The sequence below is a fragment of the Streptomyces sp. NBC_00045 genome (assembly GCF_045041095.1).
Lineage (GTDB): Bacteria > Actinomycetota > Actinomycetes > Streptomycetales > Streptomycetaceae > Streptomyces.
The window spans coordinates 1,727,069-1,783,446 of the sequence record NZ_CP108271.1; the positions used below are offsets into that span (position 1 = coordinate 1,727,069).

The following is a 56,378-nucleotide window of genomic DNA, read 5'->3' on the forward strand; positions in this document are numbered from 1 at the left end:
CTGGATCTCCCGACCGATCTCCAGCTCCTTCTCGTAGCCCATGAGTTCGGCGCGGGCATCGGCTTCGCGCAGGGTGCGGCCGAGTCCGGCGCGCTCCGAGCAGGTGTTCAGCCGGGCCCTGACGAGCGTGGGCAGGAAGGGCGGTACGAGGTAGTCGTGGCCCAGCCGGACGTGTTCCTCCAGGGCGGCGAACTCCGTCGCCGTCCAGACGACCACGATGGGTGCCCCGGCCCAGCGGCGCAGCCGCCGTACCGCGAGGCGCACCGACTCGCCGTCGGCCTCGGCCGGGGCGAGCAGTACGTCGGCGACGGGTAGCCCGTCCAGCGGGCCGTTGCGCAGCTCGCTCAGCGTGCGGGCGACGAGTTTCGCGTCCATCGACCGCAGTGCGTCGAGCAGTTCGAGCGGCGGCGGAGGGTACTCGTCGAGGATGATCACGGTCGTGGAGGGCATGGGTCCGTCCCCTCGGCGTTCACAGTCAGCGTGCTGATGTTGCGGCCGTCCCTGCGTTCGTAGCTGAACTCGTCCACGCTGGTCAGCGCCAGGTGGATGCCGAGTCCGCCGACCCTGCGCCGCTCGGGAGGAGTCCCGGGGGCGGGGGGCAGGCAGCCCCCGACCGGGTCGAAGGCCGGCGCGGAGTCCGCTATGGAGATCTGCACCCGGCCGGGACCGGAGCGGCCGCGGACGGTGATCCGCCCGTCGCCGCCCCGGTACCCGTGCATCACGACGTTCGTGGCCAGCTCGTCCACGGCCAGCCGGATCCGGTACGCGGGGCCCTTGCCCAGGCCCGCCCGGCCGGCCAGCTGCAGGACGAACGAGGCGATGTCGCCCAGTGCTCCCAGGGTGGCGGGCACCTCCAGCTCGGCGGGCGTCCTCGCCAGTTCGACCATCTCACTCATGCGATTCACTCATCGGAGAGCACGATGCTGCGGTCGAGCCCGGCCGTCCGGATGGTCCGGGACACGGGCTCGATCGCGCCGACCACCTTGATGGTCACGTGGTTCGCCACCTTCTGCTGGGCGAAGACCAGGGACCGCAGTCCGGCGCTGGCCATGTAGCCGACACCGGCCATCCTGATCTCGACCGTGCCGGTGCCGTGCCCGGCGGCCTTCTCGATGGTCTGGTGGAAGTCCGGCGCGGTCTTGGCGTCCAGCTCTCCCGCCAGCTCGATCACGGTGGTGTCGCCCTCGATGCTCAGGGACACGGAAAGCGGCATGTCAGGTCTCCTTCGGCCGTTCGATTGGAGCGTTCGGTCAGGGCATGTGCGGCTAGAGCTCGGGATCGGGCGTCCGGCCGACCAGGATCACGACCGAGCGCGGACCGATCAGGTACTTCCCGGCGTTCTCCAGCTCGGCCTCACCGCCCGGGGTGCGGATGTCGTGCGGGGCCTCGGCCCCCGTGTCCGCGAAGAGGTGCCAGCTGCGCCCGTGCGGCAGCGCGGGCAGCTCCAGGTCGTGCGACTCCCAGTGCGAGTTCATGGCCACGTACACCACGTCGTCGTCCCCGGTGCCGCAGCGGGCCACCGCCAGCAGCCGGCTCTCCGCCGACCAGTCGGGCTGCCAGGCGCGCTCGCCGTGCCAGCTGATGTCCGGCAGTCCGAGGCTCTCGCGGACCTGGCCGGTGGGGTGGGAGGTGGAGCGCAGTTCGCGGTGGTGCCCGCGGAAGGCGATCATCTCCCGGGTGAAACGGAGCAGTTCGGCGTTCTCGTCGACCTGGTCCCAGTCGAACCAGGACAGCTCGTTGTCCTGGCAGTACGTGTTGTTGTTGCCCTGCTGGGTGCGGGCGACCTCGTCGCCCGACAGCAGCATCGGGATGCCCTGGCTGGTCATGAGGATGGCCAGGGCGTTCTTCATCTGGCGCGTCCGCAGCCGGTTGACCTCGGGGTCGTCGGTCGGCCCCTCGGCCCCGCAGTTCCAGCTGGCGTTGTCGTTGCCGCCGTCGTTGTTGCCCTCGCCGTTCGCCTCGTTGTGCTTGTCGTTGTACGAGACGAGGTCGGCCAGGGTGAAACCGTCGTGGGCGGTGAGGAAGTTGACCGAGGCGGAGGTGCCGCGGGTGGAGTACAGGTCGGGCGAGCCCGCGATGCGGGTGGCCAGCTCCCCGGTCACCCCGGGGTCGCCCTTGAGGAAGCTGCGGACGGTGTCGCGGTACTTCCCGTTCCACTCCGCCCAGCGGCCGTACGCCGGGAAGTTGCCGACCTCGTAGAGGCCGCCGGCGTCCCAGGCTTCGGCGATGAGCTTGGTGTGCCGAAGGACGGGGTCGTACGCGAGCAGCTCCAGCAGCGGCGGGTTGGGCAGCGGAGTGCCGTCCAGGGCCCGGCCGAGGATGGCCGCGAGGTCGAAGCGGAAGCCGTCGATGTGGTAGTCGGCGACCCAGTGGCGCAGGCAGTCGAGCACGTAGTTGCGCACGACGGGGTGGTTGCAGTTGACCGTGTTGCCCGTGCCGCTGAAGTTGAAGTAGTACCCCTCGGGCGTGAGCATGTAGTACGTGGCGTTGTCGAGCCCCTTGAAGGAGATCGTCGGGCCCTGCTCGTTGCCCTCGGCGGTGTGGTTGAAGACGACGTCGAGGATGACCTCGATGCCGGCCGCGTGCAGGTCCTTGATCAGTGTGCGGAACTCGTCGCCCTGCATCCCGTAGCGTCCGGTGGCCGCGTAGCCGGCCTTGGGCGCGAAGAACGAGACGGTGTTGTAGCCCCAGTAGTCGAAGAGCCGCTCGCCCGTCTCCGGGTTGGTCCGCGGGTTGTCGCTCTCGTCGAACTCGAACACCGGGAGCAGTTCGATGCAGTTGATCCCGAGTTCCTTGAGGTACGGGATCTTCTCCCGCAGCCCCGCGAACGTGCCGGGGGCGGTGACCTGTGAGGAGGGATGCCGGGTGAAGCCGCGCACGTGGGTCTCGTACACGACGAGGTCCTCGGCGGGCAGCCGCAGCGGCGTGTCGTCGCCCCAGTCGAAGTCCTGGAGGCACACACGCGAGCGGTACTGGTAGCCGCGGCTGCGGTCCGGCTCCACGCCCCACACGTCGCGGCCCGCGATCAGCCGGGCGTACGGGTCGGAGAGGATCTGCCGGGCGTCGAAGCGGTGGCCGGTGACCGGGTCGTAGGGGCCGTCGGCCCGGTACCCGTACTCGATGTTCTCGTGGTCGAGGCCGAAGACCGTCATGGCGAAGACGCTGCCGGTGCGGAACTCCTCGGGGAATTCCAGCTCGGCCATCGGCTCGGGCTCTCCGCGCTTGAAGATGACCAGGGTCATGGAGGTCGCCTGGTCGGAGAAGACGGAGAAGCTGACCCCGCCGGGGACCACGTTGGCCCCGAAGGGGAACGGTTTGCCGGCGCGGACGCGGTACCCGCCCACTTCGTGGGTCGGGTACGCGTCGACGCGCAGGACCTGCTCGGACTGGGCCTCGGTCATCGTGCGACCACACCGGCGACAGAAGCGGCCTTCGCGGTCGGCCTCGGCTTGGACTTGGACTTGGCCTCGGCGGCCGCCGCCTCGCCCGTCGCGAAGAAGTCGAGGAAGCCGGTGGCCGACATGACGAACCGGACTTCCTCGCTCACCCCGTACAGGGTGACCGCGACCCCGGCGTGCTGGGCCTCGCGGTAGACGACGAGCAGGGTGCGCAGGCCCGCGCTGGACACGTACGTGACGGCCGTGAGGTCGATGCGCAGCGGCTTGCCCTCGCGGACCAGCGGCAGCAGGGCCTGCAACAGCTGTCCGGAGGTCTCACTGTTGATCTCGCCGGTGGCGACGAGGACGGTACCGCCCTTGTTGCGGCGTTCCTTGACGTTCAGAGACATTGCTTTCCCCTCTTGTCGGGGCGCCCCCCGTTGAGCGCTATGAAGTCACCGGGCGCAGCCGGACCTTGACCTTGACCCGCCCCTGGACGTCGGGCAGCCGGACGGTGAGGCCGTCGGCGTCGAAGTCCCGGTACGGCTTCTCGTCGATCTCGACGGCCGCGATCTGCACCGATCCCGCGGGCAGCAGGTCGGGCGAGACGCGCAGCACGCGGTCGGGCAGGTTGGTCGGGTCGGGCTTGAAGTGGAAGTCCATCTCCCGCCCGTTGATGAGCAGGTTGTTGTAGACGGCGGACAGGTAGCAGAGCTCCGCCGAGTGGTACATGGACATCGAGTGGCTGCCCTTGAGCCGCTCCGTGCCGAGCAGGTACGGCGTACCGCTGGCGAGCACGTTGAAGTAGACGGCTCCCTCGTCGTGGTCGAGGAAGAAGGTGTTGTAGAAGGCCTCAGCCTGCCGGGCCTCGCGCAGGAAGGCGTCGCCGCCGACGGTGCCGTTCAGGATGAGGTAGGCGAGGATCGCCTGCTCCTGCTGCCACCAGGCCTTGCGGTCGTGCCAGGCGAAACGATACGTCTCCTGGCCGTCCTTACTGGTGGACTTGATGCGCTCGACGACGTCGTACCAGCCGCCGCGCTGCACGTCGCTGCCGACGGCCGGCATGATCTCGCCGATCTTGCGGGCGAGCTCCTCGTAGGCCGGCTTCGGCTTCAGCGAGTTCATCCGCATCAGGTTCCAGGCGATCTTCAGGTTGTGCCCGACGACCGCGCGGTTCTGCTGCCAGCTGTGCGCGGTGTCGTGCGACCAGTCGCGGAAGAAGCGCTCCTGGACGAAGGGGCTGTTCTTGTAGTCCGGGAACTTGTCCGCGATGGTGTCGAAGGTGTACTCCAGGAAATCGGCGTACCTCTGCTCGCCGGTCGCCAGGTACAGGTTGATCAGGTACGCGGGTGCGTGGTCGCCGACCGAGTTCCAGTTCTTGCGCTCGGCGTTCTCCCCGAGGGACTCGTGGTCCGCGCTGAACAGGATCGGGTCGATGTGCGAGTAGTAGCCGCCCTGCTCCTCGTCCTTGAAGAACTTGTCGAACAGCCGGATCGTGGCGTCCGCGTCGTTCTTGATCCGGATGTCGCCGGTGACCCGGTAGGTCTGGATCGGGCCGGCCAGCGCGTAGATCTGCTCGTACATCGGGATCGCGTCGTAGTCGTCGGAGAACTCCGAGGTGAACAGCTTGCGCTCGCTGTCCCCGTCGACGCTGATGCCGTGGTACCAGAAGACCACGTCCTCCTCGCTGTCCACGACCCGCATGTGCTTGCGCAGGTACTCGGTGCCGCGTTCGGCGACCTCCAGGTACTCGTCCTTGCCGGTCAGCAGATAGGCCGAGGCCATGCCGTAGACCAGCCGGGAGATCGTGTCGGTCTCCTGGACGTGACTGGCGGTCTTGTCACCGCCGAGCCGGATCTCGGTGCGGTACTCGGTGAAGTCCACCGGGCCCTCGCCGAACTGCGCCCGCTTGTAGAAGTCGGCCAGCGACTCGATCTGCTTGACCCACCAGCTGGGCTCCTCGAACCGGTAGTCCTCGGCGCCGCGGCCCAGGAACACCAGGCGCTTGGCGTCGAAACGCCCGCCGCGCTCCGGGTAGTGGACGCCGTAGACGAAGAGGAACCGGCCCGGGGAAAGCATCTCGTCGATGTGCCCGGAGGCGTCGATGTACGGCTCGTCCAGGTTGCGGACGAGCTCGGCACTCGGGTCGCCGGCGAGGGAGACGTCGAACTCGCGGCCGTCCGAGGTCTTCAGCCGCAGCAGGCGGGACTCGGAGTCGAAACGGCCGACGTAGCCGGCGATGGTGTCGGAGAAGGAGAAGCTCACGGCGTCCGCCATGTCATGCACCGTCCTTGTCGTGTGAGCGGTCGTCCTCGAATCCCTGACTGACCTCGACGATCACCCCGTCGGGATCGCGGACCCACACGGTCCGCCAGCCACAGATGAAGTCGTCGAAGTCCAGCGGCCCCAGGGTCACTTCGGCCGCGTCGCCCAGCTCGGCCAGGAACGCGTCCACGCTGTCGGTCTGGAAGGCCAGGTGGCGCATCCGGCCGGGGGCCTGCGGTCCGTCTCCCCCGGCCACCGCCGGGCGGCCCGTTTCGCTGCCGGTCGCGAAGAGCTCCAGGTACGCGTCCCCGCGGCGCAGGAACACGATCTGGGCCTCCCCGAGATCGACCACCCGGGCCCGGGTGAAGCCGAAGTACCGGGTGTAGAACTCCTCGGTGGTCTTCTGGTCCGTGCAGTTCAGGCCCACGTGCGACCAGACCATGCCGGCCATCAGCCGGCCCCCCGGCCCCGCCCCGCCGCGATCAGCTCGATGATCCGGCGGGCGAAGAGGTGGTGGTGGGCACCGGTGCGACCGGTGACCAGGTCACCGTCGACCACCACGTCCTCGTTGACGTACTCGGCTCCCATGTTCCGGACGTCGCCGATGAGGTTGTTGTGGCAGACCACCTTGCGGCCCTCGATCTTGTCCGGGATCGAGGCGGCCAGCCACATGCCGTGGCAGATGATCCCCTTGAGGACCGTCGGCTCCTCGAAGGCCCGGCGCAGCAGCTCCGTGGCCGGCGCGAGGACGTCCACGTCCTCGGTGTAGCGCAGCCGGTCGGCCACCATGCCCGAGGGCACGATGATCGCCGCGTACCGGCGCAGCTCCTCGTCGCTCAGCCCCTCCAGGGACTTGTCGGCGGTGAACGGCGCCCGGTACTCGTGCCCGGAGAAGGTGATGGAGTCGTTGCCCCACAGCCGGGTCAGGAAGTCGACCTCGGCGCCCTCCTCGGCGAACCGGTGCTGGTAGTAGAAGATCTCCGGCTCGTAGAAGTCGCTCTCGACCAGGACCGCGATCCGGGTCCCGCTCAGCGCACCCTCGCGCAGCACGGCGTCAGGCACGGGACACCCCCCTCAGGAAGTCCGCCGCGCGCTCGGCGATCATCGCGATGGCGGTGTGGCAGTTGCCCGACGGGACCGCGGGCATCACGCTCGCGTCGACGACGCGCAGGTTGCGTACGCCGTGCACCCGCAGCTCGGGGTCGACGACCGAGAGGTCGTCGATGCCCATGCGGCAGGAGCCGGCCTGGTGGTGGTAGCTCTCCGACTTCTGCTTCGCGAAGGTCCGCAGGTCCTCGTCGCCGTCGTGACCGGGACCGGGCTGGAGCTCCTGCTTGTACCAGGGCGAGAAGGCCGAGGTCGCGAAGATCTCCCGGGCCAGTTTGATGCCCTGCACCATCCGCTCCAGGTCCCACCGGTCGCCCAGGTAGTTCGGGTTGATCAGCGGGTGGGCCAGCGGATCGGCGCTGGCGAGCTTGATCCAGCCGCGCGAAACGGGCCGCACGACGCCGGGCAGGATGCTCACCGTGTTCGGGTGGTCCTTGCCGACGATCACGTCGAACGGCACGTGGACGAAGGCGATCTGCAGGTCGGGGGCGGGCAGACCCGGCTGCGAGGACAGGAACAGAGCGCTCTCCGACAGGTTCTGCGCCGGCGGCGGGAGTTCCTGGGTGACCTCGGCCATCAGCCCGGTCAGGACGTGGTTGTGGAAGTTCTCGCCGACGCCGGGCAGCGCCGCGGTGACCTCGATGCCGTGCTCGCGCAGCTGCTCCGGCGCGCCGATGCCGGAGAGCAGCAGCAGCTTCGGGGACTCGATCGCCCCGGCCGCCACGATCACCTCGCGGCGGGCCCGTACGGAGTGCGGACCGGGCTCGGCGGGGGCGCTGCGGCCGTCGCGCACGATCCGGCCGGGGAACTCGGCGGGCGGCGCCAACTGCACGTACTCCACGCCCGTGCAGGTGTCGCCGTCGAAGAGCAGCCGGGTGCTCTGGGCGCTGGTGCGCAGCGTCAGGTTGGGGCGCTCCAGGGCCGGCTCCAGGTAGGCGGCGAGGGTGCCCTGGCGGCGGCCGTCGGCCACGTCGATGTGGTGCCAGCCGGTGCCGAAGAGGCCGCGCCGGGGCCCGTCGGTGTTGAAGTCGGCGATCTCCTGGTGGCCGAGCTCGACGGCCGCGTCGATGAAGGCGCGGGAGACCGGGTTGGGGCCGTGCTGCCCGGCGTTGGTGATGCGCTGCGGGCCGCGGGTCCCGGTGGTGGGTGCGGTGACGTCCTCCTGGCCCTCCAGGAGCGCGAAGTACGGCAGGACGTCCTCGTACGCCCAGCCGGCCGCCCCCTGGTAGGCCCAGTTGTCGAAGTCCGAGGCGTGGCCCCGGATGTGCATCATGATGTACAGGTTGCTGCTGCCCCCGGGGGCCTTGCCGCGCGGTTCGTACGTGCGGCGTCCGTCGAGCCCGGGCTGCGGGACGCTGGTGTAGCCCCAGTCGACGGGCCCGCCGAGCAGCTTGTACCAGGAGGACGGGTCGTCCACCTCGGGCGGGATGCGGTTGCCGCCCGCCTCCAGGACCAGGACGGAGACGTCCGGGTCCGCGGAGAGCCGGTTCGCGAGGACGCTGCCCGCGGTGCCGGATCCCACGATGACGTAGTCGTACTCTTCTCTCTCGGCGTTCGCCACGAGTCGGCCCCCCTCAGCCCTGGCCCAGCACCTGGAAGGGAACGGTGTCGTGGTAGTTCGCCATGTAGGCGATCTTTCCGTCCACGATCCGGAAGAAGTTCATGACCTCGGCCTCGATCGCCTCGCCGGAGGTGCTGACGGCGCTGAGGTGGGAGACGGCCGCGGCCTTCTCCCCGTCGACGAGGAAGTGCACGGGCTCGTTCCGGAAGACCCGGTACATCGTCCCCATGCCCTTCATCATCGAGCGCAGGACCTCCAGGCCCTCGATGTGTCCGGCGAGCTGCTCGTCCATGACCTGGTCGTCGGCGAACAGGTCGCACCAGCGGTCCCAGTCCCCGGCGTTGGCGTACTCGTAGTACTTCTCAAGGATCTTTCGTGCGTCCAGGGCGCTCATCGCGCTCCTCCCCCTATCGGTCCCGGCGGGTTCCGTCCGGCGCGAACGGCGCCCAGAACTGGCTGAAGGCGGTCGCCGAGTCCCCGAAGAGCCCGTCGCGGCCCTCGATGATCCGGCCGTCCCGCCACCGCATGAAGTGGAAGACGGGGTAGTCCATCCGCTCGTACGGGGACCGGCTCGCCCCGTCCGCCCCGTCGCGCACGGCGACGTTGCGGCACACGTCGGCGCTGCAGCCCTCGCCGACGAGGACGGACTGGATGTCCATGCGGAAGGTGCCGCCCGTGAGCTTGTGCGTCTGCCCCATCAGCTCCAGGAAGGCGTCCAGGCTCTCGTACCAGCCGGCCAGCGGGTGGTTGCCCGGCACCAGCCAGCGCAGGTCCTCGGAGTAGTACTCCAGGATGCGGGCGCGGTCGCCGGAGCCGAGGGCGGCGTAGGCCGCCTCGACCCGCTCCCGTGTCACTTCGGTCATCGTCGCTTCTCCTTCGCCGGCGCTCAGAGCGAGGCGGAACCGGGCATCGGAGCCAGGTCGTTGACGGTGTACTGCTTGATCAGCGGCCCGTCGGGACCGGCCACGACCGTCCAGGTCTGGTCGGCGTCGAAGCCGAGCCACTGGCTGCGGGCGGCCGGCGGGTCCCAGATCTTGGCCTGCCAGTTGACGAGGACCCGGACGATCGCCCGGTCGCCCTCGATGGCGGGCTCCACCTTCGTGACGGTGTGGACCTCGTCGAAGAAGCGGTTCGTGACCGCCGTGTACCAGCGGCCGAAGCCCTGGTGTCCGAGGAAGGTGTCCTCGGGGACCTTGAACTCCAGGTCCTCGGTGATGAGGGCGAGCACCTGGTCCTGCGGCAGGTGCTGGTCCAGGGCTACGTACCAGTTCTCCGCGAAGGTGCGGATCGCGTCCTCGGTCAGCCGCTCGGCGGGCATGCGGTCTCCTCCTGTCCGTGGTGGTGTGCGGTGCGGTGGTTCAGATCTGTACGTCGACGAGGAACGGTCCGGGGTGCTCCAGCATCCGGGCCACCGCGGCGGCCGCCTCGTCCGGCTTCTCCACCCGCGTCCCCCCGGCGCCCAGCGCCCGCGCCAACCCGGCGAAGTCGATCTCGGGGTGGGAGAGGTCGAAGGAACCCGGAAAGCCGTGCTGCGGGATGTCCCGCTCCCGCCAGTACTGGGCGATGTTGTCGTCCAGCAGCCGGTACTTGCGGTTGTTGCAGACCACGAACTTGGCGTCGATGCCGTGCCGGACCGCGGTCCACAGCGCCTGGTACGTGTACATCGACCCGCCGTCGCCCGCGAAGCCGACGACGAGGCGGTCCGGACGGGCCAGCTTGGCCCCCACCGCCCCCGGGAAGCCCACGCCGAGCGAACCGCCCCGGGTGAGGTGGTAGTCGCCCGGCCGCTCGGGCGGCAGGTACCGGGTGACCAGCGGGGAGGTGGTCAGCGCCTCGTCGAAGACGATCAGGTCCCCGCCGGTCCGCTCGGCCAGCGTCCGCAGGAAGACGGCCATCGGCGTGCCGTCCTGATCGGCCTCCGCCGACCGGGCGGCCAGCGCCCGCTCCCGGCTGCGGGCGTCGAGCCGGGCGGCCGCGGCCGCCCGCCGCTGCGGGGTCAGCAGGCGTTCGAGTACGCCGGCCAGCGCGCGCAGCGCCTGCTTGGGGTCGGCCGCCAGGCCCAGGTCCACCGGGTGGTTCTTGGCGATCTCGTACGCGTTCAGGTCGATGTGGACGACCTTGGCGCCGGCCCGGAACGGGCTCTCCAGCTCGGGGAACACCTCCGGGAAGACATAGGTGCCGACGATCAGCACCCCGTCCGCTCCGGCGACGAGTTCCCTGCTGTGCGGGCCGAACATGTGGCCCGTCTGGCCGCGGCGCAGCGGGTGCGAGGCAGCGATGTTCACCTCGGAGGAGTCCACCTCGTACACGTCGGCGCCCAGCAGCTCGGCGACGGCGACGAGCTCGCGCTGGGCACCGGAGAGCGAGACACCGTCCCCGACCAGGACCACGGGCCGCTCCGCGGAGGCCAGCAGTTCGGCCGCCCGCCCCACCGAAGCCGGTGAGGGCGCCACGTCAGTGAGCGGCACCGCGGCGGGCAGGACGGGCTCGGAGTTCAGCTCGTCCAGCACGTCCATCGGCAGCGCCACGAAGACCGGGCCGCGCGGCGGGGTCAGGGCGATCTTGACCGCCCGGCGAATGGTGCGCAGCACGGAGTGCCGGTCGGTGACCCGGGTCGCGTACTTCGTCACCGGCTTGGCCATCGCCACCAGGTCGGACGCCATCTGCGCGTCCATGGCGTCGTAGCGGACCCCGGCGTCCCCGGCGACCACGACGAGCGGGGTGTGGCCGCGCAGGGACTGGTAGAGCATCCCGATGCCGTTGCCCAGCCCCACCCCTGAGTGGAGCTGGAGCAGGGCCGCGCCGCCGGTGGCCCGGGCGTAGCCGTCGGCGATGCCGGCGGCCACGGTCTCCTGGAGGGCGAGGACGTAGTGGAAGTCGTCCGCCGCGTCCACCGCGTCGAGGAATCCCTGTTCCACCGTCCCCGGATTTCCGAACATCACATTCAGGCCGTCGGCCTTGAACTGCTCGATCAGCCTTTCCCGTCCGGGAGTGGCTCCGGAATTCATCGAACTCCCCCTCATTCTCACGGGATTTCGGATCACCACCCGTAGCGGGTGAGGCCTTCCTCCAGGACTTCCACGATCTTCTGCCCCGTGAGATACGAATCGGGGGTGGAGCGGCCGGTCACGAACGGGAAGTCGACGATCACCGAAAGCGGGTGGCCGAAGTTCCCGTGGTACGCCCCGCTCGGGCCGGTCGCATCGCGCAGGATGTACTCCAGCGGGTACGGCGGCGGGCCCATGTTGAAGTCGGTACCGAGGAACCCGGTGCCGTCCTTGTAGTCGTACTCCTTGCAGTGCCCGGTCACGTGCTTGCCCCAGATGATGCTCTTGCGGTCGCCCCAGTCGCGGGCGAAGGCCAGGCAGGCCACGCCGTAGCACTCGGCCGCCACGACCTTGCCGGCCTTCTTGAAGGCGAGGATCAGGGCGTGCACGCGCTCGTTGTTGGCGAGGTCGACGATGGGCCCGCTGCCGCCGACGATCAGGATCGCGTCGTAGCCGGCGATGTCCGACTCCAGCTTGTCCAGATCGCGGTGGTACTGCTCAAGCTTGGGCAGGTAGCCCTCGTCGCTCGTGTACGGCCGCTCCGGGACCCACGCCTCGATGTCGAGCGGCGAGTCCAGCCGGCTCGACTGCTCGAACTCCCGCCCCAGCCGGGCGTTCTCCTCGGTGGTGACCGAGCGTCCCAGTGGAGGGTCGATGAAGTTCGCGTCGAGGCTCGGCGGAAGAGCGTGCGCACGCTTTCCGGTCGGCGTGGCGAATACGACTTCGTAGCCCCGCTCATCGAACTTCGACACGGGGCCTATCAGTTCTTCGGCCCAGTAACCGTGTTCGGAGACAATGACCAGAATCTTTCTGCTCACGGATTCCTCCAGGCGCCGCCTGTTGTCGTTGGCGTCCACCACACTGCTTGTGCCCGAGGCCCCCGTCAAAGCGCCGGTATGCGACTTCGTGAGGTAGGCGGGCAGGTCGCAGGGGCACCTCAGGTAGTCACTTCCGGAGGTCATGAAGTAGCCGCGAGACTTCCTGACTTCGGCCGAATCGCTGAACCATTACGGGGGCACCGACCTATGGTCTGGACGCGCCGTGAATCCAGGGGTGCGCGAAGGATCGAGGAGAGGGACGGGGCCGATGACGACAGACCTGTTGTGCACACACATCGATCAGATACGTCCGGTGAAGCCGGGCACCGAGGGCTGCGAGGAGTGCCTGGTGCTCGGCGACACCTGGGTGCACCTGAGAATGTGCCTGAGCTGCGGGCACGTCGGATGCTGCGACTCCTCCAAGAACCGCCACGCCACCAAGCACTACCGCACCACCGAGCACCCCATCGCCGCCTCGCACGAACCCGGCGAGACCTGGGCCTGGTGCTACGCCGACAAGCTGATGCTGGACGCGGCATGAGCGCGGCCCCGGAGAGCGCCACCGCCCCCGCCACGACGGCCGCGGCCGCCGAGCGCGCGGAGAGCCGCAAGCCCGTCATCCTGGCCGTGGACGACGATCCGCAGGTGCTGCGGGCCGTCCGCCGCGACCTGCGCAGCGCCTACGGCGACCGCTACCGGGTGCTCGGCGCGTCCTCGGCCGCCGACGCTCTCAAGATCCTGGACTCCCTCGACGAGCGCGGCCACGACCCGGCGCTGTTCCTCGTGGACCAGCGGATGCCCGACGTGACCGGCGTCGAGTTCCTGCTGGAGGCCGTCAGCCGCTTCCCGGACGCCCGCCGCGTGCTGCTCACGGCGTACGCGGAGACGGACGCGGCGATCACCGCCATCAACCGGGTCCGGCTGGACTACTACCTGCTCAAGCCGTGGGACCCGCCGCACGAGCGGCTCTTCCCCGTCCTGGACGACCTGCTCTCCGACTGGCTGGCCACCTACCGTCCCGCGTACGACGGCATCATCGTCGCCGGCCACCTCGTCTCCCCCGGCACCCATGCCGTCCGGGACTTCTTCACCCGCAACGGCCAACCGTTCCGCTTCCTCAACGTCGAGCGCGACCCCGAGGCCCTGACCCTGATCGCCGCCCAGCCCGACGCGGTGCTCCCTCTCGTCCGCTTCCCGGACGGGGCGGTGCTCTCCGCGCCGTCCGACACGGAGCTCGCCCGGCGCCTCGGGCTGGCCACCACCGCCTCGCGCCCGCACTACGAGTGCGTCATCGTCGGCGCGGGCCCCGCGGGCCTGGCGGCGGGCGTCTACGCGGCCTCGGAGGGCCTGTCGACCCTGATGCTGGACTCCCGCGCCCCGGGCGGCCAGGCCGGCACCTCCAGCCTGATCGAGAACTACCTCGGCTTCCCCTCGGGCCTCTCCGGCGGCGACCTGACCCGCCGCGCCACCATCCAGGCCTCCCGGTTCGGCGCCGAGATCCTGCACCCGGTGGAAGTGGTCTCGCTGACCCGGGACGACCCGGCGAAGATCCTGACCCTGGCCGACGGCACGGAGATCAGCGCCGAGACGGTGCTGCTGACCACCGGGGTCTCGTACAACCGCCTTCAGGCCCCCGGCGCGGACCGCTTCGAGGGCGCCGGGCTCTACTACGGCGCCGCCACCACGGAGAGCTCGGCCTGCATCTCTCAGCACGTGTTCATCGTGGGCGGCGCGAACTCGGCCGGTCAGGCGGCGGTGCACTTCGCCAAGTACGCGGCCCGCGTGACCATCCTGGTCCGTGCGGAGTCCCTGGACGCGAGCATGTCCCGCTACCTGATCGACGAGATCGACCGCACCCCCAACATCGAGGTCAAGGTCCGCACGACGGTGGTCCGACTGGACGGCGAGGAGCACCTGGAAGAGCTGACCCTCCACGACGCGACGACGGGCGAGGACACACGGGTGCCGGCCCGCTTCATGTTCACCTTCATCGGCGCCCGCCCGCACACCGACTGGCTGTCCGGCATGGTCGAGCGGGACGAGTACGGCTTCGTGCTCACCGGGTCCGACCTGATCGCGAACGGCGGCGAACTCCCGGCGGAGTGGAGCCTGGAGCGCGCCCCGTACCCGCTGGAGACCAGCGTGCCCGGCGTCTTCGCGGCGGGCGACGTCCGGGCCCACTCGGTCAAGCGCGTGGCGTCGGGCGTCGGCGAGGGCGCGATGGCGGTCTCTCTCATCCACCGCTACCGGTCGATGGGCTGAGAGCGAACGCGAATCCCTTGCGATCAAGCGACTGCCGGATGCAACGTTGATTACATGATTACATCCGAGCAGAGCGAGCAGCTTCGCAAGTGGTTCGCGGACCGCCTCCCCGTGGACGTGTACGAGTCCCTGATCGACGTGGCGGTCGACCGCGAGGAGATCACGGTCGTCGGCGCCATCCCGGCGACCGAGTCGGTCAAGGAGTTCCGCGAACGCACCCGCGAACAGCGCATCGAGGTGGCGCGGGAGGCGGAGGAGCTCTACCGCCGCAAGGTCGCCTGGGCCGTCCAGTCCGGCGACGACCGCATCCTGTTCACCCACCTGGCCGTCCCGGTGATGACGCGCCTGCGCCAGCCGGAGCGCCAGGTCCTCGACACCCTTGTCGCGGGCGGCGTCGCCCGCAGCCGGGCCGACGCCCTCGCGTGGTGCGTACGCCTCGTCGGCCGCAACACGGACGAGTGGCTCACCGAACTCCGCGACTCCCTGGCCAAGGTCCAGCAGGTCCGCGCCGCGGGCCCGGACGTGTCCGACGACTCCGGGGCGGCAGACTCCCAGAAGTCTGGGTCGGAATGACGAAAGTCCTCCCCACCCGGGCATGATCACGCAAGTCTGACTGCGACCGGCACCGATCACAGGGAGAGGCACGCCCCATGACCACCACCGTCGAATACATCCGCTACCGGATCGCATTGGACGACCAGCAGGCCTTCGAGGACTCGTACCGGCAGGCCGCGGAGGCCCTGGCCGCGTCACCCGAGTGCATCGACTACGAGCTGGCCCGCTGCGAGGAGGAGAACGACCGGGAGCGCTACATCCTCCGCATCCGCTGGACCTCGGTCGACGCCCACCTCAACGGATTCCGCAAGGGCGAGCACTTCCCGGCGTTCTTCAGCGCGATCCGCCCGTACGTGAAGGCCATCGAGGAGATGCAGCACTACCGCGTCACCGACGTGGCCGGCCCCGGAAAGGCCGCACCCCAGTCATGAGCACCACACCCGGTACCACCCCCACCATCTACGAGTGGATGGGCGGAGCGGAGGCGATGAACCGCCTCACCGACGCCTTCTACGCGCACGCCCTGCAGGACGAGATCCTGGCCCCGGTCTTCGCGGGCATGGACTCGGAGCACCCCCAGCACGTCGCCGTCTGGCTGTCGGAGGTCTTCGGCGGCCCGGCGCAGTACACGGCCCACCACGGCGGCCACCAGCACATGGCCACCAAGCACCTGGGCCGCGGCATCACCGAACGACAGCGCCGCCGCTGGGTGGACCTGCTGATGGACACGGCGGACGAGGTCGGTCTCCCGACGGACCCCGAATTCCGCGCGGTGTTCGCGTACTACATCGAATGGGGCACCCGCATGGCCCTGATCTACTCGGGCCCCAACCCCCCACCGGTGGACGCGGCGAAGATCCCCGTCTGGTCCTGGGGCCAAACGCCCCCGTGGATCCCGAAGAGCTAGACCCGTACCGGGGGCAGAGCCGATCGCTCTGCCCCTCCGGGACGTTCGGCCCCTCCGGCCCCATGTGGCCCCGGCGGCGCTCGAAGCGCGGGGTTTCGGGGGCGGAGACCCGGAAACGAGGACGGGACGGGCCCGGCAAGGAACCCGTGCGGTGACCGGCTCAGCGCCGGGACGGACTCCGCGGAACATCCGGGGCCTGGGCCAGGACCACGGCCAACGCCCCTCCGTCGGCATCGCGCCAGAACGCGACGGCCTCCTCCAGGACCTCCCGCAGCGTCTCCCACTCCCCCGGCCGCGCCCCCGCGTACGACGACCACGACGTCACCACCACCAGGCGCCCCGGCGCGGCCGGCAACCACGACAGGTCGATCAGGGCATCGGCCAGCGCGTCCCAGTTCTCCCCGAACCACTCCGGCACGTCCAGCGCCGCACCCCACCGCCGCAGCAGCTCGGCCTTGCCGTGTACGCCGCCCAGGTCCACCCGCAGCGTCGTCCAGCCCGCCTCCTCGGCTCGGGCCAGCGCCGGGGCGATCGGCTGCGGATCCAGGGTCATCGCAGGACCGCCTTGAAGGTGTCGTAGTGGTCGTCCGTGTAGAAGAACTCCCCGCCCTCACCGGTCACGATCCGCCGCGCTCCGCGGTCGCGCTCACCGGGGGTGTTCACCGTGAACTCGTGGTAGTAGCCACGTTTTTGCCGCGGGAGGACCTTCTCGAAGTTCCCGAAGACGGTCCCGTCCTGCCGGTACGGGTACGGCCCGCCCTTGTCGATCAGCGCGAGCACGACCCGGGCCTGCGCCGGCAGCGCGTCGGCCCGTACGGTCGCCATGCCTTTGGCCCAGGCGGGCGCCGAGACCCGCGCCGAGGGGGACGCAGGGGCATCGGCCCCTGAACTCACTCCGGCTGCGGCGGACGGCGGCGCGGCCTTCACCCCGCCGCACCCCGTCACGCCGGCCAGCGCAACGCAAAGGAAGAGCGCCCCCACCACACACCGCAGCAACGACTGGGGCACGTCCCTGAAGATCATGCACCGATCGTGCCAAATATCCGATTCGCTCGCGAATCGCCTGGTGACGGTGGCCGAGACGGCGACGGCCTCAGAGCGCGGACATCTTGGTGTAGGGACTCAGAATTCTCTTCTGGACCGACCCGAAGTCGACCAGGACGGCGATCCCCTCCTCGATACCGACGACACGGCCGAGGCCGTGCTCGTCGTGAGAAACCCGGTCGCCGACGCTGAACTGCCGGAGCGGCGGTTCCACGGGGGCCTTGAACGGGCTGGACGGCAAATGGCGGCGAGGTACTGCGGACTTTGTCATTGAGACCAGTATGCGCCCCGCGGGCCGCCCCACGGCCCGCCGTTCGGATCTCAATTGCGGCACCATCCGCCCCGACCCTCCCGCGGCACCGTGCTGCGCGCCGCGCGCCGCCCCGGATCAGTCGTCCGGGTCGGCGCGGTCCAGCGCGGGCCGCAGCCCCGGGGCCGATTCGGTGAGCAGGTAGTCCGCGACCGCCGTGTCCGTGACCAGGCTGGTCACGAGCCCGGACCGGAGCACGGCCCCGATCGCGGAGGCCTTGCGGAGCCCGCCCGCGATGGCCACGACCTCGGGGATGCGGCGCAGCCGATCCGCCTCGACGGTGATGCAGCGCTCGCCGAGGTCCCGTCCGACACGACGCCCTTCGGAATCGAACAGGTGGGCGGACATTTCGGCCGCGACACCGAGCGAGGCGTAGTGGGCCCGCTCCTCGTCCGTCAGCATGTCGTGGACGGTCGAGATACCGGGCTCCCACGAGCCGATCGAGACCGCCGCGACGGTCACCTTGTCGAAGTACTCGAAGGCCCGGGCGATCCCCGTCTGGTTCCGCAGCGCGGCCGCGGTCGCCGGGTCGGGGAGCAGCATCGGCGCGTAGATCGGGTGCGCGTCGCCGCCCGAGACCTGGGCGGCCCGCCGTACGGCCTCCACGGACCCGCGCTCGGCCGTGCCGGCGTCGTACACGCCGGTCAGCTGTACCACGGTGCACTGCGGCAGCCGGTGCAGGGACGCGGCCATGTGGATGGTCGACCGCCCCCACGCCAGGCCCAGCACGTCACCCTCGTTGACGAGCTCGCCGAGCAGGTCGGCCGCGACCGCGCCCAGGTTCTCCGGGTCCGGCGCGTCCTCGGTCGCGTCGGCCGGGGACTCGACCACGACCGCGTGCCGGAGCCCGTACCGGGCCCGCAGCGCGTCGGAACGCTCCGCATCGAGCTCGGCGGGTACCCGGATCTCGATCCGTACGAGGTCACGCTCAAGGGCCGTCTCCAAGACCCTGGCCACCTTGAAGCGGCTCACGCCGAATTCCTCGGCGATCTGGATCTTGGACTTGCCCTCCAGGTAGAAGCGGCGGGCCATGGCCGCCGCCTGCACCAGCTCCGCGGGTCCCATCCGCAGGGCTGACCGTCCCGCCGACATTGCAGACACCGCGTTCTCCTCACTGCTGTTCACACTCTCGACTCGCCGTTCATCCTGTCAGATCCGGCGGCCGTTGATCAGCCTGGACAGCTCCCGTTCACCGAGCTGTTCACCAACCCTCGTTTCAGTGGTCACAAGCCCAGGGCGCCGCGGCGATCGCGACGTCGGCCTGCTCCCGCAAAGTACGCACGGCCGCGGACGGGTCGACCGCCCCGTAGACGGCGCTTCCCGCGACGAACACATCGGCGCCGGCCTCGGCGCACCGCTCGATGGTCGTGGCCGAGACCCCGCCGTCGACCTGGAGCCACAGCTCCAGGCCGTGCTTGGCGATGAGCTCCCGAGTACGGCGGATCTTGGGGAGCATGATGTCGAGGAAGGGCTGGCCGCCGAAGCCCGGCTCGACCGTCATGATCAGCAGCATGTCGAGCTCGGGGAGGATGTCCTCGTACTGCTCGATCGGCGTGGCCGGCTTGAGCGCCATGGACGCGCGGGCGCCCTTGGCCCGGATCTCCCGCGCGAGCCGCACGGGCGCGGCGGCGGCCTCGGCGTGAAAGGTGACCGACCCGGCTCCGGCCTCGACGTACTGCGGAGCCCACCGGTCCGGGTTCTCGATCATGAGGTGCAGGTCCAGCGGGATGTCCGTGGCGCGGCTCAGGGACTCCACGACGGGCACACCGAGGGTGAGGTTCGGGACGAAATGGTTGTCCATGACGTCGACATGCAGCCAGTCGGCCCCCTCCACGGCCTTCGCCTCCTCGGCGAGGCGGGCGAAGTCGGCGGACAGGATGCTGGGATAAATCTGAGCGGCCATGCCCCAAGCCTGCCATGCCCCCGTGCACTTCCGGCCACGACCCCGCAACTCGGGACTCTCGCAGCCATGCTTAATCGATCACGGAGAACGCTTAACTTGCCCTTCGGAATCCCCGCCGCCCGGAGCGACACCGCCGCACCACCCACCGCCGGAACGACCGGCGAGCCGGAATGCCGGGGGCGGGATCGGCGAGGTCGGCGGGGGGGCGCGGGGGCGGTCCGGGCCGAGCCACATCGGTGACGTGGACCGGGATACCGGGGGGCCGGGTCGGGGCGGGACGGTGTCGGCGGGCTGGACCGGGGGCCGGGGGGCTGTCGACTCGGAGTCGGTGACATCGCGGGATCCTGGGGGCGGGTCCGGGCCGAGCCACATCGGTGACATCGACCAGAATGCGGGGGGCCGGGTCGGGCCCGGGCGATGTCGGCGGGCTCGACCGGGGGCGGGGGCTGTCGACTCGGAGTCGGTGACATCGGGCGGGATCCTGGGGGCGGGGTCTGAGCCGAGCGGTGTCGGTGGAGTGTGCGGGGGCGTCCCGTCAGTCCACTGTCCTTCCGTGCCGTGCCGGCCCGTCAAGGGCGCTCTCTTCGTTCGCGTCGCTTCGCGATGTCGCTGCGCTCCACCCTTGACTGGCCGTCCCGTCCCGGAATGCCAAAGACTGCCGGGAAGCCCCCGAAGGATGGCCGGGGGGTTCAGTTCCAAGCCATTGCCAATCAGAGATGCTGGCCAGGGCCCCCTGCCATCCGGGGTTCCCGTCCCGGGATCACCGAGCCGGGCCGGCGACGGGGGCCCGGGGAGAAGCCATGCCCCCCATCCGGGCCCCGGACCCCCGCCCCCGCCCCTCCGTGTTACCCCGTGCGGCGGATCAGCGCCAGGTACATCGCGTCCGTTCCGTGCAGGTGCGGCCACAGCTGTACGTCCGGGCCGTCGCCGAGGGCCGGGACGCCCGCCATGTACGGCCTGGCGTCGATCAGTTCGACCGAGACCGGCGAGGCGCCCGCGCCGCGGCCCTTGATGACGTCGTCCACGACGACCCGGGTCTCGGCCAGGTGCGGGGAGCACGTCGCGTAGCCCACGACGCCGCCGATGCGGACCGCCGACAGGGCCTCGCGCAGCAGTGCGCGCTGGAGCGGTGCCAAGCCCTCCAGGTCCTCGGGGCGGCGCCGCCACCTGGCCTCGGGGCGCCGGCGCAGCGCGCCCAGACCGGAGCAGGGGACGTCCATCAGGACCCGGTCGAAGGTGCCCGGCCGCCACGGCGGCCGGGTGCCGTCGGCGGCGATGACCTGGTACGGGCCGGGGTTGCCGGCCAGGGCGCGTTCCACGAGGCGCGCCCGGTGCGGCTGCTTCTCGGAGGCCAGCAGGAACGCCCCGCGCTGGGCCGCCAGGGCGGCGAGCAGGGCGGCCTTGCCGCCGGGGCCCGCGCAGCCGTCGAGCCAGCGCTCGTCGCTGCCTTCGACCGGCGCCGCCGCCAGGGCCATCGCCACCAGCTGGCTGCCCTCGTCCTGGACGCCGGCGCGGCCCTCTCGGACGGCCTCCAGTGCGCCGGGCTCGCCGCCCTCGGCCATCCGGACGGCGTACGGCGACCAGCGCCCCGGCAGCGCCGAGTCCTCGCCGACCGCTTCGACCAGTTCCTCGGTCGTGGACCGTCCGGGCCGTGCGACCAGTGTGACTTCGGGCCGCTCGTTGTCCGCTTCGAGGAGGTCCTCGATGCCGGCCCGGCCGCCGCCGAGTGCGTCCCACAGGGCGCTGACGACCCACCTCGGGTGGGAGTGGTAGACCGCGAGGTGTTCCTCGGCGTCGTCCTCGTACGGCGGGGCGACCCGCTCCAGCCAGCCGTCGAGGTCGTGCGCGGCGATCTTGCGCAGTACGGCGTTCACGAACTTGGCGCGTCCGTCGCCGAGCACCACGCGGGCGAGCTCCACGCTGGCGGAGACCGCCGCGTGCGTGGGGATGCGGGTACCGAGCAGCTGGTGGGCGCCGAGCGAGAGCACGTCCAGGACCGGCGGGTCCACCTCCCGCAGCGGCCGGTCGATGCAGGCCTTGATGACTGCGTCGTACGTGCCTTGCCGGCGCAGCGTGCCGTACACCAGCTCGGTGGCCAGCGCGGCGTCCCGCGCCAGGAAGTTCTCGTCCTGGCGGGCCTTGCGCAGCAGCGGGGGCAGGACGAGGTTCGCGTACGCGTCGCGTTCGCCCACCGCCCGGAGCGCCTCGAAGGCGAGCATCCGGACGGGGTCCTTCTTGGGGCGGCGGTACGGCTTGGCCGGCCGCTGGCCTGCGGCGCTGCGCGGGGGACGGGACTGTTCGCTCACGTGAAAGGTGCTCCGGGTTTACGAGGTGCTGCTGTTGACTACGGGCCGGTGCCCGAACGGGTTGCCGGTACGGATCAGCCTACGACCGCGGCGCCGACCCGCTCGCCGGGAGCGATCCGCACGCCGCGCGCCCAGTCGGCGCCGCGCATCGGCTTCTTGCCCTGGGGCTGTACCCAGAGCAGTTCCACGGCGTGCGAGCCGGTGCCGACGTACACGTTGTTCTTGGCCGCGGCGAGCTCGCCGGGCGCCAGGTCGGTGCGGTCGGTGACCAGACCGACGGAGATCAGCTTGAGCCGCTCCCCGCGGAAGACGGTCCACGCGCCGGGGGCGGGGGTGCAGCCGCGCACGACGCGGTCGGCGCGCATCGCCGGGGCGTTCCAGTCGATCCGGGCGTCCTCGACGGTGATCTTGGGGGCGAGGGAGAGCCCGTCGGCGGGCTGTCCGACGGCGCGCAGGGTGCCGTCCTCGATGCCGTCCATGGTGGCGGCCAGCAGGCCGGCGCCGGCGAAGGCCAGGCGGGTCAGCAGGTCGCCGCTGGTGTCGGTGGGCCGGATCTCCTCGGTCAGGTGCCCGTAGACGGGGCCGGAGTCCAGGCCCTCCTCGATGAGGAAGGTGGAGGCGCCGGTGACCTGGTCCCCGGCCATGATCGAGTGCTGCACGGGCGCGGCGCCGCGCCAGGCGGGCAGCAGCGAGAAGTGGAGGTTGACCCAGCCGCGGCGGGGGATGTCGAGGGCGCTCTTGGGCAGCAGCGCGCCGTACGCGACGACCGGGCAGCAGTCGGGGTCGATCTCGCGCAGCCGGGCCTGGAACTCGGGGTCCCGCGGCTTCGCCGGCTTGAGGACCTCGATGCCGGCTTCCTCGGCGCGCTCGGCGACCGGGCTGGCGACGAGCCGGCGGCCGCGGCCGGCCGGTGCGTCGGGCCGGGTGACGACGGCGGCGACCTCGTGGCGCCCGGAGGCGATCAGGGCGTCCAGGGCGGGCACGGCGACCTCGGGGGTGCCTGCGAAGACGAGCTTCACTTGGGTCCTACCTCGCTATCTCGACTGTCAGCAGCACACCAGTCTATGGTCCCGGCGCCCGAGGGGGCTCCCCGGCCTGATCGGCGGGCGTCCGGACGGTACCTGGCGGTCCGTCAGGGGGCGTACGCACACACGCGCGCCTCTCGCATATGCCGACACGCCCCCGGTGCGTGACTTCCGTGCCGTTTGGCGCGTTGGTCAAGAGAGATTGACCGAAAGCCGGGCCGCGCGATGAGAACGGTGTCTGCGGCCCGATCCGCTCTTCAGCACCGGTTCGAGAGGCTTCTTCATGGCCGACCACGCCACCCACGACGCCCAAGCACGGGCCAGCCTGCACCTCCTGGTGCGGGACATCGAGCGGGTTCGCCGGCAGGTGGATGCTCTGCGTACGCTCACCGCCCAGCTCGGCAATGTGTACCGCCCGCGCCGCTCGGGTCCCTCCACGGGCTTCGTCGTCTACGGCCGGGCTCCCGCGCCCACCGTCCGCCTCGCGCAGGAGCTGCGGGACAGCGTCGAGACGCTGGTGACCGCCGCGGTGGACTTCGACCGCTCGCTCGGCTTCTCGTGGGACGCTGTGGGTTCCGCGCTCGGCGTCACCAAGCAGGCCGTGCACCGCCGGTACGGGGCCCGCCGGGCACAGGCCGCGGAGTCCGCGGAGCCGCTGGCCGAGGGCGCGAGCGCGCGGACCCTCGGGCCGCTGCCCACGGTCCCGGCGGCCCGTTCGGTGCCGCCGCAGCCGGTGCGCGAGGAGTCCCAGGCCGCGGCCGCGTCCCGCTCCGCGGCTTTCCCGGGGCCCCGCAACGGCTGACCCGCGGCCGGCCGCCGGAACGCCGACCTCCGACGGCCGAGGGGGCCCGCCCCCGTACCCAGCGCCTCCGGCGGAACGACCCGCGTGGTCGTCCCGCCGGAGGCGTTCGGCTGCGCCGGGTCAAAGCCGCCGGAAGGCCACGGGCCCCGCCCCGTCCGGCCGTGTGCGGCACGAGCCGGGTTCGTGCCCCCCCGGCGCCCCTGCCGGGCGATGGCCGGACCCCACCCCGCGCCGCCCGCGCCCGATGGCCCATGCCCGAGCCCGAGCAGGGGCCTAGCCGATGTCCGGGGGGTCGATGCGGACGCGGATCGCCTCCGCCGCCGGGACTCCGCGGGCCAGCCGGGCCGCCTGGGCCGCCTTGAGGGCGGCCGCGAGTGCGGCCCCGCTGCCGGGTGGGACGCGGACCAGGGCCCGCTCCCCCGGCGACGGCTCGCCGCGCCGCCCCGGCACCGGGACCGGGCCCAGCACCTCCGCGTCCGGTGGCAGCCCGGCGCCGGCCAGGAAGGCCTCCACCGCCTCGCCCCGGCCGGCCACGGCCGCCATCCGGGACACCGGCGGGAAGCCGAGCTGGGCCCGCTCCGCGAGCTCCCGTACCGCGTGGCCCACCGGGTCCCAGCGCACGAGGGCCTGGACCGGCCGCAGCGTCGGCTCGGCGACCACGACGACCTGCCCCTCGCCCCGGACCAGCGAGGCGGCCGCGATCCACCGGCGCAGCGCGTCCTCGCCGGCCCGCAGGTCGGGCCGGGTCAGCATCGCCCAGCCGTCCAGCAGCAGCGCCGCCGCGTACCCGGCGCCCGCCGCGACCGGCTCGGCGCCGGGGGTGCACACGACGAGCGCGGGCCGGTCGGGCACCTCGTCGAGGACGTGGTCGCGGCCGGACGTGCGGACGGGCACGGCCGGAAAGGCCCGCCCCAGCTCCTCGGCGGTCCGTCGGGCGCCCACCACCTGGGCGCGCAGCCGGAACGACCCGCACTCCTCGCAGTGCCAGGCGGTCTCCTGCCTGCCGCACCAGCCGCAGTGCAGGTCCCGCGCGTCGGGGGCCTCCAGCGGCCCGGCGCAGACCTTGCAGCGGGCGGGGGTGCGGCACCGCTCGCAGGCCAGCCGAGGTGCGTAACCGCGCCGGGGCACCTGCACGAGCACGGGCCCGGACTTCAGCCCCTCCCGTACGGTCTCCCAGGCCAGGCTCGGCAGCCGGGCGGCGCGCGCCGCCTCGTCCCGGGCCAGCAGTTCGTCGCCCACGGTCCGGATCCGGGGTGCGCAGGCCCGTACCGTCTCCCGGTCGGCGACGAGCGGACGGGCCCAGCCCGTCTCGACCAGTTGGGCGGCCTCCACGGTGCAGCTCGTGCTCCCGGCCAGGAATCCGCAGCCGTCGCCGACGGCGCGCAGCTCCAGCACCTCCCGTACGTGCGGGAACGGTGCGTTGTCGTCGCTGTGGCTGGAGTCGCCGTCGTCCCAGATCGCGACCAGCCCGAGGTCCTGTACGGGCGCGAACATCGCGGCGCGGGTGCCGATGACGGCCCGCACCGAGCCCCGGTGCACGGCGAGCCACTGGCGGTATCGCCTCTCGGGGCCGGATTCGGCGGTCAGCAGCGCGTGCCGTCCCTCACCGAGCAGGGCGGTCAGTGCGGCGTCGACCCGGGCTGCGGTGCGCCCGTCGGGCAGGACGGCGAGGGCTCCCCGACCGGAGGCGAGGGTGGCGGCCATGGCACGGGCCAGCTCGTCGGCCCAGCCGGGGCCGGGCAGGGCCGTCCAGACGGCGCGGGGTGCGCCGCCGCCGGCGAGGGCCCGCAGGAAGGCGGGGCCGGAGCCGTACCGCGTCCAGCCGCCGGGTTCGGGGGCGGCGGGCGGCGGCAGCGGTTCGGGCGAGGGCTTGGCCTCGGCGCGGGCGTTGCGCGGGGGCAGGGCGAGCTGGAGCACGTCGGCCAGGCTGCCCGCGTACCGGTCGGCGACCGCCCGGGCCAGGGCGAGCATGCTCGGGGTGAGCACGACCTCGGGCGACACCACGTGGGCGAGGGCGGCCAGGGCGCCGTTGTAATCGGATTCGGCGCGGCGTTCGACGATGAACCCGTCGATGAGGCCGCCGCCCTCGCGGCGGCCGCCGTGGACCTGGTGGGAGCCGGCGCCGAAGCGGACCCGGACACGGACGCCGGGCCGGGCGGCCTCGGAGAGCTCTTCGGGAACGGCGTAGTCCCAGAGCTGGTCGAGGTGGAGCACGCCCTTGTTGACGAGGATCCGGGCGACCGGCAGCTCCTTGGCGAGGGCGGCGCCGCGCCAGGTGCGCGGTTTGGCCTTGGGGGCCTTGGCCTTCGCTTCGGCGACCATCTCCCGCATCAGCGCGAGCTGCTCCGGCGGACCGCCGGGACTCTCGTCCCCGCCCCGCTGCCCGGATTCGTTCGTGCTGCTCACACCCGCATTCTTACCAAACCCCACCGACAACGGACGGGCCCGGCCGGGCCCAGCACCGGGCGCCCGGTGCACGCGTACGGCCCCGGACCACAGGGGTCCGGGGCCGTACGGCTGCGTACGCGGGGTACGCGGGGGTCTTACAGGCCGGCGGCCGCGCGCAGGGCGTCGACGCGGTCGGTGCGCTCCCAGGTGAAGTCCGGCAGCTCGCGGCCGAAGTGGCCGTACGCTGCGGTCTGGGCGTAGATCGGGCGCAGCAGGTCGAGGTCGCGGATGATCGCGGCCGGGCGGAGGTCGAAGACCTGGCCGATCGCGTCCTCGATCTTCTGGACCTCCACCTTGGCGGTCCCGAAGGTCTCGACGAACAGGCCGACGGGCTCGGCCTTGCCGATGGCGTACGCGACCTGGACCTCGCAGCGCGAGGCGAGGCCGGCGGCGACCACGTTCTTGGCGACCCAGCGCATCGCGTACGCGGCGGAGCGGTCGACCTTCGACGGGTCCTTGCCCGAGAAGGCGCCGCCGCCGTGGCGGGCCATGCCGCCGTACGTGTCGATGATGATCTTGCGGCCGGTCAGGCCGGCGTCGCCCATCGGGCCGCCGATCTCGAAGCGGCCGGTCGGGTTCACCAGCAGCCGGTAGCCGTCGGTGTCGAGCTTGATGCCGTCCTCGACGAGCTCCTTGAGCACGTGCTCGACGACGAACTCGCGGATGTCCGGGGCGAGCAGCGAGTCCAGGTCGATGTCCGAGGCGTGCTGCGAGGACACGACGACGGTGTCGAGGCGGACGGCCTTGTCGCCGTCGTACTCGATGGTGACCTGGGTCTTGCCGTCGGGGCGCAGGTACGGGATGGTGCCGTTCTTGCGGACCTCGGACAGGCGGCGCGAGAGCCGGTGCGCGATGTGGATCGGCAGCGGCATGAGCTCGGGCGTCTCGTCGCACGCGTAGCCGAACATCAGGCCCTGGTCGCCCGCGCCCTGCTTGTCGAGCTCGTCCTCGTCGCCCTCGACGCGCTTCTCGTAGGCGGTGTCGACGCCCTGCGCGATGTCGGGGGACTGCGCGCCGATGGACACCGACACGCCGCAGGAGGCGCCGTCGAAGCCCTTCTTCGAGGAGTCGTAGCCGATCTCAAGGATCTTGTCGCGGACGAGCTGCGCGATCGGCGCGTACGCCTTCGTCGTCACCTCACCGGCGATGTGGACGAGACCGGTGGTGATGAGGGTCTCCACGGCCACACGCGAGGTCGGGTCCTCGGTGAGAAGTGCGTCGAGGATCGTGTCGCTGATCTGGTCAGCGATCTTGTCGGGGTGACCCTCGGTGACAGACTCCGAGGTGAACAGGCGACGGGACACAACGCTCCCTGGGGTTGCAGCGGCTGCTGGCTGATCATTTGGCGGAACCACACCGGGAGCTGCGCCCGGTCTCGTTCCGAATGCAGTTTATCGGTCGCCACCGTTTGCCGGACCACCTGTCTCGCCTTGTGGGAGGCACGTGACCTGCGGCACTCCATTCTGGCTCATGGAATCGGCTACGAGAAGAGCAGTCGCTCAGGCGCGTCGCGGTGCGAGTCGCGAAGTGACCTGATCCCAAATCGCTTCGGCCAGCGCCTCCTTCGGTCCATAGGGAACCTGAGTCTCGCCCCCATCGGAGGCCAGGATGACGGCCTCGTTCTCCTCCGAACCGAAGGTCTTGCTTTCGCCGACCTCGTTCACGACGAGAAGATCACACCCCTTGCGGAGCAGTTTGGCCCGGCCGTTCGCGAGCACGTCGTCGGTTTCGGCGGCGAAACCGACCACGACCTGGCCTTCCCGGGCCCGGTCGGCCGAGATCTCGGCGAGGACGTCGGGGTTGCGCACGAGGGCCACCGGGGCCGGTTCCTGCCCGTCCTTCTTCTTGATCTTGCCGCCCGCGTACTCGGCCGGCCTGAAGTCGGCCACGGCCGCGGCCATCACGACGGCGTCGGCGTCGGAGGCCGCCTTGAGGACGGCCTCACGCAGCTGTACGGCCGTCCCGACCCGTACGACGTCCGCGCCGGCCGGGTCGGCCAGTGCGGTGTTGGCGGCCACGAGGGTGACCCGGGCCCCGCGGGCGACGGCCGTGCGGGCCAGCGCGTAGCCCTGCTTGCCGGAGGAGCGGTTGCCGAGGAAGCGGACCGGGTCGAGCGGCTCGCGCGTGCCGCCCGCGCTGATCACCACGTGCCGGCCGGCCAGGTCGGGCTCGGCCACCCCTCGGGCCAGGACCCTGCGGCACACCTCGTAGATCTCCTCGGGGTCGGGCAGCCGCCCCTTGCCGGTGTCCTTCCCGGTGAGCCGGCCGACGGCGGGCTCGATGACGACGGCGCCACGGCGGCGCAGCGTGGCCACGTTCTCCTGGGTCGCGGGGTGCTCCCACATCTCGGTGTGCATGGCGGGGGCGAACACCACCGGACAGCGGGCGGTGAGGAGCGTGTTCGTGAGGAGGTCGTCGGCGAGGCCGTGGGCGGCCTTGGCGAGCATGTCGGCGGTGGCGGGGGCGACGACGACGAGGTCGGCCGCCTGGCCGATGCGGACGTGCGGGACCTCGTGGACGGTCTCCCAGACCTCCGTCCCGGCCGGGTTCCCGGATAGCGCGGCCCAGGTGGCCTCGCCCACGAAGTTCAGGGACGCCGCCGTGGGGACGACACGCACCTCGTGCCCGGACTCGGTCAGCCGGCGCAGCAGCTCGCACGCCTTGTACGCGGCGATCCCGCCGCTGACTCCGAGCACGACCTTCGGCTTACCCACCACACACGCCCCTATCGCTGATCGTCGTACCCGTCTATGACACACCACAGGCCCGGCAGATGTTCTGCCGGGCCTGTGGTGAAAGGAATTCTCGGTGCCTTACTGGGCCGGGGCCTCGATGGCCTCGGAGGTCAGCAGACCCGCGTTGATCTCGCGCAGCGCGATCGAAAGCGGCTTCTCGTGGACGTGGGTGTCCACCAGCGGGCCTACGTACTCAAGCAGGCCCTCACCGAGCTGCGAGTAGTACGCGTTGATCTGACGCGCGCGCTTGGCCGCGTAGATCACGAGGCTGTACTTCGAGTCCGTGGCCTCAAGCAGCTCGTCGATCGGCGGGTTGATGATGCCCTCGGGCGCAGTGATGGAAGAGGACACGCTCTACCTTCCGAAGATGGGTTGAAAGATCGAAACGTTGGCGAACACCGATCGACTGAACATCGATCAACGATCAAACAACTTCCATCAAGGCTAGCAGCTCACGCGCCACGTCCTCGACGGAGGTGTTGACCAGGGTGGTGTCGAACTCGGATTCGGCAGCGAGCTCGACCTTGGCGGTCTCCAGCCTGCGCTGGATGACCTCGGGCGACTCGGTGCCGCGTCCGGTGAGCCGGCGGACCAGCTCGTCCCAGCTCGGCGGCGCCAAGAAGACGAGCTGCGCCTCGGGCATGGACTCGCGGACGAGTCGGGCGCCCTGCAGGTCGATCTCCAGGAGGACGGGCTCGCCGTTCTCCAGTCGTTCCGACACCGCGCCGCGCGGTGTGCCGTAGCGGTTGCCCGCGAACTCGGCCCACTCCAGCAGCTCGCCATTGGCGATCAGCTTGTCGAACTCGTCGTCGTTGACGAAGAAGTAGTGGACTCCGTGTCGCTCACCGGGCCGCGGCTTGCGGGTGGTGGCCGACACCGAGAGCCATACCTCGGGGTGGACCTTGCGCATATGCGCGACGACCGTGCTCTTGCCGACCCCCGAGGGGCCGGAGAGCACGGTCAGCCGCGGACGAACCTCTGCTGCCATAGAGCGATTATCCAGGTTCTCGGGACTGCCTGAGAACGCCGGGAGAACTTCAGGCAACGCGTCAGCCGGCAGGAGTGCCGAACTCACGCTCCAGAGACGCGATCTGGTTGGAGCCGAGACCTCGGACACGCCGGGACTCGGAGATGCCGAGGCGCTCCATGATCTGCTTGGCACGGACCTTGCCCACGCCGGGCAGGGACTCCAGCAGGGCGGAGACCTTCATCTTGCCGATGACGTCGTTCTCCTGACCCGTCTTGATGACCTCTTGGAGCGAAGCGCCGGAGTGCTTGAGTCGATTCTTCACCTCGGCCCGCTCCCGGCGAGCCGCGGCGGCCTTTTCGAGCGCGGCTGCGCGCTGTTCAGGGGTAAGGGGCGGAAGAGCCACGCCTGCGTCACCTCGGATGTCGAACTGTCGGATACGGACCGGTGCGGAGCCCCAGGGCGCCACACCAGGCGAATGCCCGAACAGCGGTGGAACTCGTTCGCTGCTCGTTCACTCTGGTCGGAGACTAGCGGCCTGGGCCGCTCCAGTCAGCGAGAACGGACGAAAAGTCCTGGTCAGCCTCCACTGAACCGTACATCACGGACAAAACACCCCGGTTTTGTCCGATGAAAGACGTTCGATTTTCGTCAGACCGTACGACGTGCGGCGCGGCCGGCCCGTCCGACGGCACTCCCGAGAAGGCTCAGGCCGAGACCGCCTCGCGGATTTCGTCGGCGAACCGGGTGGCCGAGTCGCGCAGGGCGGCGGCGTCCGGACCGTGCTTCAGCACGCCCCGCGACACGTTCGGAACCACGTTGCGCACGGCCGCGCCGAAGACCGCCGGCAGGTCGGCCGCCGTCGCGCCCTGCGCGCCGATGCCGGGAGCCAGCAGCGGACCGTTGATGTCCAGGTCGAAGGACGACAGGTCGCCCAGCGTGGCGCCGACCACCGCTCCGAAGGAGCCCATCGGGGAGGCGCCCGCGTTCTCCGCCGCGAGGTGCCCCAGCATCGTCGCGCCGACGGTCCGGCCGTCCTCGCGTACCGCGCGCTGCACCTCCGCGCCCTCCGGGTTCGAGGTCAGCGCGAGTACGAACAGACCGGCGCCCGAGCGGCGTGCGAGTTCCACCGCCGGCTCCAGCGAGCCGTAGCCCAAGTACGGGGAGACCGTCAGGGCGTCGGAGAACAGCGGCGAGGACGGCGACAGGAAGGTCTGCGCGTACGCGGCCATGGTCGAGCCGATGTCGCCGCGCTTCGCGTCCATCACGACCAGCGTGCCCGCGGCCCGCGCATCGGCCACGGTCTGCTCCAGCACCGCGATGCCCTTGGAGCCGAAGCGCTCGAAGAAGGCCGCCTGCGGCTTGAAGACGGCGACCGAGTCGGCCAGCGCCTCGACGACCGTGCGGGAGAACTTCTCCAGGCCCGCGATGTCGTCGTTCAGGCCCCACGACGAGAGGAGGGCCGCGTGCGGGTCGATGCCCACGCACAGCGGGCCGCGCGCGTCCATCGCCGCGCGCAGGCGGGTGCCGAAGGGGGTGACGGGGGTCACGGCGGTCTCGTGCGCGTGGGTCTCGGTCACTGGGCGGCCTTTCGGGTTTCGGCGCCGACGGCCTCGGCGAGGGTCGCGTAGGGGCTGTTGGCCAGGCGCGCGGCCAGACCCTTGTGGATGGCGCGGGCGTAGAACGGGCCCTCGTAGATGAACGCGCTGTACCCCTGGACGAGGGTCGCGCCGGCCAGGATGCGCTGCCAGGCGTCCTCGGCGTTCTCGACGCCCCCGACGCCCACCAGCACCAGGCGGTCGCCCACACGGGCGTACAGGCGGCGCAGGACCTCCAGGGAGCGCTCCTTGACCGGGGCGCCGGACAGACCCCCGGTCTCCTTCACGAGTTCCGGGGCGGACTTCAGGCCCAGCCCGTCGCGCGCGATGGTGGTGTTGGTCGCGATGATGCCGTCCAGGCCCAGCTCCAGCGCCAGGTCCGCGACCGCGTCCACGTCCTCGTCCGCGAGGTCCGGCGCGATCTTCACCAGGAGCGGGACCCGGCGGTCGGTCACGGTGCGGTCCGCGGCCTCCCGCACGGCCGTCAGGAGCGGGCGCAGGGACTCGGTGGCCTGGAGGTTGCGCAGGCCCGGCGTGTTCGGCGAGGAGACGTTGACGACCAGGTAGTCCGCGTGGCGGGCCAGCCGCTCCGTGGAGACGACGTAGTCCGCCACGGCCTCCTCCTCCGGCACGACCTTGGTCTTGCCGATGTTGACGCCCACGACGGTCTTGAAGACCGGCACGCGGGCCGCCAGGCGGGCCGCCACGGCCGCAGAGCCCTCGTTGTTGAAGCCCATGCGGTTGATCAGCGCGCGGTCCGCCACGAGGCGGAACAGCCGCTTCTTGGGGTTGCCCGGCTGCGCCTGGGCCGTGACCGTGCCGATCTCGATGTGGTCGAAGCCGAGCATCGACATCCCGTCGATGGCGACGGCGTTCTTGTCGAAGCCCGCCGCGAGGCCGAACGGGCCGTGCATCCGCAGGCCGAGCGCCTCGGTGCGCAGCTCCTTGTACCGCGGTGCGAGGGCAGCCGCCACGAAGGTGCGCAGCACGGGGGTGCGGGCCGCGCCGCGGATCCAGCCGAAGGCCGCGTAGTGGGCCTGCTCCGGGTCCATGCGCTTGAAGACCAGGTTGAAGAAGAGCTTGTACATGTCGAGAAGATCCCTTGTGCGCTCATGACGAGGGGGACACCGACGCGCAGGCGCGCATCCGTGTCCCCCTCCTCGTACGGGCTGCTAGTCGCGGGCCGCGGTCAGGTGCTCCGCGTGCTCCTGGAGCGAGCGGACGCCCACGTCGCCGTGGCCGAGCGCCTCGATGCCCTGGACGGCCGCGGCGAGCGCCTGGACCGTGGTCAGGCACGGGACGCTGCGCGCCACGGCCGCCGTGCGGATTTCGTAGCCGTCGAGGCGGCCGCCGGTGCCGTACGGGGTGTTGACGATCAGGTCGACCTGGCCGTCGTGGATGAGCTGGACGATGGTCTTCTCGCCGTTCGGGCCCTCGCCCTCGCTGAGCTTGCGCACCACGGTGGCGTTGATGCCGTTGCGGCGCAGCACCTCGGCGGTGCCGGAGGTGGCCATCAGCTCGAAGCCGTGGGCGACCAGCTCGCGCGCCGGGAAGATCATCGAGCGCTTGTCGCGGTTGGCCACCGAGATGAACGCCCGGCCCTTGGTGGGCAGCGGGCCGTAGGCGCCGGCCTGCGACTTGGCGTAGGCCGTGCCGAAGACGGAGTCGATGCCCATGACCTCGCCGGTGGAGCGCATCTCCGGGCCGAGGACGGTGTCGACGCCGCGGCCCTGGATGTCGCGGAAGCGCGACCACGGCATGACGGCCTCCTTGACGGAGATCGGCGCGTCGAGCGGCAGGGTGCCGCCGTCGCCGGTCTTCGGGAGCATGCCCTCTTCGCGCAGTTCGGCGATGGTCGTGCCGAGCGAGATGCGGGCGGCGGCCTTGGCGAGCGGGACCGCGGTCGCCTTCGAGGTGAAGGGGACGGTGCGGGAGGCGCGCGGGTTGGCCTCCAGGACGTAGAGGATGTCACCCGCCATCGCGAACTGGATGTTGATCAGGCCGCGTACGCCGACGCCCTTGGCGATGGCCTCGGTGGAGGCGCGCAGGCGCTTGATGTCGAAGCCGCCGAGGGTGATCGGAGGCAGGGCGCAGGCCGAGTCGCCGGAGTGGATGCCGGCTTCCTCGATGTGCTCCATCACGCCGCCGAGGTAGAGCTCGGTGCCGTCGTAGAGGGCGTCGACGTCGATCTCGATGGCGTCGTCGAGGAAGCGGTCGACCAGCACGGGGCGGGTCGGGGAGATCTCCGTGGACTCGGCGATGTACGACTCCAGGCGCGCCTCGTCGTAGACGATCTCCATGCCGCGGCCGCCGAGGACGTACGAGGGGCGGACGAGGACCGGGTAGCCGATCTCGTCGGCGATGGCCTTCGCGCCCGCGAACGTGGTGGCGGTGCCGTGCTTGGGGGCGGGCAGGCCCGCCTCGGCGAGGACCTGACCGAAGGCGCCGCGGTCCTCGGCGGCGTGGATGGCCTCCGGCGGGGTGCCGACGACCGGGACGCCGTTGTCCTTGAGGGCCTGGGCGAGACCGAGGGGGGTCTGGCCGCCGAGCTGGACGACGACGCCGGCGATGGGGCCGGCCAGCGACTCGGCGTGGACGATCTCCAGCACGTCTTCGAGCGTCAGCGGCTCGAAGTACAGGCGGTCGGAGGTGTCGTAGTCGGTGGAGACGGTCTCCGGGTTGCAGTTGACCATCACGGTCTCGTAGCCGGCGTCGCTGAGGGCGAAGGAGGCGTGGACGCAGGAGTAGTCGAACTCGATGCCCTGGCCGATGCGGTTCGGGCCGGAGCCCAGGATGATCACCGCGGGCTTCTCGCGGGGCGCGACCTCGCTCTCCTCGTCGTACGAGGAGTAGAAGTACGGGGTCTTCGCGGCGAACTCGGCGGCGCAGGTGTCGACCGTCTTGTAGACCGGGCGGACGCCCAGCGCGTGACGGACCTCGCGGACGACGTCCTCGCGCAGGCCGCGGATCTCGGCGATCTGGGCGTCGGAGAAGCCGTGGCGCTTGGCTTCGGCGAGCAGCTCCGGCTGGAGCTTCTCGGCGGCGGCCAGCTCGTCGGCGATCTCCTTGATCAGGAAGAGCTGGTCGACGAACCAGGGGTCGATCTTCGTGGACTCGAAGACCTCTTCCTGGGTGGCTCCGGCGCGGATGGCCTGCATGACGGTGTTGATGCGGCCGTCGGTCGGGCGGACGGCGGTGGCGAGGAGTTCTTCCTTGTCGCCGACGGGGCCGACGAAGGTGAACTGCGAGCCCTTCTTCTCCAGGGAGCGCAGGGCCTTCTGGAGGGCCTCGGTGAAGTTGCGGCCGATGGCCATGGCCTCGCCCACCGACTTCATCGTGGTGGTGAGGGTGGCGTCGGCGAGCGGGAACTTCTCGAAGGCGAAGCGCGGGGCCTTGACGACGACGTAGTCGAGGGTCGGCTCGAAGGAGGCCGGCGTCTTCTCGGTGATGTCGTTGGGGACCTCGTCGAGGGTGTAGCCGATGGCCAGCTTGGCGGCGATCTTCGCGATCGGGAAGCCTGTGGCCTTCGACGCGAGCGCCGAGGAGCGCGAGACGCGCGGGTTCATCTCGATGACGATGACGCGGCCGTCGACCGGGTCGATCGCGAACTGGATGTTGCAGCCGCCGGTGTCGACGCCGACCTCGCGGATGATCGCGATGCCGATGTCGCGCAGCCGCTGGTACTCGCGGTCGGTGAGCGTCATGGCCGGGGCGACGGTGATGGAGTCGCCGGTGTGGACGCCCATCGGGTCGAAGTTCTCGATGGAGCAGACGACGACCACGTTGTCCTTGGTGTCGCGCATGAGCTCCAGCTCGTACTCCTTCCAGCCGAGGATGGACTCCTCCAGGAGCACCTCGGTGGTCGGGGAGAGCGTGAGGCCCTGTCCGGCGATGCGGCGCAGCTCGTCCTCGTCGTGGGCGAAGCCGGAGCCGGCGCCGCCCATGGTGAAGGAGGGGCGGACGACGACGGGGTAGCCGCCGAGCGTGTCGACGCCCTTGAGGACGTCGTCCATGGTGTGGCAGATGACCGAGCGGGCGGACTCGCCGTGGCCGATCTTGGCGTTGACGGCCTCGACGACGCCCTTGAAGAGGTCGCGGTCCTCGCCCTTGTTGATGGCCTCGACGTTGGCGCCGATGAGCTCGACACCGTACTTCTCCAGCACACCCTGCTCGTGCATGGAGATGGCGGTGTTCAGTGCGGTCTGGCCGCCGAGGGTGGGGAGCAGCGCGTCGGGGCGCTCCTTCGCGATGATCTTCTCGACGAACTCGGGGGTGATCGGCTCGACGTACGTGGCGTCGGCGATCTCCGGGTCGGTCATGATCGTCGCCGGGTTCGAGTTCACCAGGATGACCCGCAGGCCCTCGGCCTTGAGGATGCGGCAGGCCTGGGTGCCGGAGTAGTCGAATTCGGCGGCCTGCCCGATGACGATCGGGCCGGAGCCGATGACCAGGACGGACTGGATATCGGTGCGCTTAGGCACGCTCGGCCTCCATCTGGGCGGTGCTCATCAAAGACGTGAAGCGGTCGAAGAGGTACGCGGCGTCGTGCGGGCCGGCGGCCGCTTCGGGGTGGTACTGGACGGAGAAGGCCGGCTGGTCGAGCAGCTGGAGGCCTTCGACGACCTGGTCGTTCAGGCAGACGTGGGAGACCTCGGCGCGGCCGTAGGGGGTCTCGGAGACCTTGTCGAGGGGCGCGTCGACGGCGAAGCCGTGGTTGTGCGCGGTGATCTCGACCTTGCCGGTGGTGCGGTCCTGCACCGGCTGGTTGATGCCGCGGTGGCCGTACTTCAGCTTGTACGTGCCGAAGCCGAGCGCGCGGCCCAGGATCTGGTTGCCGAAGCAGATGCCGAAGAGCGGCGTCTTGCGCTCCAGGACGCCCTGCATGACGGCGACGGGGCCGTCGGCGGTGGCCGGGTCGCCCGGGCCGTTGGAGAAGAACACGCCGTCCGGGTTGACCGCGTACACGTCCTCGACGGTGGCGGTGGCGGGCAGCACGTGCACCTCGATGCCGCGCTCGGCCATCCGGTGCGGGGTCATGCCCTTGATGCCGAGGTCGACGGCGGCCACGGTGAACTTCTTCTCGCCGATGGCGGGGACGACGTACGCCTCCTTGGTGGCGACCTCGGCGGAGAGGTCGGCGCCCTTCATCTGCGGGGAGGCCTGGACCTTGGCCAGCAGTTCGGCGTCGGCGGCGATGCTCTCGCCGGAGAAGATGCCGACGCGCATGGCGCCGCGCTCGCGCAGGTGGCGGGTCAGGGCGCGGGTGTCGATGCCGGAGATGCCGACGACGCCCTGCTTGACCAGCTCCTCGTCCAGCGAGCGCTGCGAGCGCCAGTTGGACGGGACGCGGGCGGGGTCGCGCACGACGTACCCGGCGACCCAGATGCGGGCGGACTCGGGGTCCTCGTCGTTGACGCCGGTGTTGCCGACGTGCGGGGCGGTCATCACGACGACCTGCCGGTGGTACGACGGGTCGGTGAGGGTCTCCTGGTATCCGGTCATGCCGGTGGAGAACACGGCCTCGCCGAAGGTCTCCCCCACAGCGCCGTAGGCGCGGCCGCGGAAGATCCGACCGTCCTCCAGGACGAGTACGGCGGGAGCTTTGGCTGCTCCCCTGGTGGAGGTCGTCATCGTTCGGCGCCTTCCGTCGTGATGGATTGGTTCATGAGATTGATGGCTTCGACCCAGGCGGCGTGTTCGGCCGCGCGGTCGGAGCGGAATCCGGAGTCGATCAGCTTGTCGCCGTGCGCCCAGGTGACGACGAGGAGACCGCCCTCGGTGAGTACCTTGCCCGCGATTCCCTTGTCGAGGCGGGCGCCGCGCAGCTGCGCGGCCGGCACGAAGAAATCGGTGGCACCCGGACGGACCACGTCCAGGCCCGCGTCGGTGAGCGTGAGCTCGACGCGGCTGCGCACCCCCAGGCCGTGGGCGACGATCCGGTCGAGCCACTGTCCGGCGGTGGTGGAGCCGTGGTAGCGGCCGGTCAGGGCCAGTCGGTGCTCGGGGAGCCCGTCGGGGGCGGCGGGCAGCTCCGGCAGATCGCTCTGCAGGGCGCCGCGCCATTTCCAGCCCTGCCGCATCAGCCAGTACACGAACGCGATGAAGACGAGCAGACCGATGACCCACGCGATGCGGGCGCCCCAGTCCGTCACCTCCGCCGACCGTCGTTCGGCGGCCTCGGCGGCCAGTTGGATTACTGCAGGTGTCACGCCAGTTTCCCGTCCACGACCGTTGCCCGGCCCCGCAGGAAGGTGTGAGTGACGCGACCCGGCAGCTCACGGCCCTCGTAAGGCGTGTTGCGGCTGCGGGAGGCGAAGTGTGCGGGGTCCACGACACCACGGTACGAGGTATCGACCAAGGTCAGGTTCGCGGGTTCACCTGCCGAGACGGGCCGGCCGTGGTTCTCCAGGCCGCCGATCCGCGCCGGGGCGAAGGACATGCGCTGGGCGACGCCGGCCCAGTCGAGCAGCCCGGTCTCGACCATCGTCTGCTGGACGACGGAGAGGGCGGTCTCCAGGCCGACCATGCCCATGGCGGCGGCGGCCCACTCGCAGTCCTTGTCCTCGTGCGGGTGCGGGGCGTGGTCGGTAGCGACGATGTCGATCGTGCCGTCGGCGAGCGCCTCGCGCAGGGCCAGCACATCGCGCTCGGTGCGCAGCGGCGGGTTGACCTTGTAGACCGCGTTGTACGAGCGGACCAGCTCGTCGGTGAGGAGGAGGTGGTGCGGGGTGACCTCGGCGGTGACGTCGATGCCGCGGGACTTGGCCCAGCGGACGATCTCGACGGAGCCGGCGGTGGAGAGGTGGCAGATGTGGACGCGGGAGCCGACGTGCTCGGCGAGGAGGACGTCGCGGGCGATGATCGACTCTTCGGCGACGGCCGGCCAGCCGCCGAGGCCGAGCTCGGCGGAGACGACGCCCTCGTTCATCTGGGCGCCCTCGGTGAGGCGGGGCTCCTGGGCGTGCTGGGCGACGACGCCGCCGAAGGCCTTCACGTACTCCAGGGCGCGGCGCATGATCACGGCGTCGTCGACGCACTTGCCGTCGTCGGAGAAGACGGTGACGCGGGCGGCCGACTCGTGCATGGCGCCCAGCTCGGAGAGCTGCTTGCCCTCCAGGCCGACGGTGACGGCGCCGATGGGCTGCACGTCGCAGTAGCCGGACTCCTTGCCGAGGCGCCAGACCTGCTCGACGACGCCGGCGGTGTCGGCGACCGGGAAGGTGTTGGCCATGGCGAAGACGGCGGTGTAGCCGCCGGAGGCGGCGGCGCGGGTGCCGGTCAGCACGGTCTCGGAGTCCTCGCGGCCGGGCTCGCGCAGGTGGGTGTGCAGGTCGACGAGGCCCGGGAGGAGGACCTGGCCCTCGGCCTCGATGACCTGGGCGCCCTCTGCGGACAGGCCCGTACCGACCTCGGCGATGGTCTCGCCGTCGATCAAGACGTCCTGCGCCTCGCCACCGAGTACCTTCGCCCCACGGATCAGGATCTTGCTCATGATTACTTGCTCTCCTCGATGCGGGGCGTGCTGGTGGTGGTGACGGCGGGCTCGGAGCCTCCGAGCAGCAGGTACAGGACGGCCATCCGGGTGGAGACGCCGTTGGCGACCTGCTCGACGGCCGTGCAGCGGTCGGAGTCGGCGACCTCGGCGGTGATTTCCATGCCGCGGTTCATCGGGCCGGGGTGCATCACGATGGCGTGCTCGGGCATCTTGGCCATGCGGTCGCCGTCGAGCCCGTACCGGCGGGAGTACTCGCGCTCGGTCGGGAAGAAGGCGGCGTTCATGCGTTCGCGCTGCACACGCAGCATCATCACCGCATCGGACTTCGGCAGCACGTCGTCGAGGCTGTACGAGACCTCGCAGGGCCAGCTCTCGACGCCGATCGGGACCAGGGTGGGCGGGGCCACCAGGGTGACCTCGGCGCCGAGGGTGTGGAGCAGCTGGACGTTGGAGCGGGCGACGCGGCTGTGCAGGACGTCGCCGACGATCGTGATGCGGCGGCCGTTCAGGTCCTTGCCGAGGCCTGCGTCGCGGCCGACCAGGCGGCGGCGCATGGTGAAGGCGTCCAGCAGGGCCTGGGTGGGGTGCTCGTGGGTGCCGTCGCCGGCGTTGACGACGGCCGAGTCGATCCAGCCGGAGGTCGCGAGCCGGTAGGGGGCGCCGGAGGCGTGGTGGCGGATGACGACCGCGTCGGCGCCCATGGCCTCCAGGGTCAGCGCGGTGTCCTTGAGGGATTCGCCCTTGGAGACCGAGGAGCCCTTGGCGGAGAAGTTGATCACGTCGGCGGACAGGCGCTTGGCGGCGGCTTCGAAGGAGATCCGGGTGCGGGTCGAGTCCTCGAAGAAGAGGTTGACGACGGTGAGGCCGCGCAGCGTGGGCAGCTTCTTGATCGGCCGGTCCGCGACGCGTGCCATCTCCTCGGCGGTGTCGAGGATCAGGACGGCGTCGTCGCGCGTGAGGTCGGCGGCCGAGATGAGGTGGCGCTTCATCTGGGTGCTCCGTAAGTCGAGGAGGGCAGAGCGGCGGACTGGAGGGAGTGCGGGCAGGGCAGGGCGGGGCCCCGCGCGGACCCCGCGACCGGGGGCCCGCACTCGTTCGGGCTACTGCCCGGCGGGCGTGTCGGTCCGCTGGCCGAGCAGCACGGCGTCTCGGCCGTCCTCCTCCTGGAGCTGGACCTTGACGGTCTCCCGCAGCGACGTGGGGAGGTTCTTGCCGACGTAGTCGGCGCGGATCGGCAGTTCGCGGTGGCCGCGGTCGACGAGGACCGCGAGCTGCACGGCGCGGGGGCGGCCGAGGTCGCCCAGGGCGTCGAGGGCGGCTCTGATGGTGCGGCCGGAGAAGAGCACGTCGTCGACGAGGACGACGAGACGGCCGTCGATGTCGTCGCCGGGGATCTCGGTGCGGCCGATCGCGCGGGCGGGCTTCATCCGCAGGTCGTCGCGGTACATGGTGATGTCCAGGGACCCGACCGGGATCTTCGTACCGGTGATCTCCTGGAGTTTGGCGGCCAGCCGGCGGGCGAGGAACACACCGCGGGTGGGGATGCCGAGGAGCACCACGTCGTCGGCGCCCTTGGCGCGTTCGACGATCTCGTGGGCGATGCGGGTCAGTACCCGCGCGATGTCCTGTGCCTCAAGCACGGGGCGCGTCGCCTCGCTGCCCTGGGCACCGGCGTTCTGAGCAGCCTGAGCGTCCATGAAAAGGACCTCCTTCTCCGCCTCACGGGACGGACCTTAAAGGACGTCTGATGTACGTGCTCCACGGTACCAGGACGATTGCGGGGACCCGGCACCGGGCCCGTGCGGGACCCCTCGTCCGTGGGCGTGCGACATCATTCGGCTTGACGCATCCAAGTAACGCTGCGTAACCTCACAGTGAGTTACCAGCCGCGCGGCGGAGCCGCACGTGGTCCATGTCGTAGCGTCCATGTCGTCACAGCGTCACAGCGTCCGGGAGCGTTATGTCCAGCGAATACGCCAAACAGCTCGGGGCCAAGCTCCGCGCCATCCGCACCCAGCAGGGCCTCTCCCTCCACGGTGTCGAGGAGAAGTCTCAGGGCCGGTGGAAGGCCGTGGTGGTCGGGTCGTACGAGCGCGGGGATCGCGCCGTGACCGTCCAGCGCCTCGCCGAGCTCGCGGACTTCTACGGAGTGCCGGTGCAGGAACTGCTGCCGGGCACGACTCCCGGCGGGGCCGCCGAGCCTCCGCCGAAGCTGCGCCTCGACCTGGAGCGCCTGGCGGGCGTGCCCGCCGAGAAGGCCGGTCCGCTGCAGCGTTACGCGGCGACCATCCAGAGCCAGCGCGGAGACTACAACGGCAAGGTGCTGTCGATCCGCCAGGACGACCTGCGCACCCTCGCCGTCATCTACGACCAGTCCCCCTCGGTCCTGACCGAGCAGCTGATCAGCTGGGGCGTGCTCGACGCGGATGCGCGTCGTGCCGTGGCGCACGAGGACATCTAGTCCGCGGGGCCAGGACCAGCAGAAACGTTACCGGCGTGGGCCGGGAGCCAGCAGTGGCTCCCGGCCCGCGCCGGTTTCGTGTGTGCCCCGGTCGTGGGCGGGCCGGTCCCGGTGCGGCCCGGGGCCCGGGGAGGGCGTCCGTGGAACGGACGGAGGGCCCGCAGCGCGCGTGCGCTGCGGGCCCTCCGTCCTCGCCGAACCGCCTGGGCTACTCGCCCCGCCGCAGGCTCGGCTTCAGGTCCTTGAAACGGGCCAGCATCCCGTTCACGAACGAGGGGGACTCGTCCGTCGAGAACTCCTTGGCCAGCTGGACGGCCTCGTCGATGGCCACGGCGTCCGGGGTCTCGTCCACCCAGATCAGCTCGTAGGCACCGAGCCGCAGGATGTTCCGGTCCGCGACCGGCATCCGGTCGAGTTCCCAGTCCACGGCGTACGTGACGATCAGGTCGTCGATGCGGTTCACCTTGTCGGCGTAACCCTCGACGAGATCCATCGTGAAGGCGCTGACGGGCGGCTGCCGGTCGTCCGACCGCGCGTGGCGGATCCAGTCCGCGAGGACCTCGCGCACGGGCACCCCGCGCTGGTCGGCCTCGAACAGGATCTGGAAGGCGCGCTTGCGTGCGTTGCTGCGGGCAGCCACGGTTAGCTGTTCACCCGGCCGAGGTAGTCGCTGGTGCGGGTGTCGACCTTGATCTTCTCGCCCGTGGTCACGAACAGCGGGACCTGGATCTCGTGGCCGGTCTCCAGGCGCGCCGGCTTGGTGCCACCGGTGGAGCGGTCGCCCTGGACGCCCGGGTCGGTGTGCTCGATGACCAGCTCGACGGCGGCCGGGAGCTCGACGTAGAGCACCTCGCCCTCGTGCTGGGCGACGGAGGCGGTGAAGCCCTCGATGAGGAAGTTGGCGGCGTCGCCGACGGCCTTCTTGTCGACCATCAGCTGGTCGAAGGTCTGCATGTCCATGAAGACGAAGTAGTCGCCGTCCATGTACGAGAACTGCATGTCACGGCGGTCGATGGTGGCCGTCTCGACCTTCGTGCCGGCGTTGAACGTCTTGTCGACGACCTTGCCGGAGAGCACGTGCTTGAGCTTGGTGCGCACGAAGGCCGGGCCCTTGCCGGGCTTGACGTGCTGGAACTCGACGACGGACCAGAGCTGGTCACCGTCGAGCTTGAGCACCATGCCGTTCTTGAGGTCGTTCGTGGAAGCCACGGTTGCGGAATCTCCTGCACTGGAAGACCACGGGTGCGCGCACAGTCCGCCGCGGCGGACTAGAGCGCGAGCAGCTCCTTGGTCGTAATGGTGAGTAGCTCGGGACCGCCGTCCGCCTCGGGGCGTACGACGAGCGTGTCATCGATCCGGACACCTCCCCGGCCCGGGAGGTGAACCCCCGGTTCGACGGTGACCGGCACGCAAGCGTCCAGTTTACCCATTGCCGTAGGTGCAAGCTGCGGGTCCTCGTCGATTTCGAGGCCGACACCGTGTCCGGTCGACGGAGCGAGGGCCTCACCGTGCCCTGCGGAGTCCAGTACGGAGCGCGCGGCGCGGTCGACCTCGCGGTACGCGGCACCGGGCACGAGCGCCTCGCGGCCCGCCCGCTGAGCCGCGAAGACGGCGTCGTAGAGCTCGATCTGCCAGTCGGCCGGGCTGGTGCCGATCACGAAGGTCCGGCCGATCTCACAGCGGTAGCCGCGGTAGTTGGCGCCGAGGCAGACGGATAGGAAGTCCCCTTCCTCGACGCGGCGGTCGGAGGGCCGGTGCCGGGAGCGGCCGGAGTTCGGCCCGGTACCGACGGAGGTCGGGAAGGCCGGCCCGTCGGCGCCGTGGTCGACCAGGCGGCGCTCCAGCTCCAGGGCCAGGTGGCGCTCGGTCCGACCCACCAGGATCGACTCCAGCAGCTCGCCGAGCGCCTGGTCGGCGATCTCCGCGGCGATCCGCAGGCAGGCGATCTCCTCCTCGTCCTTGACGAGGCGCTGCTGCTCCACGGCGGACCCCAGGTCGGCGAGCCGCAGCCCGGGGGCGACGGAGCACAGGGCCCGGTGGCGGGCGACGGTGAGGTGGTGCTCCTCGACGGCCAGCGACTCGGACCGCAGCGATCCGGCCATGTCGCCGGCCGCGACGGCGGCGTCGCTGCCGGGGCCGTCCAGTACGAAGAGCCTGAGCTGCTCGTCGAGGCGGCCCTCCTCGGCTTCGCCGCTGGGCGGGCCGACGGTGAAGAGCACGTCCTCGCCGCCCGGCCCGACGAGCAGGACGGCGCCCGGCGGGGAAGCTCCGGCGAGGTAGCGGACGTTCGCCGGACGCGTGATCAGTGCGGCGGCGTTCCCGGCGGCGGCACAGCGGTCGCGAAGCAGGCCCCTGCGGGCCGCGTACACGTCTGACATGTCTTCGAGCGTACGAGCGCCCCGCGCATCCGGCCTGGTGAGCGCATCCGTACGGGGGCGGGGCGGGGGCGGGCGGCGCCGCCCGTCCCCGCCCCCGCCCGGCCCGGAACCGGTCAGCTCCTGACGTACGCGGCGAGGTGCTCGCCGGTGCGGGTGGAACGGTCGGCGACCAGCTCGGCGGGGGTGCCCTCGAAGACGATCCGGCCGCCGTCGTGGCCCGCACCCGGCCCCAGGTCGATGATCCAGTCGGCGTGCGCCATGACCGCCTGGTGGTGCTCGACGACGATGACCGACTTCCCGGAGTCGACGAGCCGGTCGAGCAGACCGAGCAGCTGCTCGACGTCGGCGAGGTGCAGGCCGGCGGTGGGCTCGTCGAGCACGTAGACGCCACCCTTCTCGGCCATGTGGGTCGCCAGCTTGAGCCGCTGCCGCTCGCCGCCGGAGAGCGTCGTGAGCGGCTGCCCGATGGTGAGGTAGCCGAGGCCCACGTCGGCGAGGCGCGCGACGATGCGGTGCGCGGCCGGGAGGTGTCCTTCGCCGGCGCCGAAGAACTCCTCGGCCTCGGTCACCGACATCGCGAGGACCTCGCTGATGTCACGGCCGCCGAAGTGGTAGTCGAGGACCGATGCATCGAACCGCCTGCCCTCGCACTCCTCACAGGTCGAGGCGACCCCGGCCATCATCGCCAGATCCGTGTAGATGACACCGGCGCCGTTGCAGGTCGGGCAGGCGCCCTCGGAGTTGGCGCTGAACAGCGCAGGCTTCACCCCGTTGACCTTCGCGAACGCCTTGCGGATCGGGTCGAGCAGCCCGGTGTACGTCGCCGGATTGCTGCGCCGGGACCCCTTGATGGCTCCCTGGTCGACCGAGACGACGCCCGCGCCGGCCGCCCCCGACTGCCGGGGCAACGAGCCGTGCACGAGGGAGCTCTTGCCCGAGCCCGCGACGCCCGTGACGACCGCGAGGACCCCGAGCGGGATGTCGACGTCGACGTCGCGCAGGTTGTGGGCGGTGGCCCCCCGGATCTCCAGGGAGCCGGTGGGCTTGCGCACCGTCTCCTTGACCTTGGCCCGGTCGTCGAAGTGCCGGCCGGTGATGGTGCCGCCGGTGCGCAGTCCTTCGACGGTGCCCTCGAAGCAGACGGTGCCGCCCCCGGAACCGGCGCCGGGGCCGAGGTCGACGACGTGGTCGGCGATCGCGATCGTCTCCGGCTTGTGTTCCACGACGAGAACCGTGTTGCCCTTGTCCCGCAGCCGCAGCAGCAGGCCGTTCATCCGCTGGATGTCGTGGGGGTGCAGGCCGGTGGTGGGCTCGTCGAAGACGTACGTGACGTCGGTGAGCGAGGAGCCGAGGTGCCGGATCATCTTCACGCGCTGCGCCTCGCCGCCCGACAGCGTGCCCGACGGCCGGTCGAGGGAGAGGTAGCCGAGGCCGATCTCCACGAACGAGTCGAGGGTCCCCAGGAGCGTCGCGAGCAGCGGCCCCACGGAGGGCTCGTCGAGTCCGCGGATCCATTCGGCCAGGTCCCGGACCTCCATCGCGCACAGGTCGGCGATGTTCTTGCCCTTGATCTTCGAGGAGCGCGCGCCCTCGTTGAGGCGGGTGCCCTCGCAGTCGGGGCAGGTGGTGAAGGTGACGGCCCGCTCCACGAACGCCCGGACGTGCGGCTGCATGGACTCCTTGTCCTTGGACAGCATCGACTTCTGGACGCGCGGGATCAGGCCCTCGTACGTCATGTTGATGCCCGCGATCTTCATGCGGGTCGGTTCGCGGTGGAGGAGGTCCTGCAGTTCCTTCTTGGTGAACTTGGCGATCGGTTTGTCCGGGTCGAAGAAGCCCGACTCGATGTAGAGGCGGGAGTTCCAGCCGCCCCCGGTGTACCCGGGGATCGTGAACGCGCCCTCGTTCAGGGACTTGGAGTCGTCGTAGAGCTGTGTCAGGTCGATGTCGGTGACCGCGCCCCGGCCTTCGCAGCGCGGGCACATGCCTCCGGTGATGCTGAAGCTGCGCCTCTCCTTGACCTCCTGGCCGGCGCGCCGGACGGTGACCGCGCCGGCGCCGCTGATCGAGGCGACGTTGAAGGAGAACGCCTTGGCCGAGCCGATGTGCGGCGTGCCGAGCCGGCTGAAGAGGATGCGCAGCATGGCGTTGACGTCGGTGGCGGTACCGACCGTGGAGCGCGGGTCCCCGCCCATCCGCTGCTGGTCGACGGTGATCACCGTGGTCAGACCGTCGAGTACGTCGGCCTCGGGGCGGGCCAGGGTCGGCATGAAGCCCTGTACGAAGGCGCTGTACGTCTCGTTGATCAGCCGCTGCGACTCCGCGGCGATCGTGTCGAACACCAGCGAGCTCTTGCCCGAGCCGGAGACACCGGTGAACACCGTCAGCCGGCGCTTGGGGATCTCGATGCTGACGTCCTTGAGGTTGTTCACGCGCGCGCCGTGCACGCGGATCAGGTCGTGGCTGTCGGCATCGTGCGGTGCGGGCCTGGCCTTGCTCATCGTGTCTCCGTCCGTCGGGTCGGGCAGCGTGGCTCGATCCAACCAGCTGCGCTGGGCGTGCTCACTCACTGGTCCTGGAGCAGCCCGAGGACGTTGCCGTCGGGGTCGGTGAAGGTGGCCACGAGGCGCCCGCCGCCGACGTCGTGCGCGGCGTCCTTCACGGTGGCGCCCGCGGCGGTCACCTCGGCCAGCTTGGCCTCGATGTCCGGCACGTGCCAGTACGCGACCGGAGAGGCCATCCCCTGTGCGGCGCCGCCGGGGACGAGCCCGATGTGCTGGCCGCCGACCTCGAAGCCGACGTAGTACGGCTCGTCGGTCTGCGGCTTCACGCCGAGCAGCGCGGTGTACACGTCCTTGGCGGCGGCCAGGTCGGAGACGGGGTGCAGAACGGTCTTGATGCCGAGGGTGGAAGACATGGTCACTCCTGGGGTGAGGGGTCCGGGAACCGCCTCGTGGCGGCCCCGATGTCCATGCCGATCACGCTAGCCGCGGCATCGGCCCCCACGCTTCTCGAATCCTGATCGGTCCGCGGCACCAGCCGGGAACTCTTTGGCGCGCCCTAGAAGGCGGGGGTGCCGAGGGTGCGGGCGAGGGCTTCGTCGAGGGCTCGGGAGGTGGCTTCCACGTCCAGGTCCGAGTTGTCGATGATGGGCAGGCCGGAGCCGTACCAGCCCGCCATCCGACCGTGGATCCGGGCGACCTCCTCGTCCGAGAGGCGCCGGTTCCCCGAGCGGGCCGCGTTGCGCTCCAGGACGATCTCCAGGCCGGGCAGGAGGACGACCGGCAGCAGGGCGGGGCCGACGTGGCGCTTCCAGCCGCCGAGGCCGACCACCGGCCGGTCCGGGAAGACGGCGTCGTCGAGGATGCAGGAGATCCCGTTGGCCAGGAAGTTGCGGGCGGCGAAGCCGCAGGTGCGGCGGGCCAGGCGGTACTGGGCTTCCGAGTGGTCGTTCCAGCCCGCCTGGGGGTCGGCGAAGCCCGAGCACACCCATTCGCGGACGTCGTCGAGGCTCACGTGTGCGGTGGGCACCGGCCGGGTGCTCGCCCAGTGCCGGGCCACCGTGGTCTTGCCCGCGCCCGCCGGGCCGATCAGCAGCACGGCCAGGGTGGCCCCGCCGGTACCGGCCACCGCGGGCGGCAGCGGAATGTGCCCCGTGGCCTCCGGGCCGGGGGGCGGTCCCTGCGGCGGCGCGGCCGGCGGCACCGGCACCGGCCACCCCTGTGCAGGGGGTATGGGCGGTTGCGGGGGCACGGCCGGATGATGCCCCGGATGCCCCCAGCCCGCGCTACCGCCCCCCACTCCGTGCTGCATCCGCTGCCACTCCGTCTCGTTCCACCGACTGATGCGAGAACGTTATATGACCACGGGGGCCGGGCCTCCCACCAGCACCGTCAGAGCGCGACTTCGTCCGCCAGTGCGTGCAGCGCCAGCCGGTACGAGCCAATGCCGAAGCCCGCCACCGTGCCGGTCGCCACGGAGGCGATGACCGACGTGTGCCGGAACTCCTCGCGGGCGTACGGGTTCGAGATGTGCACCTCGATCAGCGGCGCGGTGCGCTGCGCCGCCGCGTCCCGCATGGCATACGAGTAGTGCGTGAAGGCACCCGGGTTGATCACGACCGGAATCTTGCCGTCCGCCGCCTCGTGCAGCCAGCGCACGAGCTCGCCCTCATCGTTGGTCTCGCGGACCTCGACGTCGAAGCCGAGTTCCGCGCCCAGCGAGCGGCAGCTCTCCACGAGCCCGGTGTACGAGGTGGCCCCGTACACGTCGGGCTCGCGCGACCCGAGCCGGCCCAGGTTCGGGCCGTTCAGCACCAACACCTTGCGGCTCACGCGGACACCTCGCCGTACGCGGCGATCAGGTGGGCCGGGTCGGGGCCCTCCAGGACGGTGGGCTTGCCCAAGCCGTCCAGGACGATGAAGCGCAGCAGGTTGCCGCGGGACTTCTTGTCGACCTGCATGGTCTGCAGCAGCTTGGGCCACTGGTCGCCGCGGTAGGTCAGCGGCAGCCCGACGGCGGCCAGGATCTCCCGGTGCCGGTCGGCCGTCGCGTCGTCGAGGCGGCCCGCGAGCCGGCCGAGCTCGGCCGCGAAGACCATGCCGACCGACACGGCGGCGCCGTGCCGCCACTTGTAGCGCTCGTTCTTCTCGATGGCGTGCGCGAGGGTGTGCCCGTAGTTGAGGATCTCCCGCAGGCCCGATTCCTTCAGGTCGCTGGAGACGACGTCCGCCTTGACCTGGATCGAGCGCACGATGAGTTCCGCGGTGTGCGGGCCGTCGGGCGTGCGGGCCGCCGCCGGGTCCTCCTCGATGAGGTCGAGGATCACCGGGTCGGAGATGAACCCGGCCTTGATGATCTCGGCGAGGCCGCTGACATAGTCGTTGACGGGCAGCGAGTCCAGCGCGGCCAGGTCGCACAGGACGCCGGCCGGCGGGTGGAAGGAGCCGACCAGGTTCTTGCCCTCGGCGGTGTTGATGCCGGTCTTGCCGCCGACGGCCGCGTCGACCATCGCCAGGACGGTGGTCGGTACGGCGATCCAGCGCACCCCGCGCAGCCAGGTGGCCGCGACGAAGCCCGCGAGGTCGGTGGTGGCGCCGCCGCCGACGCCGACGATCACGTCGGTGCGGGTGAAGCCGGACTGGCCGAGGGCCTTCCAGCAGTACGCGGCGACCTCGACCGTCTTGGCCTCCTCGGCGTTCGGCACCTGGATGGCGACCGCCTCGTAGCCCTGCTCGGCCAGGTCGTCGCGCAGCGCCTCGCCGGTCGAGGCCAGCGCCTCGGGGTGGATCACGGCGACCCGCTGGGCCTTCGTACCGATCAGTGTGCCGAGCTCGCCGAGCAGCTGCCGGCCGACCAGCACGTCGTACGCTTCGTGTCCGGCGCTGGCGCCGACCTGGATCCGCGTCACCTGGTCTGTCATACGTCCTTCAACTCCAGAGCGTCGAGGACCGCCTGGGCGACCTCTTCGGGGGTGCGGTCGTCGGTGGCCACGACGACGCGCGCGACTTCGGTGTACAGGGGGCGGCGGGCTTCCATCAGTTCGCGCCACTGGCGGCGCGGGTTGACGGCGAGCAGCGGGCGCGCTGCGCCCAGGCCGACGCGCCGGACGGCTTCCTCGACGTCCATCGACAGGTAGGCGACGGGCAGGCCGGCCAGCAACTCCCGGGTGCCCGCGTCGAGGACGGCGCCGCCGCCGAGGGCGAGGATTCCGGTGTGCTCGGCGAGGGCGGCGGCGACCGCCTGCCGCTCCAGCTCACGGAAGTACGGCTCGCCCTCGTCGACGAAGAGGTCCGAGATCTCGCGGCCCTGGGCCGCGACGATGTCGGCGTCGGTGTCCCGGTAGGGGACGCCGAGCCGTTCGGCGAGCAGCGACCCCACCGTGGACTTGCCGGAGCCCATGGGCCCGACGAGGACGACCAGTGGCCGGCCCGTCACCGGATCTGCAGGTTGTCGAGGTAGGACTGGACGTTGCGGCGGGTCTCGGGGACCGAGTCGCCGCCGAACTTCTCGACCAGGGCGTCGGCGAGCACGAGCGCGACCATGGCCTCGGCGACGATGCCCGCGGCGGGCACGGCGCAGACGTCGGAGCGCTGGTGGTGCGCGGCGGCGGCCTCGCCGGTCGCCACGTCGATCGTGGCGAGGGCCTTCGGGACCGTCGCGATGGGCTTCATGGCGGCCCGTACGCGCAGCAGCTCGCCGGTGGTCAGGCCGCCCTCGGTGCCGCCGGAGCGGCCGGAGGTGCGCTTGATGCCCTCGGGGGTGGAGACGATCTCGTCGTGCGCCTGCGAGCCGGGCACGCGGGCCAGCTCGAAGCCGTCGCCGACCTCGACGCCCTTGATGGCCTGGATGCCCATGAGGGCGGCGGCGAGGCGGGCGTCGAGGCGGCGGTCCCAGTGGACGTGGGAGCCGAGGCCGACGGGCACGCCGTAGGCGAGGACCTCGACGACGCCGCCGAGGGTGTCGCCGTCCTTGTGGGCCTGGTCGATCTCCGCGACCATCGCCTTCGACGCGTCGGCGTCGAGGCAGCGCACCGGGTCGGCGTCGAGCTTCTCGACGTCGGCGGGGGTCGGGTAGACGCCGTAGGGGGCCTTGGCCGAGGCGAGCTCCACGACGTGGGAGACGATCTCGATGCCGGCGGCCTCCTTGAGGAAGGACCGGGCGACGGCGCCGAGGGCGACACGGGCCGCCGTCTCACGGGCGCTGGCGCGCTCCAGGATCGGACGGGCCTCGGAGAAGCCGTACTTCTGCATGCCCGCGAGGTCTGCGTGGCCGGGGCGGGGGCGGGTCAGCGGCGCGTTGCGGCCGGTTTCCTTGAGTAGCGAGGGGTCGACCGGGTCGGCCGACATGACGGTCTCCCACTTCGGCCACTCGGTGTTGCCGATCATCACTGCGACCGGGGAACCCTGCGAGAGCCCGTGGCGGACACCGCCGAGGAAGGTGATCTCGTCCTGCTCGAACTTCATCCGGGCACCGCGGCCATAGCCGAGCCGGCGCCGGGCCAGGTGGTCCGCCACCAGCTCGGTGGTGACCGGGACGCCGGCGGGAAGGCCCTCCAGCGTGGCCACCAGTGCCGGTCCGTGCGACTCTCCCGCGGTCAGCCAACGCAACCTGCTCAACGATGCTCCTCATGCTCGCGCCTGGTACTGCGGTGGCGCGGCCGGGTGCTCGGCCCGGACCCGCCACACCCGATCCTCCCATGTCCGGGCCGGTGCACCGCCCTCCGGTCCAGCTGGCGGACGGTGGTGCACCCGTGGCAACCCTGGCGGGTCGGGCCCCGCACGAGCAAGATCGACCCGCTCAGTGCATCAGGTGTGCGGCGGGAATCAGTGACGGGTGCGCAGCGCGGCCTCGCCCGCGGCCCGCATGGCGGCCAGCGGGGCGGTGTGGCGGCCGGTCATCTGCTCGACCTGGAGCACCGCCTGGTGGACGAGGAGGTCCAACCCGCCGAGCAGCCGGCCGTCGTGCTGCGACCAGGACGCCGCGAGGGCGGTCGGCCACGGGTCGTACAGCACGTCGAACAGGGTTCCCGCCCCGCCGGCCGGTACGTGGTCCGCCAGCCAGTCCGTGGCGCGTGCCGGGGTGGTCGCGATGACCAGCGGTGCACCGAGCCCGTCCGCGGCGTCCGCCCAGTCGGCCGTGCGGACGGCCACGTCCAGGCGCTCGCCCCACTCCTGCATCTCGTCGGCGCGGGCCTTGGAGCGTACGTACACCGTGACCTCGCCGGAGCAGATCCGGGCGAGCGCGGCCAGCGCGGAGGAGGCGGTGGCACCGGCACCGAGGATGGTGGCGCTCCCCACCTCGTCGACACCGCGCTCGTGGAGCGCGGAGACGATCCCGGGGATGTCGGTGTTGTCACCGAGGCGCCTGCCGTCCTTGGTCAGGACGACCGTGTTGACCGCCTCGACCGAGGCGGCGGTGTCGCTGATGCCGTCGAGCAGCGGGATGATCGCGCGCTTGAGCGGCATCGTCAGGGACAGCCCGGCCCACTCGGGGCCGAGGCCGGCGACGAACTGCGGGAGCGCGGCCTCGTCTATCTCGAAACGGTCGTACGACCAGTCGTCGAGGCCGAGCTCCTGGTAGGCGGCGCGGTGCAGCACCGGTGAGAGGGAGTGCTCGATCGGTGAACCGAGCACGGCTGCGCGTATCACTGCCCTGCTGCCTTCTTCCGTTCCTCTTCGTACCGCTGGCGGTTCCGGTTGTGCTCTTCGTTCGTCACGGCGAAGAGCGTCTCGTTCTCGTTCACCGACACGAAGTAGTACCACGGGCCGGTGGCCGGGTTGATCGCCGACTTGAGTGCGTCGGGGCCCGGGTTGCCGATCGGTCCGGCCGGCAGGCCCTTGATCTTGTAGGTGTTGTACGGGTCGTCGATCTTGCGGAGGTCGTTGACTGAACCGACGTCCAGGGTGCTCGAACCCTTGATGTAGTTGACCGTGGAGTCGAAGTCGAGCAGACCGTAGGTCTCGGTGTTGCCCGGCTTGAGCCGGTTGTAGACGACCCGGGAGATCTTGTCGAAGTCGTGCTGGTACTTGCCCTCGGCCTGGACGAGGCTCGCGACGGTGACGAGCTGGAGCGGGTTCGCCAGGCCCAGCTTCGACGCCTGCCCCTTGAGGTCGGCGCTCGCGTAGGCCTGGTTGGACTTGGTGACCATCTGCTTGAGCATCGACTCGGGGGTCGCGTCCTTGCTGAGGTCGTAGCGGGCCGGGTAGAGGAATCCTTCCAGCGGGTCCTTGATGTCCTTGTTGCTGTTGGCCCAGTCGGGCAGACCGAGGTTCTTCGCCTCCTTGACGGCGATGTCCTTGGTCGTGCCCTCCTTGAGCTTGAGCTTCTCGTCGATGGCCTTGTAGACCTGGGCGTTCTTCCAGCCGGGAATGACGTCGAGGGCGTTGATTCCGGCGCCGTTGACCATGAGGTCTACGGCCGCCTTGCCCGACATGTGCTCCTTCATCACGTAGGAGCCCGCCTGGATCGCGCCGCCCTTGGGGTTGGCCTTGGCGGCGGCGACGAACGCGTCCGCGCTCTTGACGACCCCGTGCGCCTTGAGGATGCGGCCCATCTCGCCGATGCCGGTGTTCTTGGGGATGTCGATGGAGACCGAGCCCTCGCCCTCGCCGGCGTAGTCCTCGCCGGTGGTGAACTTGGACTTGATGTAGTCGTAGCCGTAGTAGCCGCCACCGCCGAGGACGGCCACGATCACCACGGCTGCGATCAGGCACGCCGCGCCCTTGCGGCCCTTGGGCTTGCCCTTCGAGCGGCCGCGGCGCCCGCCGCCGTCCGGCTCCTCGGAATCGTCTTCGCCGCCGGGCAGGATCGAGGAGGCCTCCTCGGCCGGTTCCTCGGCGTATTCCGGTTCCGGTTCCTCTTCGGCGACCAGGTGGCGGCGGCCCGGGGGCTGCGGCGGCGGGTACGCCTCGGCCGTGCCGTAGAGGTCGGGGGCCTCGCCCGGGTAGCCGCCGACGGGCTGCTGGGCGTACGGGTCCGCGCCCAGGTACGGGTCGGCCTGCGGGACGGCGGCGTACGGGGTCTGGCCGGTGTCCCAGCCCTGGCCGTCGTAAACCGGCTGCTGGGGCTGCTGGGGCTGCTGGGGCTGCTGGGGCTGCCCGTGCATCTGCTGCTGGTGCGCCTGGTGGGGCTGCTGCGGGGCATAACCCTGCTGCTGCCCCGGGTACTGCCCCTGCTGCACGTACTGCCCTTGCTGCACGTACTGCTGGTACTGCGGGTCCTGCTGGTACTGCGGCTCCTGCGGATACTGCTGCTGGGGGCCACCTGCGTAGGGCATCTGAGCCTGCTGGGCCTCGTGCCCGGTCCACCCCTGGTCCCCGTACAAGGGGTCCTCGGGGTGCCACGGTTCGGGGCCACGGCCCCGGCCATACTCAGTCATCGGTCCCCTAGAGCCGCGAGACGGAGGCAACGGCTACGTCCGCCGCGGCACCCGGTTCCGCCTCTGAAGTGGTGGGCGACGACTGTTCGAATGCCGCCGCATCGCGCGGAACGTTACCGTATCGCGATCAGACAACCACTTCGACGCACTCACCGGGCGGATTACCTGATACCCGTTCGGTCTCAAGAGCGTTCTGAAGGATCACCACAGCGGCCGCCTGGTCGATCACCGAACGGCCCTTCTTCGCGTTCCTCCCCGAGGCCCGCAGCCCCTGGGCGGCGGTGACCGTGGTCATCCGCTCGTCCACCAGACGGACCGTCACCGGCTTGATCCCCTTGGCGAGTTCCGTGGCGAAGACGCGCACCTTGGCCGCGGCCGGCCCCTCCCGCCCGCTGAGCGAGCGGGGCAGGCCGACCACGACTTCCAGGGGTTCGTATTCCTCGACGAGCTGCCGCAGCCGCCGGTGGGCGAAGGGGATGTCCCGGCCCGGAACGGTTTCCACCGGTGTGGCCAACACCCCGTCGGGGTCGCAGGAGGCGACCCCGATCCGGGCGTCCCCGACATCGATGGCCAGACGGCGGCCGCGGCGCAGAGTCATGGTCAGACCGTCTCGACGACGAGGCGCTCGACCGCGGCGATGGCCTCGGGGATGGCGGCCGGGTTCTGGCCGCCGCCCTGGGCCACGTCCGGCTTGCCGCCACCGCCGCCACCGAGGGTCTTGGCGGCGGTGCGGACCAGGTCACCGGCCTTGAGACCGCGCTCGCGGGCGGCCTCGTTGGTGGCGATGACGGTCAGCGGGCGGTCGTTCGCCGTGGTGAACAGGGCCACGACGGCCGGCCGGTCGCCCTGGATGCGGCCGCGGACGTCGAGGACCAGCTTGCGCAGGTCGTCGGCGCCGGTGCCGTCCGGGACGGTGCCGACGACGAGGGCGACGCCGTGGATGTCCTGGGCGTTCGCGGCGAGACCGGCGGCGGCCTGGAGGACCTTCTCCGCGCGGAACTTCTCGATCTCCTTCTCGGCGTCCTTCAGCTTGCCGAGCATGGAGGCGATCTTCTCCGGCAGCTCCTCGGGACGGCCCTTGACCAGCTCCTGGAGCTGGGCGACGACCGTGTGCTCCTTGGCGAGGAAGTTGTACGCGTCCACGCCGACGAGGGCCTCGACGCGGCGCACGCCGGAGCCGATGGAGGACTCGCCGAGCAACTTCACCAGACCCAGCTGGGCGGTGTTGCCGACGTGCGTACCGCCGCACAGCTCCTTGGAGAAGTCGCCGATGGTCACGACGCGCACGCGCTCGCCGTACTTCTCGCCGAACTCGGCGATGGCGCCCTGCTTCTTCGCCTCGTCGATGCTCATGATCTCGGCGGTGACGTCGAGCTCGCGGGAGAGCACGTCGTTGATCTTCTGCTCGACGTCGGTGAGGACCGTGCCGGGGACGGCGTTCGGCGAGCCGAAGTCGAAGCGGAAGCGACCGGGCGAGTTCTCGGAACCGGCCTGGGCGGCCGTCGGGCCGAGGGCGTCGCGCAGCGCCTGGTGGGTCAGGTGCGTGGCCGAGTGGGCGCGGGCGATGGCCCGGCGGCGGTTCACGTCGATGGCGGCGTACGCGGAGGCGCCCACCGTCACCTCGCCGACCTGGACGGAGCCCTTGTGCACGGAGACGCCCGGGACGGGCTGCTGCACGTCGCGGACGACGATGACGGCGCCCGAGTCGAGCTTGATGCGGCCCTGGTCGGCGAGCTGGCCGCCGCCCTCTGCGTAGAACGGGGTGCGGTCGAGGACGACCTCGACGTCGTCACCCTCGGAGGCGGCGGGCGCGGAGACGCCGTTGACCAGCAGGCCGACGATCGTGGACTCGCCCTGGTTGGTGGCGTAGCCGGTGAACTCGGTGCCGCCGGAGTTGTCGGCGATCTCCCGGTAGGCGGACATGTCCGCGTGGCCGGTCTTCTTGGCCTTGGCGTCGGCCTTGGCCCGGTCGCGCTGCTCCTGCATGAGGCGGCGGAAGCCGGGCTCGTCCACGGAGAGGCCCTGTTCGGCGGCCATCTCCAGGGTGAGGTCGATCGGGAAGCCCCAGGTGTCGTGGAGCAGGAACGCCTTGTCGCCGGCCAGGACCGTGCCGCCGGCGGCCTTGGTCTCGGTCACGGCGGTGTCGAGGATGTTCGTGCCGCCCTTGACGGCCTTGAGGAAGGCGGCCTCTTCGGCGAGCGCGACGGTCTCGATGCGCTTGCGGTCGGTGACGAGCTCCGGGTACTGCTGGCCCATCGTGTCGATCACGACGTCGACCAGGGCCTGGACGACGGGGCCCGTGGCGCCCATGAGGCGCATGTTGCGGATGGCGCGGCGCATGATGCGGCGCAGCACGTAGCCGCGACCCTCGTTGCCGGGCGTGACGCCGTCGCCGATGAGCATGACGGAGGTGCGGATGTGGTCGGCGACCACGCGCATCGACACGTCGGTGTTCTGGGCGGCGCCGTAGCGCACGCCGGTGAGCTCGGTGGCCTTGTCCATGACCACGCGCAGGGTGTCGGTCTCGTACATGTTCTGCACGCCCTGCAGGATCATCGCGAGGCGTTCGAGGCCGAGACCGGTGTCGATGTTCTTCGACGGCAGGTCGCCGAGGATCGGGAAGTCTTCCTTCCCGTCGCCGGCGCCGCGCTCGTACTGCATGAAGACCAGGTTCCAGATCTCCACGTAGCGCTCGTCGTTGACGGCGGGGCCGCCCTCGACGCCGAACTCGGGGCCGCGGTCGTAGTTGATCTCCGAGCAGGGGCCGCAGGGACCCGGGACGCCCATGGACCAGAAGTTGTCCTTCTTGCCCAGGCGCTGGATGCGCTCGGCGGGCACGCCGATCACGTCGCGCCAGATCGTCTCGGCCTCGTCGTCGTCGAGGTAGACGGTGATCCAGAGCTTCTCCGGCTCCAGGCCGTAGCCGCCGTCCGCCACGGAGCTGGTGAGCAGCTCCCAGGCGTACTTGATGGCGCCTTCCTTGAAGTAGTCGCCGAAGGAGAAGTTGCCGCACATCTGGAAGAACGTGCCGTGGCGGGTGGTCTTGCCGACCTCTTCGATGTCCGGCGTACGGACGCACTTCTGCACGCTGGTGGCCCGGGGGGCCGGCGGCTTGGTCTCGCCGAGG

56 protein-coding genes (2 of these 56 running past the window's edge) are annotated in these 56,378 nt (G+C 70.9%); 7 read left to right on the forward strand and 49 right to left on the reverse strand.

Features of this window, described 5'->3' with window-relative positions; all coding sequences use genetic code 11:
- The 14 genes in view from OHA65_RS08165 to OHA65_RS08230 are tightly spaced (at most 52 nt apart) and all read right to left on the reverse strand, a layout consistent with a single transcriptional unit that may run on beyond the window.
- On the reverse strand, positions 1-450 hold the 5' portion of the coding sequence (locus tag OHA65_RS08165; protein ID WP_327282464.1) for a PP2C family protein-serine/threonine phosphatase. The gene continues 810 nt to the left of window position 1, outside the view; the window shows 450 of its 1,260 coding nt (coding positions 1-450); it begins with the start codon at positions 448-450; its stop codon lies beyond the left edge, outside the window.
- Positions 432-896: an ATP-binding protein gene (locus OHA65_RS08170; protein WP_405755171.1), complete on the reverse strand. Its 465-nt coding sequence runs from the start codon at positions 894-896 to the stop codon at positions 432-434. The genes OHA65_RS08165 and OHA65_RS08170 overlap by 19 nt, the downstream gene beginning before the upstream one ends.
- A gap of 5 nt (positions 897-901) precedes the next feature.
- Complete coding sequence (locus OHA65_RS08175; RefSeq protein ID WP_030157520.1) at positions 902-1,213, reverse strand: STAS domain-containing protein; 312 nt, start codon at positions 1,211-1,213, stop codon at positions 902-904.
- A gap of 52 nt (positions 1,214-1,265) precedes the next feature.
- The gene (glgX, locus tag OHA65_RS08180) at positions 1,266-3,401 is read right to left on the reverse strand and encodes a glycogen debranching protein GlgX (RefSeq protein WP_327282466.1); all 2,136 of its coding nucleotides are present in this window, start codon (positions 3,399-3,401) and stop codon (positions 1,266-1,268) included.
- Positions 3,398-3,787 carry an STAS domain-containing protein gene (locus OHA65_RS08185; RefSeq protein WP_327282467.1) on the reverse strand — a complete coding sequence of 130 codons (390 nt, stop codon included), beginning with the start codon at positions 3,785-3,787 and terminating at the stop codon, positions 3,398-3,400. Before OHA65_RS08185 ends, glgX begins: the two co-directional genes overlap by 4 nt.
- A 37-nt stretch (positions 3,788-3,824) precedes the next feature.
- Entirely contained in the window at positions 3,825-5,654 is a 1,830-nt protein-coding gene (locus OHA65_RS08190; protein WP_327282468.1) for an AGE family epimerase/isomerase, read from the reverse strand.
- A 1-nt stretch (position 5,655) separates the two neighbouring features.
- Positions 5,656-6,093 carry a VOC family protein gene (locus tag OHA65_RS08195; RefSeq protein ID WP_327282469.1) on the reverse strand — a complete coding sequence of 146 codons (438 nt, stop codon included), beginning with the start codon at positions 6,091-6,093 and terminating at the stop codon, positions 5,656-5,658.
- The gene (locus OHA65_RS08200; RefSeq protein WP_327282470.1) at positions 6,093-6,704 is read right to left on the reverse strand and encodes a DJ-1/PfpI family protein; all 612 of its coding nucleotides are present in this window, start codon (positions 6,702-6,704) and stop codon (positions 6,093-6,095) included. The genes OHA65_RS08195 and OHA65_RS08200 overlap by 1 nt, the downstream gene beginning before the upstream one ends.
- Positions 6,697-8,310 (reverse strand): GMC oxidoreductase, encoded by a 1,614-nt coding sequence (locus tag OHA65_RS08205; RefSeq protein WP_327282471.1) that lies wholly within the window; start codon positions 8,308-8,310, stop codon positions 6,697-6,699. The genes OHA65_RS08200 and OHA65_RS08205 overlap by 8 nt, the downstream gene beginning before the upstream one ends.
- Before the next feature lie 13 nt (positions 8,311-8,323).
- Positions 8,324-8,704, reverse strand: coding sequence for a nuclear transport factor 2 family protein (locus tag OHA65_RS08210; RefSeq protein WP_327282472.1), 381 nt, complete (start codon positions 8,702-8,704; stop codon positions 8,324-8,326).
- Positions 8,705-8,717: 13 nt separating this feature from the next.
- A complete protein-coding gene (locus tag OHA65_RS08215; RefSeq protein ID WP_327282473.1) occupies positions 8,718-9,173 on the reverse strand; it encodes a nuclear transport factor 2 family protein in 456 nt (151 codons plus the stop codon).
- Positions 9,174-9,196: 23 nt separating this feature from the next.
- Positions 9,197-9,628, reverse strand: a complete 432-nt coding sequence (locus OHA65_RS08220; protein WP_405761678.1) for a nuclear transport factor 2 family protein — start codon at positions 9,626-9,628, stop codon at positions 9,197-9,199.
- Positions 9,629-9,668: 40 nt separating this feature from the next.
- On the reverse strand, positions 9,669-11,318 hold the full coding sequence (locus OHA65_RS08225; RefSeq protein WP_327282475.1) for a thiamine pyrophosphate-binding protein: 1,650 nt from the start codon (positions 11,316-11,318) through the stop codon (positions 9,669-9,671).
- Between the two features lie 32 nt (positions 11,319-11,350).
- On the reverse strand, positions 11,351-12,175 hold the full coding sequence (locus OHA65_RS08230) for a type 1 glutamine amidotransferase domain-containing protein (protein WP_327282476.1): 825 nt from the start codon (positions 12,173-12,175) through the stop codon (positions 11,351-11,353).
- A gap of 268 nt (positions 12,176-12,443) precedes the next feature.
- On the opposite strand from OHA65_RS08230, the gene OHA65_RS08235 reads away from it, so the two are divergent.
- The 5 genes from OHA65_RS08235 to OHA65_RS08255 all read left to right on the forward strand — a co-directional run bounded on the left by OHA65_RS08235 (position 12,444) and on the right by OHA65_RS08255 (position 15,899).
- On the forward strand, positions 12,444-12,716 hold the full coding sequence (locus tag OHA65_RS08235; protein WP_327282477.1) for a UBP-type zinc finger domain-containing protein: 273 nt from the start codon (positions 12,444-12,446) through the stop codon (positions 12,714-12,716).
- Complete coding sequence (locus OHA65_RS08240) at positions 12,713-14,437, forward strand: FAD-dependent oxidoreductase (protein WP_405761680.1); 1,725 nt, start codon at positions 12,713-12,715, stop codon at positions 14,435-14,437. Before OHA65_RS08235 ends, OHA65_RS08240 begins: the two co-directional genes overlap by 4 nt.
- Before the next feature lie 54 nt (positions 14,438-14,491).
- The gene (locus tag OHA65_RS08245; RefSeq protein WP_327282479.1) at positions 14,492-15,010 is read left to right on the forward strand and encodes a hypothetical protein; all 519 of its coding nucleotides are present in this window, start codon (positions 14,492-14,494) and stop codon (positions 15,008-15,010) included.
- 77 nt (positions 15,011-15,087) lie between these two features.
- The gene (locus OHA65_RS08250; protein ID WP_030157498.1) at positions 15,088-15,423 is read left to right on the forward strand and encodes a putative quinol monooxygenase; all 336 of its coding nucleotides are present in this window, start codon (positions 15,088-15,090) and stop codon (positions 15,421-15,423) included.
- On the forward strand, positions 15,420-15,899 hold the full coding sequence (locus tag OHA65_RS08255) for a group II truncated hemoglobin (RefSeq protein WP_327282480.1): 480 nt from the start codon (positions 15,420-15,422) through the stop codon (positions 15,897-15,899). The genes OHA65_RS08250 and OHA65_RS08255 overlap by 4 nt, the downstream gene beginning before the upstream one ends.
- A gap of 160 nt (positions 15,900-16,059) precedes the next feature.
- Here the strand turns inward: OHA65_RS08255 and OHA65_RS08260 are convergent, their stop codons facing one another.
- From OHA65_RS08260 to fmt, 7 genes are all read right to left on the reverse strand, one after another.
- Entirely contained in the window at positions 16,060-16,452 is a 393-nt protein-coding gene (locus OHA65_RS08260) for a barstar family protein (protein ID WP_328762156.1), read from the reverse strand.
- Positions 16,449-16,922 carry a ribonuclease domain-containing protein gene (locus OHA65_RS08265; protein WP_405761684.1) on the reverse strand — a complete coding sequence of 158 codons (474 nt, stop codon included), beginning with the start codon at positions 16,920-16,922 and terminating at the stop codon, positions 16,449-16,451. The genes OHA65_RS08260 and OHA65_RS08265 overlap by 4 nt, the downstream gene beginning before the upstream one ends.
- A gap of 70 nt (positions 16,923-16,992) precedes the next feature.
- Positions 16,993-17,214 carry a CarD family transcriptional regulator gene (locus OHA65_RS08270; RefSeq protein ID WP_030157491.1) on the reverse strand — a complete coding sequence of 74 codons (222 nt, stop codon included), beginning with the start codon at positions 17,212-17,214 and terminating at the stop codon, positions 16,993-16,995.
- A gap of 117 nt (positions 17,215-17,331) precedes the next feature.
- Entirely contained in the window at positions 17,332-18,378 is a 1,047-nt protein-coding gene (locus tag OHA65_RS08275) for a sugar-binding domain-containing protein (RefSeq protein WP_327282483.1), read from the reverse strand.
- Positions 18,379-18,469: 91 nt separating this feature from the next.
- Positions 18,470-19,156, reverse strand: a complete 687-nt coding sequence (gene rpe, locus OHA65_RS08280; RefSeq protein WP_327282484.1) for a ribulose-phosphate 3-epimerase — start codon at positions 19,154-19,156, stop codon at positions 18,470-18,472.
- Between the two features lie 845 nt (positions 19,157-20,001).
- Positions 20,002-21,462, reverse strand: coding sequence for a transcription antitermination factor NusB (locus OHA65_RS08285; protein ID WP_327282485.1), 1,461 nt, complete (start codon positions 21,460-21,462; stop codon positions 20,002-20,004).
- A 74-nt stretch (positions 21,463-21,536) separates the two neighbouring features.
- Positions 21,537-22,481, reverse strand: a complete 945-nt coding sequence (gene fmt, locus OHA65_RS08290; protein WP_327282486.1) for a methionyl-tRNA formyltransferase — start codon at positions 22,479-22,481, stop codon at positions 21,537-21,539.
- Positions 22,482-22,770: 289 nt separating this feature from the next.
- Between fmt and OHA65_RS08295 the strand changes: the two genes are divergently transcribed.
- The gene (locus OHA65_RS08295) at positions 22,771-23,289 is read left to right on the forward strand and encodes a hypothetical protein (RefSeq protein WP_405761687.1); all 519 of its coding nucleotides are present in this window, start codon (positions 22,771-22,773) and stop codon (positions 23,287-23,289) included.
- A gap of 273 nt (positions 23,290-23,562) precedes the next feature.
- Here OHA65_RS08295 and OHA65_RS08300 read toward each other — a convergent pair whose 3' ends face one another.
- The 14 genes from OHA65_RS08300 to pyrR all read right to left on the reverse strand — a co-directional run bounded on the left by OHA65_RS08300 (position 23,563) and on the right by pyrR (position 40,229).
- Complete coding sequence (locus OHA65_RS08300; protein ID WP_327282488.1) at positions 23,563-25,695, reverse strand: primosomal protein N'; 2,133 nt, start codon at positions 25,693-25,695, stop codon at positions 23,563-23,565.
- A gap of 137 nt (positions 25,696-25,832) precedes the next feature.
- Positions 25,833-27,041 carry a methionine adenosyltransferase gene (gene metK / locus OHA65_RS08305; RefSeq protein WP_327282489.1) on the reverse strand — a complete coding sequence of 403 codons (1,209 nt, stop codon included), beginning with the start codon at positions 27,039-27,041 and terminating at the stop codon, positions 25,833-25,835.
- A 195-nt stretch (positions 27,042-27,236) separates the two neighbouring features.
- Complete coding sequence (gene coaBC, locus OHA65_RS08310; protein ID WP_327282490.1) at positions 27,237-28,451, reverse strand: bifunctional phosphopantothenoylcysteine decarboxylase/phosphopantothenate--cysteine ligase CoaBC; 1,215 nt, start codon at positions 28,449-28,451, stop codon at positions 27,237-27,239.
- Between the two features lie 99 nt (positions 28,452-28,550).
- Positions 28,551-28,823: a DNA-directed RNA polymerase subunit omega gene (gene rpoZ, locus OHA65_RS08315; RefSeq protein ID WP_004948662.1), complete on the reverse strand. Its 273-nt coding sequence runs from the start codon at positions 28,821-28,823 to the stop codon at positions 28,551-28,553.
- 73 nt (positions 28,824-28,896) lie between these two features.
- Positions 28,897-29,460 carry a guanylate kinase gene (gene gmk / locus OHA65_RS08320; RefSeq protein ID WP_329313021.1) on the reverse strand — a complete coding sequence of 188 codons (564 nt, stop codon included), beginning with the start codon at positions 29,458-29,460 and terminating at the stop codon, positions 28,897-28,899.
- Between the two features lie 61 nt (positions 29,461-29,521).
- The gene (locus tag OHA65_RS08325) at positions 29,522-29,845 is read right to left on the reverse strand and encodes an integration host factor (protein WP_008740406.1); all 324 of its coding nucleotides are present in this window, start codon (positions 29,843-29,845) and stop codon (positions 29,522-29,524) included.
- A 301-nt stretch (positions 29,846-30,146) separates the two neighbouring features.
- Positions 30,147-30,989: an orotidine-5'-phosphate decarboxylase gene (gene pyrF / locus OHA65_RS08330; RefSeq protein ID WP_327285575.1), complete on the reverse strand. Its 843-nt coding sequence runs from the start codon at positions 30,987-30,989 to the stop codon at positions 30,147-30,149.
- A gap of 26 nt (positions 30,990-31,015) precedes the next feature.
- The gene (locus OHA65_RS08335) at positions 31,016-32,125 is read right to left on the reverse strand and encodes a quinone-dependent dihydroorotate dehydrogenase (RefSeq protein WP_327282492.1); all 1,110 of its coding nucleotides are present in this window, start codon (positions 32,123-32,125) and stop codon (positions 31,016-31,018) included.
- Between the two features lie 84 nt (positions 32,126-32,209).
- Positions 32,210-35,518 carry a carbamoyl-phosphate synthase large subunit gene (gene carB / locus OHA65_RS08340; protein WP_327282493.1) on the reverse strand — a complete coding sequence of 1,103 codons (3,309 nt, stop codon included), beginning with the start codon at positions 35,516-35,518 and terminating at the stop codon, positions 32,210-32,212.
- Positions 35,511-36,668 carry a glutamine-hydrolyzing carbamoyl-phosphate synthase small subunit gene (gene carA / locus OHA65_RS08345; protein WP_327282494.1) on the reverse strand — a complete coding sequence of 386 codons (1,158 nt, stop codon included), beginning with the start codon at positions 36,666-36,668 and terminating at the stop codon, positions 35,511-35,513. Before carA ends, carB begins: the two co-directional genes overlap by 8 nt.
- Positions 36,665-37,246 (reverse strand): hypothetical protein, encoded by a 582-nt coding sequence (locus OHA65_RS08350; RefSeq protein ID WP_327282495.1) that lies wholly within the window; start codon positions 37,244-37,246, stop codon positions 36,665-36,667. Before OHA65_RS08350 ends, carA begins: the two co-directional genes overlap by 4 nt.
- Positions 37,243-38,529, reverse strand: coding sequence for a dihydroorotase (locus OHA65_RS08355; protein WP_327282496.1), 1,287 nt, complete (start codon positions 38,527-38,529; stop codon positions 37,243-37,245). Before OHA65_RS08355 ends, OHA65_RS08350 begins: the two co-directional genes overlap by 4 nt.
- 2 nt (positions 38,530-38,531) lie before the next feature.
- Positions 38,532-39,521 (reverse strand): aspartate carbamoyltransferase catalytic subunit, encoded by a 990-nt coding sequence (locus tag OHA65_RS08360; RefSeq protein WP_327282497.1) that lies wholly within the window; start codon positions 39,519-39,521, stop codon positions 38,532-38,534.
- 111 nt (positions 39,522-39,632) lie between these two features.
- A complete protein-coding gene (gene pyrR / locus OHA65_RS08365; RefSeq protein WP_405761691.1) occupies positions 39,633-40,229 on the reverse strand; it encodes a bifunctional pyr operon transcriptional regulator/uracil phosphoribosyltransferase PyrR in 597 nt (198 codons plus the stop codon).
- A 263-nt stretch (positions 40,230-40,492) separates the two neighbouring features.
- Between pyrR and bldD the strand changes: the two genes are divergently transcribed.
- Positions 40,493-40,993, forward strand: a complete 501-nt coding sequence (gene bldD / locus OHA65_RS08370) for a transcriptional regulator BldD (RefSeq protein WP_007263032.1) — start codon at positions 40,493-40,495, stop codon at positions 40,991-40,993.
- A gap of 208 nt (positions 40,994-41,201) precedes the next feature.
- On the opposite strand, the gene nusB is transcribed toward bldD, so the two are convergent.
- From nusB to alaS, 14 genes are all read right to left on the reverse strand, one after another.
- Positions 41,202-41,633, reverse strand: a complete 432-nt coding sequence (gene nusB, locus OHA65_RS08375) for a transcription antitermination factor NusB (RefSeq protein ID WP_327282499.1) — start codon at positions 41,631-41,633, stop codon at positions 41,202-41,204.
- Positions 41,634-41,635: 2 nt separating this feature from the next.
- Complete coding sequence (gene efp, locus OHA65_RS08380; RefSeq protein WP_327282500.1) at positions 41,636-42,202, reverse strand: elongation factor P; 567 nt, start codon at positions 42,200-42,202, stop codon at positions 41,636-41,638.
- Between the two features lie 59 nt (positions 42,203-42,261).
- Positions 42,262-43,371 (reverse strand): aminopeptidase P family protein, encoded by a 1,110-nt coding sequence (locus OHA65_RS08385; RefSeq protein ID WP_327282501.1) that lies wholly within the window; start codon positions 43,369-43,371, stop codon positions 42,262-42,264.
- A gap of 113 nt (positions 43,372-43,484) precedes the next feature.
- Positions 43,485-45,872 carry an ATP-binding cassette domain-containing protein gene (locus OHA65_RS08390; RefSeq protein WP_405761693.1) on the reverse strand — a complete coding sequence of 796 codons (2,388 nt, stop codon included), beginning with the start codon at positions 45,870-45,872 and terminating at the stop codon, positions 43,485-43,487.
- 65 nt (positions 45,873-45,937) lie between these two features.
- Positions 45,938-46,288: a VOC family protein gene (locus tag OHA65_RS08395; protein WP_371646316.1), complete on the reverse strand. Its 351-nt coding sequence runs from the start codon at positions 46,286-46,288 to the stop codon at positions 45,938-45,940.
- Positions 46,289-46,431: 143 nt separating this feature from the next.
- On the reverse strand, positions 46,432-47,184 hold the full coding sequence (locus OHA65_RS08400; RefSeq protein ID WP_327282504.1) for an AAA family ATPase: 753 nt from the start codon (positions 47,182-47,184) through the stop codon (positions 46,432-46,434).
- Between the two features lie 80 nt (positions 47,185-47,264).
- Positions 47,265-47,705, reverse strand: a complete 441-nt coding sequence (gene aroQ / locus OHA65_RS08405; RefSeq protein ID WP_327282505.1) for a type II 3-dehydroquinate dehydratase — start codon at positions 47,703-47,705, stop codon at positions 47,265-47,267.
- On the reverse strand, positions 47,702-48,793 hold the full coding sequence (aroB, locus tag OHA65_RS08410) for a 3-dehydroquinate synthase (protein ID WP_327282506.1): 1,092 nt from the start codon (positions 48,791-48,793) through the stop codon (positions 47,702-47,704). Before aroB ends, aroQ begins: the two co-directional genes overlap by 4 nt.
- Positions 48,790-49,308, reverse strand: a complete 519-nt coding sequence (locus OHA65_RS08415) for a shikimate kinase (protein ID WP_327282507.1) — start codon at positions 49,306-49,308, stop codon at positions 48,790-48,792. Before OHA65_RS08415 ends, aroB begins: the two co-directional genes overlap by 4 nt.
- Positions 49,305-50,489 (reverse strand): chorismate synthase, encoded by a 1,185-nt coding sequence (gene aroC / locus OHA65_RS08420; RefSeq protein WP_327282508.1) that lies wholly within the window; start codon positions 50,487-50,489, stop codon positions 49,305-49,307. Before aroC ends, OHA65_RS08415 begins: the two co-directional genes overlap by 4 nt.
- Before the next feature lie 207 nt (positions 50,490-50,696).
- Positions 50,697-51,521, reverse strand: coding sequence for a shikimate dehydrogenase (locus tag OHA65_RS08425; protein WP_327282509.1), 825 nt, complete (start codon positions 51,519-51,521; stop codon positions 50,697-50,699).
- Entirely contained in the window at positions 51,518-53,251 is a 1,734-nt protein-coding gene (gene mltG / locus OHA65_RS08430) for an endolytic transglycosylase MltG (protein ID WP_327282510.1), read from the reverse strand. The genes OHA65_RS08425 and mltG overlap by 4 nt, the downstream gene beginning before the upstream one ends.
- A 127-nt stretch (positions 53,252-53,378) precedes the next feature.
- Positions 53,379-53,849, reverse strand: coding sequence for a Holliday junction resolvase RuvX (gene ruvX / locus OHA65_RS08435; RefSeq protein WP_327282511.1), 471 nt, complete (start codon positions 53,847-53,849; stop codon positions 53,379-53,381).
- Between the two features lie 2 nt (positions 53,850-53,851).
- Positions 53,852-56,378, reverse strand: partial view of an alanine--tRNA ligase gene (gene alaS, locus OHA65_RS08440; RefSeq protein ID WP_327282512.1) — the 3' portion only. The gene runs 143 nt beyond the window's last position; only the last 2,527 of its 2,670 coding nucleotides appear in the window; the start codon falls outside the window, past its right edge; it ends in the stop codon at positions 53,852-53,854.

Bases quoted from the DNA above. Each gene is read 5' to 3' on its own strand.
- OHA65_RS08225 (WP_327282475.1), bottom strand. From the start codon at position 11,318: ATGAATTCCGGAGCCACTCCCGGACGGGAAAGGCTGATCGAGCAGTTC.
- OHA65_RS08260 (WP_328762156.1), bottom strand. From the start codon at position 16,452: ATGACCCTGGATCCGCAGCCGATCGCCCCGGCGCTGGCCCGAGCCGAG.
- ruvX (WP_327282511.1), bottom strand. From the start codon at position 53,849: ATGACTCTGCGCCGCGGCCGCCGTCTGGCCATCGATGTCGGGGACGCC.
- glgX (WP_327282466.1), bottom strand. From the start codon at position 3,401: ATGACCGAGGCCCAGTCCGAGCAGGTCCTGCGCGTCGACGCGTACCCG.
- OHA65_RS08390 (WP_405761693.1), bottom strand. From the start codon at position 45,872: ATGAGCAAGGCCAGGCCCGCACCGCACGATGCCGACAGCCACGACCTG.
- OHA65_RS08335 (WP_327282492.1), bottom strand. From the start codon at position 32,125: ATGTACAAGCTCTTCTTCAACCTGGTCTTCAAGCGCATGGACCCGGAG.
- OHA65_RS08355 (WP_327282496.1), bottom strand. From the start codon at position 38,529: ATGAGCAAGATCCTGATCCGTGGGGCGAAGGTACTCGGTGGCGAGGCG.
- OHA65_RS08295 (WP_405761687.1), top strand. From the start codon at position 22,771: ATGGCCGACCACGCCACCCACGACGCCCAAGCACGGGCCAGCCTGCAC.
- OHA65_RS08255 (WP_327282480.1), top strand. From the start codon at position 15,420: ATGAGCACCACACCCGGTACCACCCCCACCATCTACGAGTGGATGGGC.
- pyrR (WP_405761691.1), bottom strand. From the start codon at position 40,229: ATGGACGCTCAGGCTGCTCAGAACGCCGGTGCCCAGGGCAGCGAGGCG.
- OHA65_RS08270 (WP_030157491.1), bottom strand. From the start codon at position 17,214: ATGACAAAGTCCGCAGTACCTCGCCGCCATTTGCCGTCCAGCCCGTTC.
- carA (WP_327282494.1), bottom strand. From the start codon at position 36,668: ATGACGACCTCCACCAGGGGAGCAGCCAAAGCTCCCGCCGTACTCGTC.
- OHA65_RS08360 (WP_327282497.1), bottom strand. From the start codon at position 39,521: ATGAAGCGCCACCTCATCTCGGCCGCCGACCTCACGCGCGACGACGCC.
- rpe (WP_327282484.1), bottom strand. From the start codon at position 19,156: ATGGCCGCTCAGATTTATCCCAGCATCCTGTCCGCCGACTTCGCCCGC.
- gmk (WP_329313021.1), bottom strand. From the start codon at position 29,460: ATGGCAGCAGAGGTTCGTCCGCGGCTGACCGTGCTCTCCGGCCCCTCG.
- bldD (WP_007263032.1), top strand. From the start codon at position 40,493: ATGTCCAGCGAATACGCCAAACAGCTCGGGGCCAAGCTCCGCGCCATC.
- OHA65_RS08210 (WP_327282472.1), bottom strand. From the start codon at position 8,704: ATGAGCGCCCTGGACGCACGAAAGATCCTTGAGAAGTACTACGAGTAC.
- OHA65_RS08235 (WP_327282477.1), top strand. From the start codon at position 12,444: ATGACGACAGACCTGTTGTGCACACACATCGATCAGATACGTCCGGTG.
- OHA65_RS08185 (WP_327282467.1), bottom strand. From the start codon at position 3,787: ATGTCTCTGAACGTCAAGGAACGCCGCAACAAGGGCGGTACCGTCCTC.
- OHA65_RS08250 (WP_030157498.1), top strand. From the start codon at position 15,088: ATGACCACCACCGTCGAATACATCCGCTACCGGATCGCATTGGACGAC.
- OHA65_RS08175 (WP_030157520.1), bottom strand. From the start codon at position 1,213: ATGCCGCTTTCCGTGTCCCTGAGCATCGAGGGCGACACCACCGTGATC.
- OHA65_RS08245 (WP_327282479.1), top strand. From the start codon at position 14,492: ATGATTACATCCGAGCAGAGCGAGCAGCTTCGCAAGTGGTTCGCGGAC.
- mltG (WP_327282510.1), bottom strand. From the start codon at position 53,251: ATGACTGAGTATGGCCGGGGCCGTGGCCCCGAACCGTGGCACCCCGAG.
- OHA65_RS08265 (WP_405761684.1), bottom strand. From the start codon at position 16,922: ATGATCTTCAGGGACGTGCCCCAGTCGTTGCTGCGGTGTGTGGTGGGG.
- OHA65_RS08190 (WP_327282468.1), bottom strand. From the start codon at position 5,654: ATGGCGGACGCCGTGAGCTTCTCCTTCTCCGACACCATCGCCGGCTAC.
- OHA65_RS08195 (WP_327282469.1), bottom strand. From the start codon at position 6,093: ATGGCCGGCATGGTCTGGTCGCACGTGGGCCTGAACTGCACGGACCAG.
- aroB (WP_327282506.1), bottom strand. From the start codon at position 48,793: ATGACAGACCAGGTGACGCGGATCCAGGTCGGCGCCAGCGCCGGACAC.
- OHA65_RS08215 (WP_327282473.1), bottom strand. From the start codon at position 9,173: ATGACCGAAGTGACACGGGAGCGGGTCGAGGCGGCCTACGCCGCCCTC.
- OHA65_RS08400 (WP_327282504.1), bottom strand. From the start codon at position 47,184: ATGCAGCACGGAGTGGGGGGCGGTAGCGCGGGCTGGGGGCATCCGGGG.
- OHA65_RS08220 (WP_405761678.1), bottom strand. From the start codon at position 9,628: ATGCCCGCCGAGCGGCTGACCGAGGACGCGATCCGCACCTTCGCGGAG.
- OHA65_RS08170 (WP_405755171.1), bottom strand. From the start codon at position 896: ATGAGTGAGATGGTCGAACTGGCGAGGACGCCCGCCGAGCTGGAGGTG.
- OHA65_RS08395 (WP_371646316.1), bottom strand. From the start codon at position 46,288: ATGTCTTCCACCCTCGGCATCAAGACCGTTCTGCACCCCGTCTCCGAC.
- OHA65_RS08240 (WP_405761680.1), top strand. From the start codon at position 12,713: ATGAGCGCGGCCCCGGAGAGCGCCACCGCCCCCGCCACGACGGCCGCG.
- OHA65_RS08385 (WP_327282501.1), bottom strand. From the start codon at position 43,371: ATGTCAGACGTGTACGCGGCCCGCAGGGGCCTGCTTCGCGACCGCTGT.